General features: G+C 44.8%; 51 protein-coding genes. 17 read left to right on the top strand and 34 right to left on the bottom strand.

The features are described 5' to 3' along the window. The 5 genes from BLR43_RS08335 to BLR43_RS08355 form a co-directional block, all read right to left on the bottom strand. Positions 1 to 386 (bottom strand): GTP-binding protein (locus BLR43_RS08335; protein ID WP_143007421.1); only part of this gene is annotated, 386 nt, incomplete at its 3' end. Positions 387 to 609: 223 nt separating this feature from the next. Then, on the bottom strand, positions 610 to 2,736 hold the full coding sequence (fusA, locus tag BLR43_RS08340) for an elongation factor G (protein WP_093070357.1): 2,127 nt from the start codon (positions 2,734 to 2,736) through the stop codon (positions 610 to 612). 351 nt (positions 2,737 to 3,087) lie between these two features. After that, entirely contained in the window at positions 3,088 to 3,561 is a 474-nt protein-coding gene (gene rpsG, locus BLR43_RS08345; protein WP_057761735.1) for a 30S ribosomal protein S7, read from the bottom strand. Positions 3,562 to 3,769: 208 nt separating this feature from the next. Further along, on the bottom strand, positions 3,770 to 4,144 hold the full coding sequence (gene rpsL, locus BLR43_RS08350) for a 30S ribosomal protein S12 (protein ID WP_011281154.1): 375 nt from the start codon (positions 4,142 to 4,144) through the stop codon (positions 3,770 to 3,772). Between the two features lie 409 nt (positions 4,145 to 4,553). Continuing rightward, positions 4,554 to 5,642, bottom strand: coding sequence for an EcsC family protein (locus BLR43_RS08355; RefSeq protein ID WP_093070360.1), 1,089 nt, complete (start codon positions 5,640 to 5,642; stop codon positions 4,554 to 4,556). A gap of 555 nt (positions 5,643 to 6,197) precedes the next feature. On the opposite strand from BLR43_RS08355, the gene BLR43_RS08360 reads away from it, so the two are divergent. Then, positions 6,198 to 7,433, top strand: coding sequence for a beta-ketoacyl-ACP synthase II (locus tag BLR43_RS08360; protein WP_093070362.1), 1,236 nt, complete (start codon positions 6,198 to 6,200; stop codon positions 7,431 to 7,433). Between the two features lie 3 nt (positions 7,434 to 7,436). Continuing rightward, complete coding sequence (locus BLR43_RS08365; RefSeq protein WP_093070471.1) at positions 7,437 to 9,140, top strand: anthranilate synthase component I family protein; 1,704 nt, start codon at positions 7,437 to 7,439, stop codon at positions 9,138 to 9,140. 114 nt (positions 9,141 to 9,254) lie between these two features. Here BLR43_RS08365 and hisC read toward each other — a convergent pair whose 3' ends face one another. The 8 genes from hisC to BLR43_RS08405 all read right to left on the bottom strand — a co-directional run bounded on the left by hisC (position 9,255) and on the right by BLR43_RS08405 (position 17,418). Next, positions 9,255 to 10,388: a histidinol-phosphate transaminase gene (hisC, locus tag BLR43_RS08370; protein ID WP_093070364.1), complete on the bottom strand. Its 1,134-nt coding sequence runs from the start codon at positions 10,386 to 10,388 to the stop codon at positions 9,255 to 9,257. A gap of 76 nt (positions 10,389 to 10,464) precedes the next feature. Next, positions 10,465 to 11,760: a histidinol dehydrogenase gene (hisD, locus tag BLR43_RS08375; RefSeq protein WP_093070367.1), complete on the bottom strand. Its 1,296-nt coding sequence runs from the start codon at positions 11,758 to 11,760 to the stop codon at positions 10,465 to 10,467. A gap of 251 nt (positions 11,761 to 12,011) precedes the next feature. Further along, complete coding sequence (gene hisG, locus BLR43_RS08380) at positions 12,012 to 12,704, bottom strand: ATP phosphoribosyltransferase (RefSeq protein ID WP_071002912.1); 693 nt, start codon at positions 12,702 to 12,704, stop codon at positions 12,012 to 12,014. A 96-nt stretch (positions 12,705 to 12,800) separates the two neighbouring features. After that, on the bottom strand, positions 12,801 to 14,069 hold the full coding sequence (murA, locus tag BLR43_RS08385; protein WP_058025508.1) for a UDP-N-acetylglucosamine 1-carboxyvinyltransferase: 1,269 nt from the start codon (positions 14,067 to 14,069) through the stop codon (positions 12,801 to 12,803). Positions 14,070 to 14,180: 111 nt separating this feature from the next. Then, entirely contained in the window at positions 14,181 to 14,432 is a 252-nt protein-coding gene (locus BLR43_RS08390) for a BolA family protein (RefSeq protein ID WP_058025509.1), read from the bottom strand. Positions 14,433 to 14,596: 164 nt separating this feature from the next. After that, on the bottom strand, positions 14,597 to 15,586 hold the full coding sequence (locus tag BLR43_RS08395) for an alpha/beta hydrolase (RefSeq protein WP_083328927.1): 990 nt from the start codon (positions 15,584 to 15,586) through the stop codon (positions 14,597 to 14,599). Positions 15,587 to 15,929: 343 nt separating this feature from the next. Continuing rightward, the gene (locus BLR43_RS08400) at positions 15,930 to 16,730 is read right to left on the bottom strand and encodes a BON domain-containing protein (RefSeq protein WP_071002910.1); all 801 of its coding nucleotides are present in this window, start codon (positions 16,728 to 16,730) and stop codon (positions 15,930 to 15,932) included. A gap of 202 nt (positions 16,731 to 16,932) precedes the next feature. Beyond that, complete coding sequence (locus BLR43_RS08405; protein WP_071002909.1) at positions 16,933 to 17,418, bottom strand: YraN family protein; 486 nt, start codon at positions 17,416 to 17,418, stop codon at positions 16,933 to 16,935. A 131-nt stretch (positions 17,419 to 17,549) separates the two neighbouring features. Between BLR43_RS08405 and rsmI the strand changes: the two genes are divergently transcribed. Together rsmI and BLR43_RS08415 are read left to right on the top strand one after the other, a co-directional pair. Further along, positions 17,550 to 18,506: a 16S rRNA (cytidine(1402)-2'-O)-methyltransferase gene (rsmI, locus tag BLR43_RS08410; RefSeq protein WP_093070369.1), complete on the top strand. Its 957-nt coding sequence runs from the start codon at positions 17,550 to 17,552 to the stop codon at positions 18,504 to 18,506. Between the two features lie 54 nt (positions 18,507 to 18,560). Next, positions 18,561 to 19,580 (top strand): adenosine kinase, encoded by a 1,020-nt coding sequence (locus BLR43_RS08415; RefSeq protein ID WP_093070372.1) that lies wholly within the window; start codon positions 18,561 to 18,563, stop codon positions 19,578 to 19,580. 216 nt (positions 19,581 to 19,796) lie between these two features. Here BLR43_RS08415 and BLR43_RS08420 read toward each other — a convergent pair whose 3' ends face one another. Both BLR43_RS08420 and nfuA read right to left on the bottom strand, forming a co-directional pair. Next, positions 19,797 to 21,107 carry an O-acetylhomoserine aminocarboxypropyltransferase/cysteine synthase family protein gene (locus tag BLR43_RS08420; RefSeq protein ID WP_093070375.1) on the bottom strand — a complete coding sequence of 437 codons (1,311 nt, stop codon included), beginning with the start codon at positions 21,105 to 21,107 and terminating at the stop codon, positions 19,797 to 19,799. A gap of 230 nt (positions 21,108 to 21,337) precedes the next feature. Beyond that, entirely contained in the window at positions 21,338 to 22,000 is a 663-nt protein-coding gene (nfuA, locus tag BLR43_RS08425) for a Fe-S biogenesis protein NfuA (protein WP_058025134.1), read from the bottom strand. 1,036 nt (positions 22,001 to 23,036) lie between these two features. Between nfuA and BLR43_RS08435 the strand changes: the two genes are divergently transcribed. The 3 genes from BLR43_RS08435 (at position 23,037) to BLR43_RS08445 (ending at position 26,523) form a co-directional block, all read left to right on the top strand. Next, positions 23,037 to 24,104, top strand: coding sequence for a bifunctional nicotinamide-nucleotide adenylyltransferase/Nudix hydroxylase (locus BLR43_RS08435; RefSeq protein WP_071002904.1), 1,068 nt, complete (start codon positions 23,037 to 23,039; stop codon positions 24,102 to 24,104). Between the two features lie 161 nt (positions 24,105 to 24,265). Next, positions 24,266 to 25,663, top strand: coding sequence for a nicotinate phosphoribosyltransferase (locus BLR43_RS08440; protein ID WP_093070380.1), 1,398 nt, complete (start codon positions 24,266 to 24,268; stop codon positions 25,661 to 25,663). Continuing rightward, positions 25,657 to 26,523 carry an SGNH/GDSL hydrolase family protein gene (locus BLR43_RS08445; RefSeq protein WP_093070382.1) on the top strand — a complete coding sequence of 289 codons (867 nt, stop codon included), beginning with the start codon at positions 25,657 to 25,659 and terminating at the stop codon, positions 26,521 to 26,523. The genes BLR43_RS08440 and BLR43_RS08445 overlap by 7 nt, the downstream gene beginning before the upstream one ends. A gap of 89 nt (positions 26,524 to 26,612) precedes the next feature. Here the strand turns inward: BLR43_RS08445 and BLR43_RS08450 are convergent, their stop codons facing one another. Further along, positions 26,613 to 26,891 carry a type B 50S ribosomal protein L31 gene (locus BLR43_RS08450; RefSeq protein ID WP_093070385.1) on the bottom strand — a complete coding sequence of 93 codons (279 nt, stop codon included), beginning with the start codon at positions 26,889 to 26,891 and terminating at the stop codon, positions 26,613 to 26,615. A 499-nt stretch (positions 26,892 to 27,390) separates the two neighbouring features. On the opposite strand from BLR43_RS08450, the gene BLR43_RS08455 reads away from it, so the two are divergent. Then, the gene (locus tag BLR43_RS08455) at positions 27,391 to 27,996 is read left to right on the top strand and encodes a YceI family protein (RefSeq protein WP_071002900.1); all 606 of its coding nucleotides are present in this window, start codon (positions 27,391 to 27,393) and stop codon (positions 27,994 to 27,996) included. A gap of 108 nt (positions 27,997 to 28,104) precedes the next feature. On the opposite strand, the gene BLR43_RS08460 is transcribed toward BLR43_RS08455, so the two are convergent. Continuing rightward, entirely contained in the window at positions 28,105 to 28,539 is a 435-nt protein-coding gene (locus BLR43_RS08460) for a COG4315 family predicted lipoprotein (protein WP_093070387.1), read from the bottom strand. Positions 28,540 to 29,053: 514 nt separating this feature from the next. On the opposite strand from BLR43_RS08460, the gene BLR43_RS08465 reads away from it, so the two are divergent. Beyond that, on the top strand, positions 29,054 to 30,691 hold the full coding sequence (locus BLR43_RS08465) for an FAD-dependent oxidoreductase (protein WP_379542924.1): 1,638 nt from the start codon (positions 29,054 to 29,056) through the stop codon (positions 30,689 to 30,691). A 137-nt stretch (positions 30,692 to 30,828) separates the two neighbouring features. On the opposite strand, the gene BLR43_RS08470 is transcribed toward BLR43_RS08465, so the two are convergent. Continuing rightward, complete coding sequence (locus BLR43_RS08470; protein WP_075107332.1) at positions 30,829 to 31,512, bottom strand: LOG family protein; 684 nt, start codon at positions 31,510 to 31,512, stop codon at positions 30,829 to 30,831. Positions 31,513 to 31,816: 304 nt separating this feature from the next. Here BLR43_RS08470 and BLR43_RS08475 point away from each other — a divergent pair, with 304 nt between their 5' ends. Beyond that, positions 31,817 to 32,782 (top strand): alpha/beta hydrolase family protein, encoded by a 966-nt coding sequence (locus tag BLR43_RS08475; RefSeq protein ID WP_093070390.1) that lies wholly within the window; start codon positions 31,817 to 31,819, stop codon positions 32,780 to 32,782. An 85-nt stretch (positions 32,783 to 32,867) separates the two neighbouring features. Here BLR43_RS08475 and BLR43_RS08480 read toward each other — a convergent pair whose 3' ends face one another. After that, the gene (locus tag BLR43_RS08480) at positions 32,868 to 33,596 is read right to left on the bottom strand and encodes a putative quorum-sensing-regulated virulence factor (protein ID WP_227674117.1); all 729 of its coding nucleotides are present in this window, start codon (positions 33,594 to 33,596) and stop codon (positions 32,868 to 32,870) included. Positions 33,597 to 33,792: 196 nt separating this feature from the next. Between BLR43_RS08480 and BLR43_RS08485 the strand changes: the two genes are divergently transcribed. Then, positions 33,793 to 34,383, top strand: coding sequence for a M23 family metallopeptidase (locus BLR43_RS08485; protein WP_093070392.1), 591 nt, complete (start codon positions 33,793 to 33,795; stop codon positions 34,381 to 34,383). A gap of 67 nt (positions 34,384 to 34,450) precedes the next feature. Here the strand turns inward: BLR43_RS08485 and phoR are convergent, their stop codons facing one another. From phoR to dtd, 3 genes are all read right to left on the bottom strand, one after another. Then, positions 34,451 to 35,566 (bottom strand): phosphate regulon sensor histidine kinase PhoR, encoded by a 1,116-nt coding sequence (phoR, locus tag BLR43_RS08490; protein WP_093070394.1) that lies wholly within the window; start codon positions 35,564 to 35,566, stop codon positions 34,451 to 34,453. Between the two features lie 92 nt (positions 35,567 to 35,658). Then, a complete protein-coding gene (gene phoB, locus BLR43_RS08495) occupies positions 35,659 to 36,363 on the bottom strand; it encodes a phosphate regulon transcriptional regulator PhoB (protein WP_093070396.1) in 705 nt (234 codons plus the stop codon). 112 nt (positions 36,364 to 36,475) lie between these two features. Further along, entirely contained in the window at positions 36,476 to 36,928 is a 453-nt protein-coding gene (gene dtd, locus BLR43_RS08500; protein ID WP_093070399.1) for a D-aminoacyl-tRNA deacylase, read from the bottom strand. Between the two features lie 129 nt (positions 36,929 to 37,057). Here dtd and asd point away from each other — a divergent pair, with 129 nt between their 5' ends. Then, positions 37,058 to 37,891 (top strand): archaetidylserine decarboxylase, encoded by an 834-nt coding sequence (gene asd, locus BLR43_RS08505; protein ID WP_071002894.1) that lies wholly within the window; start codon positions 37,058 to 37,060, stop codon positions 37,889 to 37,891. Between the two features lie 91 nt (positions 37,892 to 37,982). Here the strand turns inward: asd and BLR43_RS08510 are convergent, their stop codons facing one another. The 4 genes from BLR43_RS08510 to fadB form a co-directional block, all read right to left on the bottom strand. Next, positions 37,983 to 38,612 (bottom strand): HD domain-containing protein, encoded by a 630-nt coding sequence (locus tag BLR43_RS08510; protein ID WP_071002893.1) that lies wholly within the window; start codon positions 38,610 to 38,612, stop codon positions 37,983 to 37,985. A gap of 130 nt (positions 38,613 to 38,742) precedes the next feature. Beyond that, entirely contained in the window at positions 38,743 to 39,318 is a 576-nt protein-coding gene (locus tag BLR43_RS08515; RefSeq protein ID WP_058025121.1) for an isochorismatase family protein, read from the bottom strand. Positions 39,319 to 39,602: 284 nt separating this feature from the next. Continuing rightward, the gene (gene fadA, locus BLR43_RS08520) at positions 39,603 to 40,775 is read right to left on the bottom strand and encodes an acetyl-CoA C-acyltransferase FadA (RefSeq protein WP_071002892.1); all 1,173 of its coding nucleotides are present in this window, start codon (positions 40,773 to 40,775) and stop codon (positions 39,603 to 39,605) included. Between the two features lie 233 nt (positions 40,776 to 41,008). After that, positions 41,009 to 43,168 (bottom strand): fatty acid oxidation complex subunit alpha FadB, encoded by a 2,160-nt coding sequence (fadB, locus tag BLR43_RS08525; RefSeq protein ID WP_093070401.1) that lies wholly within the window; start codon positions 43,166 to 43,168, stop codon positions 41,009 to 41,011. 806 nt (positions 43,169 to 43,974) lie between these two features. Here fadB and BLR43_RS08530 point away from each other — a divergent pair. The 3 genes from BLR43_RS08530 to BLR43_RS08540 all read left to right on the top strand — a co-directional run bounded on the left by BLR43_RS08530 (position 43,975) and on the right by BLR43_RS08540 (position 46,572). Continuing rightward, entirely contained in the window at positions 43,975 to 45,036 is a 1,062-nt protein-coding gene (locus tag BLR43_RS08530; RefSeq protein ID WP_093070404.1) for a polyprenyl synthetase family protein, read from the top strand. 70 nt (positions 45,037 to 45,106) lie between these two features. Next, positions 45,107 to 45,925 (top strand): DUF72 domain-containing protein, encoded by an 819-nt coding sequence (locus tag BLR43_RS08535; protein WP_071002889.1) that lies wholly within the window; start codon positions 45,107 to 45,109, stop codon positions 45,923 to 45,925. A 134-nt stretch (positions 45,926 to 46,059) separates the two neighbouring features. Further along, complete coding sequence (locus tag BLR43_RS08540) at positions 46,060 to 46,572, top strand: hypothetical protein (RefSeq protein ID WP_093070406.1); 513 nt, start codon at positions 46,060 to 46,062, stop codon at positions 46,570 to 46,572. Positions 46,573 to 46,672: 100 nt separating this feature from the next. Here BLR43_RS08540 and BLR43_RS08545 read toward each other — a convergent pair whose 3' ends face one another. Next, the gene (locus BLR43_RS08545) at positions 46,673 to 47,302 is read right to left on the bottom strand and encodes a superoxide dismutase (protein WP_093070409.1); all 630 of its coding nucleotides are present in this window, start codon (positions 47,300 to 47,302) and stop codon (positions 46,673 to 46,675) included. Between the two features lie 528 nt (positions 47,303 to 47,830). On the opposite strand from BLR43_RS08545, the gene rdgB reads away from it, so the two are divergent. Then, positions 47,831 to 48,484, top strand: a complete 654-nt coding sequence (gene rdgB / locus BLR43_RS08550; RefSeq protein WP_093070411.1) for an RdgB/HAM1 family non-canonical purine NTP pyrophosphatase — start codon at positions 47,831 to 47,833, stop codon at positions 48,482 to 48,484. 439 nt (positions 48,485 to 48,923) lie between these two features. Next, positions 48,924 to 50,267, top strand: coding sequence for a trigger factor (gene tig, locus BLR43_RS08555; protein ID WP_093070414.1), 1,344 nt, complete (start codon positions 48,924 to 48,926; stop codon positions 50,265 to 50,267). A 205-nt stretch (positions 50,268 to 50,472) separates the two neighbouring features. Here tig and BLR43_RS08560 read toward each other — a convergent pair whose 3' ends face one another. The 7 genes from BLR43_RS08560 to BLR43_RS08590 form a co-directional block, all read right to left on the bottom strand. Then, positions 50,473 to 51,225, bottom strand: a complete 753-nt coding sequence (locus BLR43_RS08560; protein ID WP_093070416.1) for a HupE/UreJ family protein — start codon at positions 51,223 to 51,225, stop codon at positions 50,473 to 50,475. 51 nt (positions 51,226 to 51,276) lie between these two features. Next, complete coding sequence (ureG, locus tag BLR43_RS08565) at positions 51,277 to 51,966, bottom strand: urease accessory protein UreG (RefSeq protein WP_083499689.1); 690 nt, start codon at positions 51,964 to 51,966, stop codon at positions 51,277 to 51,279. A 57-nt stretch (positions 51,967 to 52,023) separates the two neighbouring features. Further along, the gene (locus BLR43_RS08570) at positions 52,024 to 52,818 is read right to left on the bottom strand and encodes an urease accessory protein UreF (RefSeq protein ID WP_093070419.1); all 795 of its coding nucleotides are present in this window, start codon (positions 52,816 to 52,818) and stop codon (positions 52,024 to 52,026) included. Continuing rightward, positions 52,808 to 53,392, bottom strand: coding sequence for an urease accessory protein UreE (gene ureE / locus BLR43_RS08575; protein WP_093070421.1), 585 nt, complete (start codon positions 53,390 to 53,392; stop codon positions 52,808 to 52,810). Before ureE ends, BLR43_RS08570 begins: the two co-directional genes overlap by 11 nt. A gap of 180 nt (positions 53,393 to 53,572) precedes the next feature. Next, positions 53,573 to 55,747: an urease subunit alpha gene (ureC, locus tag BLR43_RS08580; RefSeq protein ID WP_093070423.1), complete on the bottom strand. Its 2,175-nt coding sequence runs from the start codon at positions 55,745 to 55,747 to the stop codon at positions 53,573 to 53,575. Between the two features lie 44 nt (positions 55,748 to 55,791). Continuing rightward, on the bottom strand, positions 55,792 to 56,094 hold the full coding sequence (ureA, locus tag BLR43_RS08585; RefSeq protein WP_057761815.1) for an urease subunit gamma: 303 nt from the start codon (positions 56,092 to 56,094) through the stop codon (positions 55,792 to 55,794). Positions 56,095 to 56,173: 79 nt separating this feature from the next. After that, positions 56,174 to 57,196: an urease accessory protein UreD gene (locus BLR43_RS08590; protein ID WP_093070425.1), complete on the bottom strand. Its 1,023-nt coding sequence runs from the start codon at positions 57,194 to 57,196 to the stop codon at positions 56,174 to 56,176. Positions 57,197 to 57,671 lie beyond the last annotated feature (475 nt).

Consider the following 57,671-nt stretch of genomic DNA (forward strand, 5'->3'; position numbering starts at 1 on the left):
GGTACGCCAACCTGACGTGATAGCAAGATGTGCTCACGAGTCTGTGGCATTGGGCCGTCAGTTGCTGATACAACTAAGATTGCGCCGTCCATCTGAGCGGCACCTGTGATCATGTTTTTAACATAATCGGCGTGACCTGGGCAGTCTACGTGTGCGTAGTGACGTGTGTCTGTGTCATATTCTACGTGTGAGGTGTTGATGGTGATACCACGTGCTTTTTCTTCTGGTGCTGAGTCAATAGACGCGTAGTCTTTTGCTTCGCCACCAGAGGTGATTGCAGCTACGGTTGCGATTGCAGCGGTAAGGGTGGTTTTACCATGGTCAACGTGTCCGATGGTACCGACGTTGACGTGTGGCTTGCTACGTTCAAACTTGGCCTTTGCCATGGGTATTTCCTCTTTTTTTTGGTTCCAAGGCTTAATTCATATAAATATGACAATTAAGAAAATCTTGGTCACCTTAAGATAATTGTTAAAAGGTTACACATACTAATGTGCAGATATTATAAGAAAATTGCGACCAATAACAAGTCTTTTAACAAGTTATTGGCCGATTCTTTAGTGACAATACACAGAGATACTCTATATTGTCACCTTTAGTAAGTTTTATTTACTCGTCATCATCTTTAGAGTTGTACTTAGAGATGATTTCAGCAGCAACTGATTTTGGAATTTCAACGTACTTTTGGAATTCCATTGAATAAGTTGCACGGCCTTGTGACATAGAGCGCATTTGAGTGGCATAACCAAACATTTCCGCTAATGGTACTTCAGCACGAATCTGTTTAGTGCCACCAGGTAGGTCTTCCATACCCTGTACCAAACCACGACGACGGTTAAGATCGCCCATGATGTCGCCCATGTAGTCTTCAGGTGTTTCAACTTCTACTTTCATCACTGGCTCAAGTAGCGCTGGATCAGCTGCTAAGAAACCTTTTTTGAAGGCCATAGAACCTGCCATCTTAAATGACAATTCATCAGAGTCAACGTCATGATAAGAACCATCATACAAAGTCGCTTTTACGCCAACAACTGGGTAGCCTGCAAGTACGCCGTTTTTCATGCGCTCTTGGATACCTTTATCAACAGCACCGTGGAATTCTTTTGGTACCACACCGCCAACAACTTCTTCAGCGAATTCATATTCAGTGTCGCCAGCTGGATCAAGTGGTTCAAGACGTAACCATACGTGACCAAACTTACCACGACCACCTGTTTGACGTACGAATTTGCCTTCTTGTTCAACAGTGTTACGAATCGTCTCACGATAAGCAACCTGAGGTGCGCCGATGTTTGCTTCAACGTTGAATTCACGCTTCATACGGTCAACAAGAATCTCTAGATGCAGCTCACCCATACCACTGATAATCGTCTGACCAGATTCTTCGTCAGTGTGTACACGGAACGATGGATCTTCTTTTGCCAAACGGCCAAGCGCGATTGACATTTTTTCTTGGTCAGCTTTGGTCTTTGGCTCAACCGCTAGAGAGATAACTGGTTCTGGGAATTCCATACGCTCAAGCGTGATCACGTTGTCTTCGTCACATAGCGTATCACCAGTCGTTACATCTTTCATGCCGACTAGGGCTGCGATATCACCTGTACGAATCTCTGCAAGCTCTTCTTGAGAGTTTGCCATCATCTGTACAATACGGCCAACACGCTCACGCTTCATTTTAACTGGGTTATAAACACTGCTACCCTGCTTCATGACACCAGAATAAACACGTACGAAGGTTAAGTTACCAACGAACTTGTCGTTCATGATTTTGAACGCTAGTGCTGAGAAAGGTGCTTCATCTGATGCTTCACGGCTGCCTTCGCTTTCGTCTTTGTCATCAAGAATACCTTTAATAGCAGGTACGTCAATTGGTGCTGGTAGATACTGGATAACCGCATCTAGCATCTTTTGTACGCCTTTGTTTTTAAAGGCAGTACCACAAAGAAGTGGGATGATTTCGTTATCAATAGTCAACTGACGAATAGCACTGTGGATCTGCTCTTCAGTCAATTCACCGTTTTCTAGATATTCGTTCATCAACTCTTCATTGGCTTCAGCAGCACTTTCTACAAGGTACTCGCGATACTCGTCCGCTTTGTCTTGTAGTTCAGTTGGGATATCACGCTCATCATACTGCATACCTTGAGACGCTTCGTCCCAATAGATAGCTTTCATAGACACTAGATCAACAACGCCTTCGAAGTCATCTTCTTTGCCAATTGGAATAACCAATGGTACTGGCTTACCGCCAAGACGGGTTTTGATCTGTTCGATAACACGATAGAAATCAGCACCAACACGGTCCATTTTGTTTACAAATGCAAGACGTGGTACTTTGTATTTGTTCGCCTGACGCCATACGGTCTCAGACTGTGGCTGAACGCCGCCTACTGCACAGTAAACCATGCAAGCGCCATCAAGTACGCGCATAGAACGTTCAACTTCGATCGTGAAGTCAACGTGACCTGGGGTATCGATGATGTTGATACGGTGTTCGTCAAACTGTTTAGCCATACCTGACCAAAAACAAGTTGTTGCTGCTGAGGTAATAGTAATACCACGCTCTTGTTCTTGCTCCATCCAGTCCATAGTGGCTGCGCCATCATGTACTTCGCCAATTTTGTGGCTAACACCGGTATAGAATAAAACACGCTCAGTAGTGGTCGTTTTACCAGCATCGATGTGCGCTGAAATACCAATATTGCGATAGCGTTTTAGGGGAGTTTTACGAGCCATAGTGTTTTCCTAGGAAAAGTCGTGTATATAATAATGTATTGTGTCTCTACCTCATACTCTATGACAAAGCGTTCAGCTTCGTAATATTACTTACTGATTATTGAGCCTAATACGGACAAAAAAAGAGCAAATACTAAGAATAGTGTGGCATCAAATTTGGGATGTTCTCTAATGAAAGGATGAAAGTCATACTTGTTAAGAGAGACATCTTGATAGATGTCCGCCACCCCAGTCATTAATAAATAACATTTATATATGACCGAATGATGATGGCGGCAATCAATAGAATAAACAACAATGTAAGATTAATGAGTATGAGCTATTAATCTCAAGCTACTGTTAAAAAGTAGCTTAGAAACGGTAATGAGAGAATGCTTTGTTAGCATCTGCCATGCGGTGAACTTCGTCACGCTTTTTCATAGCAGCGCCTTTGCCATCAGCAGCATCATTCAATTCGCCAGCTAAACGCAAAGCCATTGATTTTTCAGAACGCTTAGCAGCAGCTTCAGCTAACCAACGCATAGCCAAGGCAGTACGACGGGAGGGGCGTACTTCCATTGGTACTTGATAGGTTGCACCGCCAACGCGGCGAGCTTTTACTTCTACCATTGGGCGTACATTTTCAAGCACTTCTTCGAAGAAAGATACTGGATCTTCAACTTTACGCTTCTCACTTACTGTCTCAAGTGCACCGTAAACGATACGCTCAGCAGTAGATTTTTTACCATCACTCATTACATGGTTGATGAATTTTGCAACAGTTTGGCTACCAAATTTAGGATCCGGTAGGATCTCACGAGCAGCAACGACGCGACGTCTTGGCATAATAAATTTCCTTATCTTCAGGAGTGTCTAACATTCACAACATCGACTACTCATCATTAGGGTATAGCAGCGAGTTATCAGTTAGCCTTACTGCATGGTGGTATGTTTTAAGAGCAAATCACTTATATAAAAGTAATATGACTACTGACACCAAACCCATGCACAGTTATTGGGTAGTACAAAAAGCTTTGTTAATAACGTTTAGTTATTAAACTTTAGGCTTCTTAGCACCGTACTTAGAGCGACCTTGCTTACGGTCTTTAACGCCTGCACAATCTAATGCACCGCGAACAGTGTGATAACGTACACCTGGTAGATCTTTTACACGACCACCACGGATTAGAACAACACTGTGCTCTTGTAGGTTATGACCTTCGCCGCCGATGTAGCTTGATACTTCATAGCCTGAAGTCAAACGTACACGACATACTTTACGCATGGCAGAGTTAGGTTTTTTTGGCGTGGTAGTATATACACGAGTACATACACCGCGACGCTGTGGGCACGCTTCCAACGCAGGAACTTTTGACTTTTCCTTGATGGTTTTGCGACCTTTACGAATCAATTGGTTAGTTGTTGCCATAAGGCATCCTTCTCCCGTTTGGTATAAAACAAAAAAATGGGCCAATGCACCATCTATCTGACAATAATTGCAGATCTCTGGGCACCCATTTTTAGGACAGTATATTATAAAGAGTTGTTGCTGCTATTTCAACCACTTATGAATGGTTTCGCTTTACAACATTTGATAGATATGCATTCAGCCTCGCATTATATCACTTTATCGTTTTTTTGCCGAAAAACAGCGTCATAAATAAAGTAAACAAGGCAAGCTCAAGCATCATTAAGAAAAGATATTCGAATATAAATGCTACTTGATAGTAACTAAGTGGTGGTATTTATCCTGATTTCAAGTCACTCTACTCAACCCAACCAAGATAAATACCATTGTGCTTATTAATATACAACCTAACTAGCAAATAATATGTCTATTACTTGGCTTTTTTATCAGACGTTTGCTTGTCTGAGTCTTTTTTACTACTGGTTTCTTCTGTATCGCTATTTTCTTCTGTCTTTTCTGTGTCTTTCTGCGCATCGTTATTACTGGCTTTTTTTACTTCAGCCTCGCTACTACTGTCATCAGTAATGGCACGATTGGCAAGTTTTGCCTCTGGCGCAAAAGTCGCTTTAGCAACGCCAATCACTTCATCAATTAACTGACTGTTATAATGCACGCCGATGGCTACTGCTGTAACGGGAATGAAACGGCGAACCCATAATAGGTTTATTTTGTCCAAATCGATCCCTACTTGGCTAGCAATACTGTCTATTTGCTCAGCATAGTAGTTTACGTTTTGATTTTTTAGACCCAAGTTCTTCAGCTCGCTATGCAACCCGTGGCTCTGAGCATTATCCAGCAAACCTTTACCGATACCCATACCTGCTAGCAATGCTTGTTTTTCTTGCATTTTGCTTAGATCGGCACTTGAGAGCAATTCGTATGCCATTTTCACACCTTGTTTACCTGTGAGCGGCTTATTGTATATAGCTGCAATTTGGTAGACAGTACGTAGAGATACCAATAATAGCCATAAGGTATCAGCAAGTAGACCTGGCAGCCCTGCTAGACCCGTAAGGCCGCCTATTGCTGCAAGTGCACGGTTTTGGTTAGCGATGTCAGTTGCAAGTGCATAACGCTCTTCATCATCTAAAGTAGCAATATTGGCAAAGCGATGCTCGTTCGGTAAGTCTAATTGACTCCAGTTTGATGCAAGTTTCGCAATTTGAGCAAACGCGCTATCTACTGTCGATTGAAAAAAGCTGTTTGGTACGACTTTTTTGGCATATTTGCCATAAGTAGCAAAACGTGGACCTAATAATTGCTGCGTAGCCTTTAAGGTTTGCTCACGAAATAAGTCTTGTTGATAATCCTCATCGCCTAAATCTACCGCTTTGTATTGGCGCGGTTTGCCTGTTTTGGCATTCATGCTATCAATCATGGAGCCCACGCGCTCTAGGTTGTTGCGTGTGAAAGAGCCAATAGTATTGATACTTTTTGAAAGAGTGCTAGGCTTTGCCATCGTGATGTCCTTAATATGATGAATAATAATGTGATGAATAATTTTTTTAGTAATAGCGATATGAATGTGTTTAATCTTCAAGCTGTCAGTGTAATAAGTCAAGGCCGTTCCTGTCAGTGCGAACAATGTTATCGCAATCACAAATTTTGTATCTAAAAGTACAACTTAATTTTTGTCCGACTTAACCATAGCCTTTAGCTTGCCCACATTGTTTTTCATAAATAATAAAGCGATTGCTCAAACAACAAGGTTTCATAGCCACTCAACTTCTCATTACCTTGTAGCGATAGAGGCTATTTCGCCATTATTTTACACTTGTCCAAAGATTTTCACTGCTTGATACGTTATCATGTGCCGTAAGTGAGAGCATAATTGTACACTGAAATGACATTGTCTTTAATAGTCTGGCGTTAGCTAAATTCATGCTATCGTTATCTACATAGGCTGTTTTTTCATTATAATGCTCAAATTCATTCATCGTTAAACCTCATATATAGATTTACAACGATTATTGCCTGTCAATAGCGGCAAATCGTTACTCATAAGGAATAGCATATGCGTCGCGTCGTTATCACTGGAGCAGGGATTGTCTCTTGTATCGGACATGATCTAGACACTGTCACTACCGCTCTCAAAGAAGGGCAATCTGGTATCACATATAATGATTCTTACGCTGAGCACGAGTTTAAATCACACGTGAGCGGTAGTATCAATCAATCAGAATTAGATACTAGTGGTATCGATCGTAAACTCAAACGCTTTTTTAGTGATGCCAGTTTGTACGCTTATGTCAGTGCACTAAACGCCATTGAACATTCAGGACTGTCGCTTGACACCATCAATAACAATCCACGTGTGGGTGTGGTCGCAAGCTCAGGCGGTGCGTCAACAGAAAACATCGTGAACGCTGTGGATGCCATGCGTGAAAAAGGTCTACGCGGTGTCGGTGCGATGGCTGTACCTAAAACCATGGGCAGCTCAGTATCAGCAGCCCTAGCCACTGGTCTAAAAATCCAAGGTGTCTCCTACTCGCTTTCCTCTGCTTGCGCAACCTCGACTCATTGTATCGGTCATGCCGCTGAGCTTATCCAACTGGGTAAAGCTGATGTAATATTGGCTGGTGGTAGTGAAGCTGAGCATTGGACACAGTCTTGTATGTTCGATGCGATGGGTGCAGTGAGCACTCAATATAACGACACGCCAACACTCGCTTCAAGAGCTTATGACAAAGATCGCGACGGGTTTGTGATTGCTGCTGGTGGCGCGATGGTTGTGGTAGAAAGTTTAGAGCATGCTCAAGCACGTGGCGCCAACATCTTGGCTGAAATTGTGGGTTACGGTGCTACCTCTGATGGTGCCGAGATGGTTGCGCCAAGTGGCGAAGGCGCTGTACGTTGTATGCAACAAGCCTTGGCTGAAGCTGGCTTAAAAAGCGTAGATTATATCAATAGCCACGGCACCAGCACACCGCTGGGCGATATCACTGAACTCAAGGCGATTGCCAAAGTCTTTGATAATGATGTCAGTAAAGTACCGGCTATCAGCTCAACCAAATCCATGACTGGTCATAGCTTAGGCGCTGTTGGTGCGCAAGAGCTGATTTACTGCCTACTTATGCTACAAGACGGCTTTATTGCCCCAAGTATCAACGTTGACAACCTAGATCCTGCAGCTGAAGGTTTCGATATTGTTACCCAAATGCGCGAATCAAACCTTGAAACCTTGATGAGCAATAGCTTCGGCTTTGGTGGTACTAACGCCACGCTCATCATCAAAAAATTCGACGCTTAAATGATGCCTGTACCAAATTCTAATATAACTAGGCAGACAGATTCTGCGCCATCGCCAGCTAGTAAATCTAGCTGGCGTTTTGGTGATTTGTCAGCGGCTGAATTAATGCTACAGCTAAGACGCCATTTACTTAACCAAGATGAGGCAGCAAATTGGCAATTGGCTTGGTTAAATAATGATGGACGACCAGTAATTGGCTTGCTGCCTAAAGTCAGCTGGTCGGTTTATCCAACTGATCAAAAACCTGCTAAAGATTCAGTCAATACTTATAGAGTGGTTAAAAACTGCCGTGATAACTGCTCTACTCATAGCGAAAATACCATCACAGCCTATATGAGTTATCTAGAATGGCAAAATGAGCTTATTGCTTACAGCAAAGCTTATGATACCGACAATAATAGCTCAAATAACGTAAACCCGAAAAGCACCAAACCCAGTTATCATCATGGACTGATTGGTTTTATCGGTTACGATATCGCTGCTTATGAGTTAAGTCCTGCAGACAGAATCGAATTGGCAAATCAGCCTTGTGCCTCATTAGGGCATTACGATATCTATCTAACACCTGCTGCAGATACTGATACCGGTTGGGAGCTAAAAAGTATTCAAACCAATAGCAGCTCTAATGAAGCTGTCGGCAACAAGTTAAAAGATGAGTTCATAGTTGCTCTGACATCCTACCTAGATGAACTGGATAAAAAGCTGTCCGACAAATATCTCAATCAAGCACAATCTAAGCACACATCACATACTATACCTGTCGTCCTAACGGCACGATGGAGTAAGCGTGATTATCAGCAAGCATTTGATCGTACTCAAGACTATCTAGAGCAAGGCGATTGCTATCAAATCAACCTGACGCAAAAGTGGTCTGGCTATCTGCCATATAAAAACGATGCGACTCAACCAATTTCAGCGCTTATCGATTATCTGCCTGCGCTACATCATAATACCAAAGCACCTTTTGCAGGCTATTTGAGCGTTGATGGTGCGAGCGTCGATGGTACAAGCGTTGAGCACGTTGATATCTTTAACCACAGTTTTGAGTTATTAAGCTGCTCGCCTGAGCTGTTCTTTACATTTACCAAAAACAAAGTGACTGATAAGCACCATATTCTGACCAAGCCAATCAAAGGCACTATGCCAAGAGGTGCCTATCTCGAGCAAGATACGCGGTATAAGCATCAGCTGACCAATAGCGAAAAAGACCGTGCCGAAAATGTCATGATTGTGGATTTACTACGCAATGATTTGGGTAAATATGCCAAAATCGGTAGCGTAAAAGTGCCAAAACTGTTTGCGATTGAGAGCTTTAGTAACGTGCATCATATGGTCAGCACTATTACTGCTGAGCTAAAAGCGGATACTCACCCGTTGGCTGTACTGTTTGGTAGTCTGCCTGCTGGCTCTATCACTGGCACACCAAAAAAACGAGCCGTCGAAATTATCTCTGAGCTAGAGTCTACACCACGCGGTGCTTATTGCGGCACCATGGGTTATATGAATTTTGATGGCAGTGGTCAATGGAATGTACTCATTCGTACATTGCAAGCTGCTGCTTCATTAACTGATGAATTTAATAAAGAAAAACACATAAATCTATGGGCGGGTGGCGGTATTACGGTCGCGTCTGATTGTCATGCTGAATATCAAGAGTGCTTAGATAAGGTAGGCAATCTACTGGCAGTGTTGGCGAAAAAAGTATAAACGACTGAAATACTATTTTGCGCTGGCCTCTAAAGAAAAAAGCCTGCTTAACATTGCGCTAGCAGGCTTTTTTGGTACTTATCGATAGCATTTACTACACAAGCAGGTAAACCATTAATCAGCCGTCATGCTAGTCTCTGTATGCAGCTCTTTTAGCGTATCAATCAAGCGCTCATGCTGCTCGGCGGTACCAACAGTAATACGCAAATACTCATTAATGCGCGGCTTATCAAAATGGCGAACGATAATCCCTTGATCACGCAATGCACTCGCCACAGCACTTGCATTACCATCTTTTGGACGGGCAAAGATAAAGTTGGCATGCGAGGGCAATACTTTATAGCCTAGCGCCGTCAACTCTTCGGTCAATGACGTACGCAAATCGATAACCTGTTGGCGCGTTTGCTCAAAATAATCCACATCTAGCACACTTGCCGTCGCACCAGCTTGCGCTAGCTTATCCAGTGGATAGCTATTAAAGCTATTTTTCATACGCGTCAATGCTTCAATCAACGAAGCACTACCAAAGGCCATCCCAACACGTAAACCAGCAAGTGACCGTGACTTTGAAAAGGTCTGCGTCACGATAACGTTGTCACACTCATTGATTAAACTGACCGCTGAGACTTGCGAGCCTGTACTGTCTGCATCAGCCTGCGCAAAATCAATGTATGCCTCGTCAATTACAATCACGGCATTAGAATGCTCGCTGGCTAGCTTACGGATATCAGCAAGTGATAGGAGTAAACCTGTTGGCGCATTTGGGTTGGCAATGATGATACCGCTACAAGGCTGACGATAAGCATCAGGGTCAATACTAAAGTCCTCCTCTAGTGGTATCTTGACGAGATGCACGCCAAAAGTCTGCGCGTAGACAGGATAAAAGCTGTAGCCAATATCAGGTGATAAAAGCGGGCGCTCTTTTAGGAAGAAACTGGCAAATATAAGCGCCAATACTTCATCTGAGCCATTACCGACAAACACTTGGCTGACATCAAGGTCATATGCTTGTGCCAATGCAGCACGCAGGTCATTGGACTCAGGTGCCGGATATAAACGCAGCTCTTGCGCTTGCTGGGTGAGTACTTTAGCGATTGCCTCCCCTACTTTTGGTGAGGGCGGAAAGGGGTTTTCATTGGTGTTCAGTTTGCATAAATTGTCGTGCTGTGGCTGTTCACCCGGCACATAAGGTGACAAGTTGCGTGCTTTAGATGACCAAAGTCTGGTATCTATCTTTGTCTCACTCATAAATTATCCTACTAATTAGCCATACAGACTATTAAAAATATCTATCAAAAGTAAAAATGAAGACGCTCAAAATATCTTACTGATAACGATAACGGGCTGAGCGCGCATGGGCTTCTAAGTCCTCTCGCCGCGCTAAAATATCAGCCGTCTTGGCCAATGGCTTGCTGCCGGATTCACTGCAATAAATAATTGATGATTTCTTCTGAAAGTCATAGACACCTAAAGGTGAAGAAAAGCGCGCAGTACCAGAGGTTGGCAATACATGGTTCGGTCCTGCACAGTAATCGCCAATCGCTTCGGGCGTGTGACGACCCATAAAGATAGCACCCGCATGACGAATATCATCTAACAATGCATCAGGGTTATCAACGGATAACTCCAAATGCTCAGGGGCAATACGATTAATCAGTGCCATACCCTCGCTACGATCTTTCACTAAGATAAGTGCACCACGATTTTGCAGCGAGTCACGCGCGATATCTGCTTTTGGCAGCTCAGCGAGTGCTCTTTCTATCTCTAACTCGACTTCTTTTAACTGCTCTTCACTGGTCGTCACAAAGATAGCTTGAGCGATACGGTCGTGCTCTGCTTGCGATAACAAATCCATCGCGAGCCAATCAGCTCGATCTTGCGCTTCACCCTCTGCATATACCAACACTTCTGAGGGGCCTGCAATCATATCAATGCCGACTTGTCCAAATACTGCGCGTTTGGCTGCCGCGACATACTTGTTACCCGGCCCTGTGATTTTATCCACCGCTGGAATGGTTTCGGTACCGTAGGCTAAAGCTGCTACCGCCTGTGCGCCGCCAATGGTAAAGACACGGTCAACTTGAGCCAAATGAGCGGCTGCTAATACCAATGGATTAAGCACGCCTTTAGGTGCTGGCACGACCATGATAACTTCAGTAACCCCAGCTACTTTGGCAGGAATAGCATTCATCAATACTGATGATGGATAAGATGCCAAACCACCCGGCACATAAATACCAACGCGATCAAGTGGCGTGACTTTTTGACCTAAGCGATTGCCTAGCTCATCTTCATATTGCCACGTTTCTTGTACTTGGCGCTCATGAAAAGTCTGTACCCGAGTAGCTGCTGTGGTCAATGCCGTTTTTACATTCTCATCCAGATTGGCAAATGCATCGGCAAGTGCTTCTTTAGACAGCTCTAATTCTTGCATCGTTGTCGCTGGATGCTGATCGAATTGCTGAGTTAATGCCAATACGACGCTATCTCCATCCGCACGTACTTGTGCGATGATATCGTCAACGGCATGCAATAATTCAGCATCATTGACGGTTTCAAAGGCAAGCAGTTGTGTCAATTGATTGTCAAAATCGGCATCTTGGGTACTTAACTGGCGCATGACCTAATCCTATATCTGAGCATAAAATACTGCTGAAAATAAACGGCGTGAATATAACTAAAGTATGCTTATTATTCACAAATATGGCGACTTACTGGCTGTCTTCTTGTCTAAATTTTACGGTGATTTTATTTTTTCGCAAGCTAAGACAATAAAACCAGTTTAGCACGCTATATCACTCATAGCCTGCTAAACTGGTTTAAAAATTCGCATACCTATACTTTATATTACCAATGATTGACACCGGTTTACTAGGCATTGGCAATACTGTTTTTAAAGCTATCTAAAATGGGTTCTAGTAACGCAAATTTGCGCTTATAGCTGACTTGATTGACGATAAGACGTGATGACACATCACAAATATGATCGCGCGCTTCAAGTCCATTCGCGCGTAGGGTATTACCCGTATCAACCACATCGACAATCAAATCGCCCAAGCCCACCAATGGTGCCAGCTCCATTGAACCGTAAAGCTTGATGACATCAACTTGCTGACCTTGGCTCGCAAAATAAGCGCGCGCTACATTGACATATTTGGTCGCGATACGCAGACGACGATTGGGCAGTGGTGCGTCTTTTACGCCAGCCGTCATCAGTTTGCATTGAGCAATTTTTAAATCAAGCAATTCATACACGTGGTTCGCGCCATGCTCAAGCAGCACATCTTTACCCGCTACACCAAAATCAGCCGCGCCGTGTTCGACGTAGGTCGGTACGTCGCTTGCACGCAAAATTAATACACGTACATTTGGGTTTGAGGTTGGAAAAATAAGTTTGCGCGAGGCTTCAGGGTCTTCTAAAAGATCAACACCCGCTGCACGTAGCAGTGGCATCGTCTCTTCTAAAATACGGCCTTTTGATAACGCCAACGTTAGACCTGAAAACGCATCGTTTACTTCGTTTAGTAGACCATCGGCTGGTGCAGGTTTGCTTGTCTCAGTCATAATGACATCGTGTCCATGTGAAGTTAGTTTCCCCATTCAAGGGAAGTTTTAATGTATAACGTAATTCATGTATAAACTACGGTTGACCTATCAGTATTAGCCGTTGGTATTGACACGCTGGATATTCACACCAAGGCTACGCAGCTTGTCTTCGACATGCTCATAACCACGGTCAATATGATAAATGCGGTCAATCAAGCTCTCGCCTTCTGCCGTTGCAGCCGCCATCACCAGTGACATAGAAGCGCGTAAATCTGTTGCCATAACTGGTGCCGCCGTAAAGTTCTCGACACCTCTGATCACCGCAGTATGTCCATCCACTTGGATAGATGCACCCAAGCGGTTTAGTTCAGGTACGTGCATATAGCGGTTTTCAAAGATGTTTTCGATAATGGTACTGGTCCCATCAGCCAGACAGCAAATCGCCATCAACTGAGCTTGCATGTCTGTTGGAAAACCTGGATGTGGCTGAGTCCGAATATCCACTGGCTTTGGACGACCTTTCATCTGCGCGCGAATCCAGTCATCACCTGTCGTAATCACCGCACCCATCGCTTCAAACTTCTCAAGCACTGGGTACAATAAAGAGGCTGTAGTTTTTTTGGTCAACACATCCCCTTGAGTCATCAAGGCACCAGCAAGATATGAGCCTGTCTCAATACGATCCGGTACCACTGAATACTCACAACCGTGTAGACGTTCTACCCCTTCAATGGTCATGGTTGAGGTGCCGATACCGCTGATTTTGGCGCCCATCGCAACCAGCATATTGGCTAAATCGACTACTTCTGGCTCTAATGCACAGTTAGCCAAAACGGTCGTGCCTTTAGCCAATGCCGCTGCCATGATGACGTTTTCCGTACCGCCAACTGTCACCATATCAAATGAGAAGTGGCAACCAATCAGCTTACCGCCTTTAGGCGCTTGCGCTTTCACGTAACCGTTCTCTACGCTGATTACCGCACCCATCGCTTCAAACGCTTTTAGATGCTGATCAACAGGACGTGAACCAATCGCACAGCCACCTGGCAACGACACTTCAGCTTCGCCAAAACGGGCCAGTAACGGCCCTAATACCAAAATTGACGCGCGCATGGTTTTTACCAAATCATACGGCGCATAAAAGTTATCAATAGTTTTGGTATCACAAGTGACCGTATCGCCCTGCTTTTGGATATCAATCCCCATGCCACTGATCAATTCAATCAATGTTCGTACGTCTTTTAATGACGGTACATTGTGCAATGTCGTTGGCGTCTCAGCCAATATCATCGCGGCAAGCAATGGCAAGGCGGCATTTTTGGCGCCTGAAATAGTAACTTCCCCTGCGATACGACTACTACCAGTGATTAAAAATTGATCCATAAAGGTGACAACCTAGCGATGAGTATAGAAAATGGTGAAAACGAGCAGTAAAGAATCCTTATGTCTGTTAAACGAACTCTTCGATTGCCAGTTAGATAGATAGCTATATAATTAGCCTTTTGATTGAGCGTCCCACTCAGCAGGCGTTAGCGCTTGAATATTGAGGGCGTGAATATCGCCACTCGCAATCTTATCATTAACCAGCGCATAAATGGCTTGCTGACGTTGAACGGCGCGTTTGCCTTCAAAGCTTGCATCAACCACGCGCACGTCAAATTTATTGCCTTGATTGGCAGCTTGGATAAAAGCGTCTGGGAAGTGAGTCTGTAAAAATGCGATCAAATCGTCAGCGTTCATGCTCATAAAATAGTCTGCCTTAACGTTTAGAATAGGGTATAGATTTAAAGTGATGACATTATAACAAGAGTTTGCCTATCTTACAGTACTGTCTTGCTCAAGTATATTTGAGGACTGAAACCGTATCGAAAAATAAGCAGTCAAAAGCCCATGATATGAATAACAACAAGCTATTTGAGCATTGTGTCTAGATACGTCACTACTTGCGCGCGTACATCATTGACCCAGCGTAACGGCGGTGCCATTGCTCCAATGATAGTTGCGTGGCTCGCGCCTTCGATTTCACCCGTCTGCACCGTTACCCCTGCCTCTTTCAATGCTTGCGTCATTTTGAGTGCATTGGTTGGATGCACCACTTTATCTTTTTCTGCGGTTAATAACAAATATGGTGGCTGTGCCCCTTTGATCTGACGATCAGGCATGACTTGATCAGGTGTGGCATCCGAGGGAAAAGCTGACGCACTACTAAACTTACGGAAGTCATAACTGTAAGGCCCTGCAATACCGATAACCGTCGCAATGTCTGTTGGCTTAATACCATAGGGCGCTAAAAAGTCTTCGTTGGCGACGGCTGCGACTGCATTAAACGCGCCAGCAGAGTGGCCCATGACAGCGACACGCGATGGATTAGCATGCAAGCTGGCCGCATTCTCGATACTCCAAGCAATCGCTTGGGCCGTATCATTGACATAATCAGGGTAGACATGCTCGGGCACCTTACGATAATTAATCACTGCGGTGACATAGCCTGCCTGCGCTAAGCTTTGACCGACAAAGGCATATTGATCTTTATTACCACTCTCCCAAGAACCGCCATGCACGAATACCACCATAGGGTAGTCATTATTGATAGCGCTTTGGGCTTTCATTGCCTGTGCCAAGGGCTTTGGATAGTAAATATCTAAATCTTGCAAAGGCTCATCGCCGTATAAGATATCTTTACTTACCCCTACGCCGCCACTAGAAGTAATGCCATTGACAAAGCCTAGCGGTGATAATGCCTGTGCACTTTGGGTGGCAAGCGCGATGCTGCCTAGCGCCAATACTGCCGCTCCTACAACCCTTAGTCTGCGCGGGTGTTTACCAAAAGAATTATGATCAAAGTTCTTGCAGTTGTTCGCACCTGTCTTTTGTTTTATGTGATTTACCGAATCCTTCATTGCCAATACCTTGTTACAGTTATGGATCTTAAGATATGTATCTTATAGTTATGAATCATGCCTAACATCGTGAGCGCTCTATGGTCTCATTAGAACCTCTGATTCTGCTACTTTTCACTATTGATATAGTACTCACTGGCTGAGGATTTCTCGTGCTTTTACTGTTATATCTATTTAGGCTTATTGTGATTAATATCAAAAAAAGCTACTAGCATCCTATGGTGTGACTGGGTATCACATATAGCTAAGTAGCTATTATATAAGCTCTTATTTATCGTCTATACACGCTCTTATTTATCGTCAATCATTGCTTGGTAGACTCAGCTTGGCAAACTCAGTAGTTTTACTGATTTTGATAAAGATCGATATATGGGCTTGATGATGGTTGCGCCGTAGTAGCCTCTTCTTCCGTTATTACTATCGGCGTTGCGGTACTGACAGCAGTATCTTGGACAGCTGGTGCGACTGCCGGATTGGCTAGGTTATTCTCGTACATAATATCATCATCGTTTATCTTTACACCTCTATCATCGACAACGGTCGTCAGCAGTACCAGCTCGGTCACCCCAACAGTGCTGTTCGCAACATCAATTAAGTTACTTTGTTGGGTGGGTGTCATGCGACCCATAATATAGACCACGCCATTGTTGGTGACTGCTTTGATTTGTGAGGTTTTGACGCCATCGCTGGCGGCTATTTTTGCCAGTAGTTTTGAGGTGATATAACCATCATGAACCGTTGAGCTATAGCCTTTTGAAGCACTTACTTCCATCTCGTTGTAGACGCGGCGTACATCTGGCATGGAGCTGACGACCTTTTCTACTTCTGCTTTGAGCGCTTCAGACGGTACTTCCCCTGTGAGCAGCACTTCGCTATTGAAGCTATCGATACCCATACGACTGGTCTGCTGCAAGTCTTCTTTTAGCCCATACACATTGATTTTGGCAGTATGCTCGATACTACGATCTAGTAGACGCTGCGGAATGGTGCGCTCAGTCATTGGCACACCGTAAGTTCCTTCTGTACTGTTGGTCAGATAGTTGGTGGCACAGCCTGTACTGGCCACACAAGCAGCAAGCATAATGCCCGTCGTAATACAGCGTGATGAACCAAAAATAGCAGTGCGCAAATGCATCCGTGTCATTGTTTACCTCTTAGAGCATGGTGGTGACGGTGTTATAAATTCAATGAGTTGAGTCAATTTTTATCTAGCAGTGATAAGACAAATTTTGTTAACAGCTACTTTACTTAATTTTGGCCAGCAGCGGTTAGGTTTTTGGTAACGAGTATTGCGCGCTAGATTCAGTCAGGCGCGCGAGTCATCCCGTATTTGCGTTATATATTTACTACCATGCACTGGCTACAAAGGCACCTTTAAGCCATTGCAGCTCATCACTCAACGGATTCTCTTTTGAGCTGAGCTTACCCGCCGTATTATAAGCAATGACATCAAAGCGGCAGTCATAATGAGCGTACTCAGGATGCTGCTGCAAAAAACATTGCGCCGCTTTAATCACTTTACGCTGCTTGCTTGTCGTCACGCTGAGTGCTGCATCGCCATAGACTGACCGCTTGCGTTGACGAACTTCGATAAATACTAGCGTTGACCATGCAGGTCCTACTTCCGTCATAATCAGATCTAGCTCGCCTATTTTTGGCTGTTGCCAGTTTTGCGCTACCAACCGTAACCCTTGTGCTTGTAAATACTCACACGCCTGCTGTTCAAACAGGCTGCCTTGGCGTTGTTTCGGTGAGGTTAAAATCAAAGGTTTGTGATTCGCCATAAGGTCAATTCGTCTGCTTAACATTTGAGAATTATCATAGCACAACATGCTAAACTAGCCACTTCTGCGCGTTATGCTCTCAAAATCTATCGATTTATTCACTCACTATTTGACTGAAAAATCATAGATAACGACTGGATATAATGGCGCACTATTATTGTTAATAACCCGAGGTTTTCATGTCTACCCCTACTGCGATGCCAGCTTGTCTCTATATCGTTGCCACGCCGATTGGCAACTTGACCGACATGACGCCACACGCGATTGCTGTTTTAAAGCAGGTCGCGATCATTGCCTGTGAAGATACTCGCACTTCAGGTAAGCTGTTGTCGCATTTTGGTATTGATACCAAAGGAAGCAAAACGGATGAGGCAAAAAGCTCAGAGACCCATCATGCCACAAGTAGTGTAGAAGATGATGAGGCCACAACGAAGCAAAAAGGTCATAACAAGCTATGGGCTTATCACGAACACAATAGCGCTATTCAAACGCCTAAAATCATTCAAATGATTGAGCAAGGTCATTCGATTGCCTTGATTAGTGACGCTGGTACGCCACTGGTTAGTGACCCAGGTTATCAATTGGTACAGGCTGCACATGAAGCTGGCGTGACCGTATCTCCTATCGTTGGGGCTTCTGCTGCTATTGGCGCATTGTCAGTGGCAGGGTTGCCATCAGATCGATTTAGCTTTATTGGGTTTTTACCAGCCAAAACTCACGGCCGTCAAAAACAACTGAACGATTTGATCGCACGTACCGAAACTCTAATATTTTATGAAGCGCCGCATCGCATCGTATCTAGCCTGGAAGATATGGCGACGATATTTGGTGCAGGCCGTGCAGTTACTTTTTGTCGTGAATTGACCAAAACGTTTGAAACCGTACATAAGAGCACCCTTGGCGATTTGGTCGATTTTGTCAAAGCAGATGACAATCAGCAACGCGGTGAGATCGTCGTGGTCGTCGCTGGCGCCGGTGTGGCAAAGGATACTGACGACATCAGTACTCATGATAAATTGCTACAGCGTTTGCTAGAGGATCTATCGGTCAAAAAAGCAGCCGCGCTGGCCTCTGATATCACTGGTGTAAAAAAGAATGCACTTTATCAGCGTCTACTAGAGCTGCAAGCTGACTAGTTTTTAACAATAAGAAAGATAACTGTTTATAAATTAATTGAAGAGAGGTAAGCAATGTACGATGTAATGGCGATAGGTAATGCGTTGGTTGATCACGAGTATGTGCTGTCAGATGCGGCACTAGAAGAGACCGAGCTGACCAAAGGTAATATGACACTAGCAGAGTTTGAGGAGCAGCAGCAACTACTGGCTTACTTTAAGTTGGCTGAGATTGAGCCATCAAAACAAGCCGGCGGTGGCTCAGCAGCCAACACGATGTTCACCTTTGCTAGCCTCGGTGGCAAGCCGTTCTATGCATGCCGCGTCGGTGATGACGATCAAGGGGCATTTTACCTCAGAGACTTGCACGAAGCAGGCGTTGCCACATCAGATAAATCTATCCATGAAGGCGGTGTGACAGGCTCTTGCGTGGTCGCTGTCACCGAAGATGGCGAGCGTACCATGCAGACCTATCTTGGCACCTCAAGCGAAATCGCAGCTGACAATGTTGATTTTGATGCGTTGACGCAAGCAGACTGGCTATATTTAGAAGGCTATTTGGCCATGTCTGAAAGCATCCAACCAGCAATGACTCAGCTGCGCCAACAAGCCGGTATTCATAATGCAAAAATTGCCGTGAGTTTTGCGGATCCTGCGGTAGTGAAATTTGCCAAAGACGGCCTGCTTAACATGCTCGGCAATAAAGTCGCCGTGATATTCTGTAATAGCGAAGAAGCCAAGCTATTCACCGATAAAAAACAAGTCAAAGCCGCTGCCCGTGCCCTGCTTGAACATTGCCAAACAGCGGTCGTCACTGATGGTGCCAACGGTGCGGTCATTGCCCACAAACCTGATGACGAATCGGAGATTGAAGTTTACGACGTGGCAACGCCAGCAGTAACGAGTGTTATCGATACCAACGGCGCAGGTGATAACTACGCGGGTGCCTTCTTGTATGCGCTATCGCAGCATTATAGCTTGCCAGAGTGTGGACGTCTTGCCAGCGAAATATCGTCACAAGTCATCCAGCAGTTTGGACCACGTCTTGCCTCGCAGGATTACCGAAATATCGCTCAGCGTGTCCTATCTGCTTAAATGCTGAATATGTATATTTAACGCAAATAAAAAGCCCATATCAAGTCGATATGGGCTTTTTTGTTTATAGATTATAATCACTCAAATAATTTTCCTAAATGAGCACGCTTTTATCGTTAAAAATAAGCGCTTAGAATGACTAAACTTATTATTTTTAACATCGAATCGCCTAAAAAATAGTCGCTGTCAGTGCCATGGTCGAATGTTCAACACGCCCTAAGCAGTAGCTAATGCTTGCGCAAGATCGGCTTTGATGTCTTCAATATGCTCGATACCAATAGACAAACGTACCATATCTTCACTAACGCCAGCTTGCTCAAGCTCCTGCCCATTTAACTGGCGATGCGTCGTCGAGGCAGGATGACAGGCCAATGACTTGGCATCACCGATATTCACCAAGCGCGTAATCAGCTGTAGCGCATCGATAAAGCGCGACCCTGCTTCCAAACCGCCTTTTACGCCAAAGGTCAAAATAGCAGAAGGTGTGCCTTTCATATATTTTTTGGCAAGCTCATGCTCAGGATGGTCAGACAGGCCAGCATATTTTACCCAAGCGACCTTGTCATGGTCACGTAAGTATTCTGCAACCGCTTGTGCGTTCTGTACATGACGCTCCATCCGTAGGCTCAGCGTCTGCATCCCTTGCAAGATACTAAACGCATTAAGCGGACTAAGCGCCGCGCCCGTATTGCGTAGCGGTGCGACACGAGCACGCGCGATAAAGGCAGGCGCGCCCACGTCTTTGACAAAATTCACCCCATGATAACTGGCATCTGGTGTGTTCAGTAATGGGAAACGCTCAGGATAATCGCCCCACGCAAACGTACCACTATCGATAATCGCACCACCAATCGACGTCCCCGTACCGCTCATATACTTAGTCAATGAATGCACCACAATGTCCGCACCAAACTCAAACGGACGGCATAGCGCAGGGGTCGCAACGGTATTGTCAATCACGACAGGCACACCGTACTCGTGAGCAATATCACTGAGCGCCTGAATATCTACGATATTACCTAGTGGGTTACCGATACTCTCGGCAAAGACCATTTTCGTCTTATCATCGATTAAATCACGAATGGCTTCTGGATTTTTGTGGTCAAAAAAGCGCACCTCGATACCTTGACGCGGCAATGCATGCGCAAACAAATTGTAAGTCCCGCCATATAGCGTCGATACGGCGACGATATTGTCACCTGCTTCACAAATGGTCTGGATCACATAAGTGATAGCAGCCATACCAGAGGCGACCGCAAGCGCACCGATACCACCTTCAAGCGCAGCAACGCGCTCTTCTAGCACCGCATTGGTCGGATTCATAATACGCGTATAGATATTGCCCGCGACCTTTAGATCAAACAGATCAGCACCATGCTGAGTGTTATCAAACGCATAGGAGCTGGTATGGTAGATAGGTACGGCGACAGATTTGGTGGTCGGCTCCACGCTATAGCCAGCATGAATCGCCAAGGTCTCAAGACGCTGGTTGTTCTTTAGTTCTTGGGCTGCTTGTTCATCACTCATCGTACATTCCTTTGTATGGATCAAATGTATTGATCAAGATTTACTGATTCAAGAGTTCGCGTTTAAAAACTATCTCAAAAAGCTGTCTGCTAAATCATAGCAATAAAAAAAGCTGAGTTCATCATAACTCAGCTTCTTTATTAAAAGAATAGCAAAATACTAATTGTTTAATGACAAACATGCATAAACGTTTTTATAACCGCTATGCTGCTTTTATTGGTTTTTTGCATTTATTTATAATAAGCATTTTCTGTGCGCGTATGGTCGGTATCATCAACCACTTGCGTCAGCTCTGGTATTTGCTGCTTAAGCTGTACTTCAACGCCTTGACGCAGTGTCATATCAACAGCTGAACAGCCTTGGCAACCACCGCCAAATTTCAAGACGGCGGTCAGGCCAATACCTTCTTCTTCAATCAATTCAAGCAACTGTACATCGCCACCATGTGCTGCCAAGCCAGGGTTAATCTCTGACTGCAAGACATAGTTAATACGCTCTTCGACGCTCGCGTCAGCACCTACTTTGGGTACTTTAGAGTTTGGCGCGCGGAAGGTCAGCTGACCACCAAAACGATCTTTATTGTAATCGATAACCGCATCTTCTAGATAAGGCACCGAGGCCGCTTCGATAAAGGCTGAAAAATCATCATAGGTCAAACACAAATCAGCGCTGTCTTCTTCGCCTGGTTGGTTGTAAGCCATGCAGCACTCTGCGCGCGGCGTGCCTGGATGCTCAACGAAGATACGCACACCGATACCATCAGTATCTTGCTTGGCTAACAAGTCTGCCAAATAGCCTTGAGCAGACTCAGTGATGGTGATATTGCTTTTTGCTTCAACTTGCTCAGTATCTAATGCTGACTCATAGTCAGCGGCTTGATTTTGCTCACTCATAATGTTTCCTATGCATTGTGACACAAGCGCAATATCTATTATGGCGACCGTGTCGTGAATTTGAATTTTTCAAAATTTTTATGGCTTATATCAGTTTGCAAGCCATCAGTGCTTGAGGTTTATTATTGTAATGCACTGGCAGCAATAGTCATAAAATTTAATCCGTCTATAATGGCCATTATACCTGAAACAAGGAGTAATTCCGACCGCGCTACTGTGAATTGAACCGTGACCGCTGCAAATGGTTGTCATTGGTTTTTTCAATGGCACTACAAGTCAGTAGATTAGGCATTGTTTATATAATGACTGATAAGCTACCCTCTATATAAAGACAGCTGCATTATTTATCAAGTATCCTAGGTAGCTTTAAAATCATAAGAGATTTATGCTAATTAACGCCATGCACTTATCAAACCGTATACGTTCTATCACTAATCGGATTAAACACAAATGAAAACACTAGCTGTTTTCATTAATGACACTAGATTTACAATAACGGATTGTGATGATTAGGATTTTCGTAAGAAATTTAGCAATAGCTTTTCTGTATAAGACTGTTGTTACTGAAAGTTCTATTCATAAATAATAAATAAACAAAAGTAGATATTTATAAATGGAATATACAATGGTAACGTTAATATTGAGCATCTTTGTTATTCTAATAATCACTATGATAATCGCTAGTAATTATTACTTCACCTTAACCAAAAAAATAATGAAACGTTACGACAAAGCACCTTATCTACTCATCCTGTTTTACAATCCCTCATACCATATAACCTTTTACGCAGATTATAAAAATGATTTAAATCCTAAAGAAATAAATGCGTTTAAGTACTATTTTATACTTTACATAGTTACCATTGTTTTGTTTATAGCGCTGTTAATCATAGGCAATACCCTTATATATCTGAATAAAAACTAAGTGTCGCCTTTGACAAAACATCTTTCTACTTGTCAGAAAGTCACAGGCTGTGTCAGTATTAGCGTCATTAATTTTTTATCAGTAAAAATAAATTGTAGGAAATTGGCGTCTATGAGTGAATTATCAGAGCAAGCTTCAGATAAGCAAAACCCCGAGCAAAAAAACAGTACACACTACCGTTATTTGGTTTTTATCGGGCGTTTCCAGCCGTTTCATTGTGGGCACAAGGCAGTCATTGACGAAGCGCTCAAACGCTCTGATGAAGTGATTATGCTGATTGGTTCGGCCAATCTACCACGCAGCTTACGTAATCCATTTAGCGTCGCTGAACGCGCTGCAATGATCAAGGGCGCTTACTCAGCAGAAGACGCCGCTCGTATCCATTGCGTCGGTCTAGACGATGCGCTCTACAATGACACGCGCTGGCTACAATACGTCCAAGCAGGCGTGAAATCGGTCACGGGTGATTTGCAAACGGATATTGGCTTGATTGGTCACTCAAAAGACAGCTCATCATATTACTTATCGCTGTTCCCTAACTGGGCATCGGTGTCAGTACCCAATTATCATAATCTATCAGCCACGCCTATTCGCGACAGCTATCTGATGGGCGCTACGCCAACGCCTGAGCGCACGCCTGAGTCAACGCGCAGCGTCCTCGATGCATTCAAAAAAACGGACGACTATCATCAACTGCATGAAGAAGCGGACTTTATTGATAAATACAAAAGACAGTGGCAATCTGCCCCCTATCCACCAACCTTCATGACGGCTGATGCGTTGATTGTACAATCTGGGCACATCTTACTAGTCGAGCGACGTAGTATGCCAGGACGCGGATTGTGGGCATTACCGGGTGGTTTTTTAAACCCAAAAGAGACGCTATTTGACGCTTGTATTCGCGAGCTGCGTGAAGAGACACGCCTGAAAGTGCCTGAGCCCGTATTGCGCGGTTCTTGCCACAGTCAGCATACCTTTGATGACCCGTATCGTTCAGCACGCGGACGCACCATTACCCAAGCCTTTTACTTCCAGCTCAAAAACGACCCAAAAGGGTTGCCAAAAGTCAAAGGCGGTGATGACGCAACCAAGGCTTTTTGGCTGCCACTGGCAGAGCTTGATGCCAAAATGATGTTTGAAGATCATTATGCGATTATTACCAAAATGGTTGGCTTATAGTTTTTTAACAAATGATTACGTAAGCGATAGCTGTCTCAATCATTAATAAAAACCTCACTATTTACTTTGTTATTTTTATACCAGTGCCGATAGACGGCACTCAACCGCCGCCACTGTTCTTTCAAGGCAGCTGCGGCAGCTCAAAGCAGAGGAGTTCTGTGATGTACACCAGTAATCTAAACAATTTAATCTTAAATAGTGACAGCTATAAAACCTCACATTGGGTGCAATATCCAAGTGGTAGTGAGTATCTGTCCAGCTACATTGAAGCACGCAAAGGCGACTATGATGTGGTGTTCTTTGGTCTGCAGGCCTTTATCAAAGAGTACCTAAGCACTCCTATCACGCATCAAGATATCGACGAAGCCGAAAAAGTGATTAAAGCGCATGGCTTAACCTTTAATCGTGCGGGCTGGGAGCACTTGATTGAAAAACACAACGGCTATTTGCCACTGCGTATTCAAGCCGTTCCTGAGGGCAGCATCGCTCCGGCATCAAATGTAGTCTGCCAAGTTATCAACACTGATCCTGAGTTTTATTGGCTACCAAGTTATATCGAAACAGCGCTATTACGCGCGATTTGGTATCCGTCAACGGTCGCTAGTGTCTCTCGCTATTGCAAAGAGATTATCCGCCAAGCGCTAGAAAAATCAGCGGACAATACAGAGTCGCTACCTTTTCGCTTACATGACTTTGGCGCGCGCGGTGCGTCGAGTCAGGAGACGGTTGCCCTTGGCAGCTTGGCGCATTTGGTCAACTTTGCTGGTACCGATTCAATGACAGCACTTATTGCAGCCAGTCGCTGGTATCAGATGGGTGATGACATGCCTGCGTTCTCTATCCCAGCGGCCGAACACAGCACAATGACGGCTTGGGGACGTGATGGAGAAACCGCTGCTTTTCACAATATGATTGAGCAGTTTGGCGGCACAGACAAAGCGTTTTCGGTGGTATCAGACAGTTACGACCTATGGAACGCGATCGATAATATCTGGGGCGACGCCTTAAAAGACGACATCAAAAACATGGGCGGTACCTTGGTCATTCGACCAGACAGTGGCGAGCCGACTAAAGTGGTTCGTGAGGCTTTAGAGCGTTTGGCGGTGAAGTTTGGTACAACTGTCAATAGCAAAGGCTATAAAGTGCTGCCTAATTATGTGCGCATCATTCAAGGTGATGGCATCAGCGCACAAAGCTTAAGCAAAATTATTGATGTGGTGTTAAAAGCAGGGTTTAGCATAGAAAATGTGACCTTCGGTATGGGCGGTGGTTTATTGCAACGAGTCAACCGTGACACCATGAGCTGGGCGATGAAATCGAGCGCTATCTGTATCGATGGCACATGGAAAGATATTTATAAAGACCCTATCACCAGCCGCTCAAAACGATCGAAAAAAGGACGATTGGCACTGGTACAAGATGGCAATGGTCAGATCAAAACCATAAAAGAGCAGGCATTGGGTGCACCATCAGACAACCTATTACGCGATGTCTATGTTGATGGTCAATTATTGATTGAGGACAGCCTTACAACTATTAGGGAGCGTGCAGGATGGTAGACACCAACAAACTAACATCTATCGCAAAAGATGTATTATTTGCGCCTGTTTATCTTTATCAAGGACGCAAAATCAAGCGTGAAACCGTTCGTTTGCCGGAGCCAAACGGCGAAAGACATGGTATGGTTGAGCTATCAAAAGCAGATGATGGACTGTCATCTAAAAGCCAAGAGACGCTCAATTTGATGATCGTGGGCGACTCAGCAGCAGCAGGTGTTGGCAGTCAGACTCAGCAAGAAGCGCTGGTTGGTAAGCTGATTCCGATATTGGAACAGAATGCCGTTATTCGATCGAACTTTGCACAGCTCAATTGGTCATTACAAGCGACGACTGGTCATACTAGCTTTGATATTTTGCGCAGATTATATGTCCTCCCTACTCCTGACCAACCTATCGATGTGATGTTGCTGAGCGTTGGGGTCAACGATACGACGTCCAATGTGGCAGTCCACAAATGGCAACAGCAGATCGAAGACATCATCCATATTGCACAGCGCAAGTTTGGTGTCCGCGAATTGATTTTTTTGAGCTTACCACCGATGGCGCAGATGCCTGCGATTCCCTCCCCACTCAATAATTTTGTTGGGGCAAAGGCCTCAATACTTGATGAGATATTGCAAAAAGTCTGCGCTGCTCATGACGGTGTCAACTATATGGCAACTGACTTTGCACGCATGATAAAAGAGCATGGCAATGGTCAGCCTATTGATATTGCCGTGATGTTCGCCAGTGATGGCTTTCATCCTAGCAGCCTAATGTACGGTTATTGGACACAGCAAATTGTAGAAAACATTACGCAGTTATTGGCTCCATCTGCCATTCAGGCTGATGACCAAACACACTCAAGTGTTAGTGCCTAAAAACACATGTGTTTAAAAACAAAAAAAACCGCTGAATCATCAGCGGTTTTTTATTACTTAGCAAAACACATTTACACCATAGGTATAAATTATTCAGCAGCGTCAGCAGCTTTCTTGCTACGGCCACCAAATGCACCAAAGCGTTTGTTGAAGCTTGCAACACGGCCTTCAGTAGAGGTTTTACGTTGCTCACCAGTATAGAATGGATGCGACGCACTTGAGATATCAAGTGGGTAGTATGGGTATTCTTTACCTTCGTATTCGCGAGTCGCTTTAGTCTGAGCCGTTGAACGAGTCAGAAAGAACACGTCAGCGTTTGTATCATGGAACAAAACTTCTTGGTAATCAGGATGGATATCTTTACGCATAATAAACTCTCTAGGTCCGATGTATGTATGGCAATTTGCGTCAACATCATGAGCGATGTCTCAAGCAAACGAAAACATACGTAACTGAGGCACTAAGGACATTATAAGTATGGCAACTGCGTCACTGGCTTATTCCAGCACAAAGCACCACTCTTCTGCTCACTTAGCCTTTCCCCAGCGGGAAAATTAAACCGCGATTTTAACGGTTTTTGTCACCCAACGCAAGCCGCAGTTGTGATAGAGATATGTGATAAGTTGTCACCAATACACAAATAGTGTTGAGATGTACGAGTTAACCCAGTACAATACTTTGGTTAGTTTAATTAATCAATTATATAGATATCTGTAGTTAAGCTAACGAGCTTTAGCTTTTCTTTGCCATTTATCTATTATCTATCGAACATTTATGCGATATGGCTAGTCAGTTTTCTTCAAAAAATATCGCACTCTTTGTTCATCGGTAAGCACAACTTCCCTAACACTAAATAAGGACTATTCAATGATAAACACTACCATCAAAACCACTACTAAGGCACTATTAATCAGCTCAGCACTTGCTATCACGACTATGGCAAGCGCTGCTCTACCAACTCAGTGGCAACTAGATAATTCACATACTCGTGTCGGTTTCTCTGTTGAGCATATGGGATTTTCTACGGTTATGGGGCACTTTAGTGATGTCGACGGCACTGTACAGTTCGATCTAAAAAACCCAAATCAAACTCAATTTAACTTTGTTGTAGATACAGACAGTATTGATACTGGTTGGGAAGCCCGTGACAAGCATCTGAAAACCGACGAGTTTTTCAATGTTGAGAAGTACCCTACCATGAGCTTTAAATCCACTCAGGTTAACTTTATCAATCCACAACAAGCAAAAGTCACTGGCGACTTTACTTTACTTGGTCAAACCAAACCATTAACACTTAACCTAACGCTAAAGAAAATCGATAACAGTCCTTTGACCAAAGAACCTGTGGTTGGCTTCCGTGCAACAGGTAATATCGATCGTACAGCGTATGGCATGGACGCTTACTCACAAGGCATCACCACCAACGTCCCTATTCAGATAGATGGTGAGTTGGTAGAAAAGAAGTCAAAATAAGTCTTGTTAGCTTCTAGCATTTACTACTAGCCATAAAAAAGCAGCCTCTATGATAGGGCTGCTTTTTTGTCTTAAGCTACTTTTACCTTAAGATAATATCATGACACCTTATTTGGTTGGAATAACATGCCAAACGTCAAATTTGTTATCGCCGTCTTTGTCACCCATCTTTGTATCATTAGCATAGAAGTATAATGGTTTACCATTCATCGCCCATTGATACTTACCATCTTCACGCTTGAACGCCGCAAACTGGCCAGAAGCTTTAGCATTGCTTGGTGCTTGGAAGATTGGCCACACAACTTGACACGCTGTGCCGCAATCTGACTTATTCATTGAATCTTTGTCATAGGTATAAAGCGTCATGTAATTGGTTGCATCAACCAACACGCCATTTTTGCTAGCGACAGGGGCAGTGTTGTTATTGGTCGCTTGGACTTCGTGCGTGCCTGACATATCATTTCCAACAACACTTTTTATGGTCGTACAGCCTGTCAATGCTAATACGCCAGTTAGTGCAGATAACATCATGATATTTTTCATAGCAAATTCCTTGTCATTTTGATAATTGTAATAGTAAATTTTATGAGCCATTTTTATTTTATGATGTGAAAGTGATAAAAACAAAGCTTTAACTTTACTTGAGCAAAATGAATATAACACACAGTTTTTAGCGATAATGGCCATCAATATACAAACTTACAAAAGTGGCTGAATCTTACAAAATGCTTAAACACAGGCCTTTTTGGCTACAGAAAACTGACCTTATCCCCATTCTCCAGATGTTGCACTCGACTTCGCCTATTAGAAACTGCCCAAGGCCACCTCACCTCGTTGACAAAACTCATGCATCTACTTACGTATTTGTCATCATATTGTCTGTAGTTCTTCGTAAAATGAACTTATAGAAATGAAGTATTACTACACAATAGAAAATACCTCTGTTGTGGCTTATAAATAAATATTGAACTTAGCGACCTTCGCACGCATATCAATAGTTACAAGACATTTAACGATGATACCAGCATGGCCTGATGCAAATGCTACTAAGGATATAATGACGACAATGACTCAGTCTTCTAATAAAAATCACGCTCATTCTGTCAAACAAGATGATTCTTCTGATTCTTCTAAGGTGCTGTCTTATGGAGATCATCAAAACTTGCCCACCAAACGTCCTACTAAACGCGTCGGTATTTTGGGCGGCGGTACTGCAGGCTCAACGATTGCTATTCGCCTTGCCGCACTAGGGCTTGAGACTTATTTGTTTGAGAAGAAAAAATCACTCATTGATGGCCCACCAATGTGTCACTTGCATGCTGGCGGCAACTTGTACCGCGAGATACCTGATGAAGATTGTGTGGCGCTCCTCAAGCAATGTATTGACATATTACGTCTCTATCCTTATACCATCGACGTTCGTCCTACTGTATTTGCGGTGCCGACACGCGATGAAGGACTGCCTGAAGACTTGCTACCGCGTTTGGATATTTTGACAGAAGCTTATCAAGATCTGATTGAGCAAGATGTCAACAATAAAGTACTTGGCGAACCTGAGGATTACTATCAGCTCTATAGCCATGAGCAATTGCTTGAGTTGTCTGAGCGTGAGCAAGTTGAAGTACCAAGTACGGTTGATGAGTGGATGATACCCGTTGCCAAATACTTAGACTTAAATAAGGTAAAATTTCCACTGATTGTCGTACAAGAATATGGCTGGAATATATTTCGCTTGGCGGCTTCTGCGCAGTTGGCGCTTGAAGAATATGATCATGCCCATGTCTTTACTGACACCACAGTACAAAAAGTAGTCCCTGTGGATTGTGAAAACTGCACCAATGCCGATCACCATGTTACCAAATGGCGCATTGACTATCAGCAAGCAAACGACTCTCAAGCTGAATCTATCGAAGTCGATTATTTGGTCAATGCTTGCGGTTTTCGCACTGGTGTCATCGATGACATGGTCGGTGTTGAAGTCACGCGCATGGTCGAGTTTAAATCCTCTTATGTCACCCATTGGGGCGATGCAGGTGGACAGATACCTGAGATTATTGTGTATGGTCAACGAGGTACGCCCGAAGGCATGGCGCAGTTAACCCCCTATCCGGGTGGGTATTTTCAGATACATGGCATGAGTAAAGCCATTACCTTATTTGATGACGGTCTGGTCGCATCTAGCTCAGATAGCGCTCAGCCTAAACTACCACAGCAATACGTACACTATATCGAGGATGGCTGGGACAAAGCGCCGCTACAAGCGCGTAGCCAGCAGGCGATTGAATATGTGGCTGAGTTTGTACCGACATTCAATAGTGCACGCACTGTTGGCAATGCGCTATATGGTGGGCAGCAAATTCCTGGAGAAGATGATACGTTGCGAGTGGCTGACGTAAGCTTGTATTCTAATATACGTTACGCTCGTGCAGAAAATGTCAAAGCATCTTCAACCTTGATCGCTGCTGATCAGATAGTGAATGAGCTGACGACGCTCGGATTGATACAGAACGATACGCCAATGAATCGTAGCCGCTACGCACACGAATGGTCGTACTTGACACATAACGATGGTCTGGCTGTTGATAAGGTTGCACGTGTACTCGCTGAGCAGCGTGGATTTCCAATAGTAATGGCAGATGTCAATCATAGTATTCGTGAAGCAGCACTGGCTGATCTCTCACCCGCTGGTGTATAGCAAGTATTAGTCATTTCTAGCGTTTACGGTTAGCTTTATGAATATAAAACTGACTATAAAAAAGGAGCGGACAACCAATAATCGGTTATCTGCTCCTTTTTTATGTGATTGCTTTTAATTGCTCGATTTTATAAAGCTTAGCTGTTGCTACCAGCCATTTTTTCTGTATCTACATGATCATTGATGGTCACGACGGTCTGTAGCATCTCGATTGCCTCGTTGATGGTATTGCACACCACCAAACGATCTAAATCTTGCTGCTTCATAAACCCTTGCTCGGTGGTATATTTTAGATGCTCAATCATACGGTCATAAAAACCATTGATATTGAGAATAATCATTGGCTTTTCATGTTGATACAGCTGACGCCATGTGGCGATTTCCATAATTTCTTCTAGTGTACCCAGTCCGCCCGGCAAGGTAATAAAAGCATCAGCATACTCTGCCATAACGGTCTTACGCGTGTGCATGGTATCGGTCAAATGCAAGCGAGTCAGCTGCTCATGAGCGATTTCGTGCTTGAGCATAAAGGTTGGAATGACGCCTACCGCCTCAGCGCCGCCTTTGATGACCTCATCTGCGACCGCGCCCATGAGACCAATGCTAGCACCGCCATATACCAGTCCCATACCATTATCTGCCAACGCACTGCCAAGCTCGCGTGCTGCCTGCTCATACACATCATTGTTGCCCAAGCGTGAACCGCAATATACGGCCACTAGCGGCATCGTTAGTGTTGATTTATCCACGGCTTTTTCTATATTGGTGATGTCTTTGCTCGTAATTACATCATAAGTATCATCGTTGATTTTCATTTGCATATGGTTTCCTTAATTTATCGATCATTTTTTATTGAGTGTTTGTTATTAGTAAAGGTCAAATACCACACGTTTCATTTATAGTGTTATGCACGCCATTTATAGAATGAGTTCAACCAAGTCAGACAAAACTTGAAAGTCATATTTGAGTACCTGTCTCGCTAGTATTTATCTTAACATAAGCAATGCTACCACATAGTCACAACGATTTATCACTACGCAACAACTACATTTTAAAGATGGGAATTGATGACTCATCGCAGTTTAATAATCACTATCTACTCATAAAAGACATGAAGGTATCAAGATGGATAATCACAACGCTGTTTCTGCCGCAGAGTATGCAGAAAGTATTATTAACAATCCTTTGATTAGTCCTAATATTGCTGATGGCGCAACCAATATCGACACGTACTCGTTGAGCATCATGACCGATCGCAATCGAGTGTTGGCCGCGACCGTCTATCGTCCTAAAGAGGGAACGACAACAGCGATTATGATCGCGCCCGCCACAGGAATCAGACGTCATTTTTATCATAGCTTTGCTATCTATTTAGCAGAGAGCGGCTTTGGCGTACTGACTTTTGATAATGAAGGGATTGGTGAGTCGCTTTCGACCAATCTGGCAAAGTGTGATGCTTCGCTCATCAGTTGGGGGCGACACGATATGCCTGCCGTACTTGATGCGCTGCAAGATGAGTTTCCTGAGGCGTCTTACCACCTTATCGGTCATAGTGCAGGTGGCCAGCTTATCGGTTTGATGCCAAATTATCAGGCGATTACGTCCGTATTCAATGTCGCGTGCTCTTCAGGCCGCATCAAAAACATGGGCATGCCTTATAAGCTCAAAGCCATGGGATTTATGGATGCCTTTATCCCACTATCAAACTTAACCTTAGGGTACACACCATCAGACAAAATCGGCATGGGCGAGCCACTACCGCGCGGCGTGGCTCGTCAATGGCGTGAATGGTGTAATGGCGCAGGCTATATCAAGACTGCTTTTGGTAAAAGTATACACACCCATTTTTACGATGCACTCAGCATGCCAGCATTGTGGCTTGGCTTTAGTGATGATGATATTGCCAATAGCGAAAACATGGATGACATGATACGCGTATTTACGAACATGCCCGTCGAAAAGCGGTTTTTAAATCCTGAAGATTTCGGATTAAATCATATCGGTCACATGCGCTACTTTAGCAGTAAAACCAATGCTAAAGCGCCAAAGCTGTGGCAAATGGCAGTAGATTGGTTTAGTAAAGGTGAATAGCGTTGTTCATCCATCAATATAAGAGGCCGTCGCGACTGATATCATTTATTTGTATCAATACACAAAGTCGATAAATGCGCTTTTATTACTTAGCATTGTTTGTTTTTTCTGCTTCTATCCGCTTCTTTAGGGCAGAATACAGTGACGGCTGCATATTATGAATATTGCCTATCATCCATTTAACATAGCTGATAGGCACCTCTTTGATTGGCTTGCCTTTGTGTTTGCCAAATGGCATCTTGCTCACAGGCGTCGCTTTATTTGAGATAGCATGTGCCGCTGCAAAATCGGTCGGTGCAATCTCTAAACGCTCGCAGCAGGCTTGGTAAAGTAGATAACACATCCGCGCATCCTCTAGCGCATCATGAGCGGCAATCGTCATCATGCTCGCCTCGCCCTTACCCAATAATTGCTCGATACACTTAGACTGACCATAAGCGCGCCACTCTGGAAAGGCAGCACGCGCGAGTCTCACAGTACAAATCAGCTTAGCAGAAGGGCTGCCAATCACTCGCCAATCAAAGCGTACATTATGACCAATCAAATACTCTGGCAGCTCAAACTGATCCAGCTCAAAACGCTCAAGACCAGCCACGTCAGCATCAGTAATACCATGCACCTTGATGACGGCAGGGGATATAGAGCGGCCGCTATTGAAGTACTTCATCCATTCAAATCCAGTTGCCACGTTGATCGTCGCCACTTGAATGGGTCTCGGATCACGGCCTTGATCGGTTTCAGTATCGATGACAAGCGCTGTTTCAGCCATAGTAGCCGTATCTGTCATGTCAGCGGTGTTCAAAGCATCATTCATAAAAAATTAACCATTCGTAGCACCATCATCGCTCAACCGAAGCGTTAAGTAGATAAAGTTATATTTGCTGTGCTTGTATTTAACCACACCTGTATTTATGGGGATAAAAGCCATAGATAACAATGCGATACATACCTTAGCAGATAGGGCTTTTATAATATTAGCTCATATAATATAAAACAGATAAGAGACATCAATGCTAGCAGATGGAAAAAACCAACCACCGAAGCCTTCTTTTGTCAGTCGTGTACTCGGCGTACTGATTAAGGCGGTTGTATTGCTAGGGTTTTTATTTGTCTTTGATAAGCTGCTACCCAGCATTAGCGAGCAGACCCAATCGTTTGTGGTCGCCAAATGGCAGCAGATGAGCCTATTACAACAAGAACTGCCAACAGAGAACAGCTTGCCAAATCCGCTACCAGACAAGCGTCTGACCGATACGTGGGGTGCGGCACGCAGTCAAGGGCGCTCACATGAAGGCATCGATATCTTTGCAGAACGTGGCACGCCGATACAGTCAACCACGCAGGGAATTGTGAGTAAGGTTGGTGAGAATAACTTGGGTGGGCGCGTGGTCGTCGTGGTAGGGCCTGGCGGTGCTGGTCATTATTACGCGCATCTAGAAGACTATGCCGATATTGCGCCCAATGATTGGGTCAATCAAGGCGATATTATCGGTTATGTGGGTGACAGCGGTAACGCAAAAGGGACACCGCCACATGTACATTACGGTATTTATATCAATGGCAGTGCCGTCAACCCTTACCCGCTGTTGCAAAAAGACTAGGTATACTAAATTAGGCATGCTAAATAAATCCGCATGACGAGTCTAAACAATATGGGCAAGGCCTGTACTAATTTGTCGCAGCCGATCTCACATACGCGGCTGGAAATACCACACTAAATGTCGACCCCTCTCCCTCTATTGAGTCAATCTGCAACTGCGCCTCGTGCTGATGCAAAACGTGCTTCACGATAGCCAGCCCTAATCCTGTACCGCCTGTGGCACGACTACGCCCTTTATCAATACGATAAAAGCGCTCCGTCAAACGCGCAATATGCTCTGGTGCGATACCAAGTCCATCGTCCTCAACGGCAAATCGGCACCCATCCGATGTCTGCGTCCAACTGATGGTAATATTACCGCCTTTTGGCGTATATTTAATCGCATTGATGACTAAGTTGGACAAGGCGCTGATCAAGTACACCTCTGACCCATATAACCCATCATAAGTATCTATGTGCAAATGAATGGTGTGCTTGTACGCTTGGTTATATGCCTGCGCATCATCATAGATATTGGTGAGGAGTTTGGTCATATCGACATCATTAAACTCATGTGTCTCTTCGATTTCAATCTTGGAGAGCAGTAATAAGTCATTTACGATTCGATTCATACGGGCTGTTTGCTGGGTCATCAGCTCAAAACCGCGACGCCACTGTGGCGGCATGTCTGGTTGGTGAGAGAAGTTCTCCAAATAGCCCATCATTACTGTCAGCGGCGTGCGTAGCTCGTGCGAGACATTCGCCACGAAGTCTTGGCGCATTTGCTCTAAATGCTGTACGCGGGTCACATCATAAATAAACAATAGCTTCTCGTCACCAAAAGGCGTGAGCTCACACTTTAGATAACGACTGGGATCGCGCCACGATTCTATATGAATACCATCATTCGGCAGGGTGGTGTTTTGATAGTACTGGCGAAACTCGGGCACAATGATAAAGTCAAACACACTTTGGCCTTTGTCAGCTGGCTGCAGTGACAAGAGATCCTGCGCCGCCTGATTCCACCACTCTAACCCATCATCTTCATTCAGTAAGATGACCGCATCTCGCAATGCTCGCAGCGCACTTCTGATTTTCTCTAATTGCTCCGCCGCATTTTGGCTAGCGATTTGTGCTGGCGCATCTTGCTGGTCATTATTATAGTTATGGTCTTTTTTCTTTTTTGCTGGCGCTATCTTGTTCATTTCTTATCCTTACCACTATCCGCTATTTTATTTATTGTTATGGTGGCATTGTTCATACAAGATCAAGTTATCAAAAATCAACTTATATAAGATTAGCTTGGCTCAATAAGACTAGAGAACCGATAACCTGTACCGCGCACCGTTTGTATCAATGTATCACAATCATAAGGGCGCAATAGTTTACGTAGACGCTTGATATGTACATCAATGGTTCGATCTTCGATATAAACGTTACCGCCCCAAACCTGATCGAGCAGCTGCGTTCTTGTGTAAGCGCGCTCTGGGTGACTCATAAAAAATGCTAATAAGCGATATTCTGTTGGGCCGACCTCGATGACTTTTCCTGCGGCTGTCACGCGCTGGCTTTTGGTATCGAGACTCAGCTGACCAATTTCGATAGGCTTGTCGCTACTCATCACGCTACTACGGCGCAAGACGGCTTTGATTCTGGAAATCAGCTCGCGCGTCGAAAAAGGCTTGGTCATGTAATCATCTGCACCTGCATCGAGGCCGTGAACCTTGCTGTCTTCTTCGCTTTTGGCCGTTAGCATAATGACGGGTATCTCAGAGAGCATCTCATCGCTTTTGAGCATACGACAAAAATCAACACCGCTCTTGTCTCCGGGCAACATCCAATCTAATAATATTAATGACGGTCTATGATCGACCACTTGCTGATGCGCTTCTGATACGTCAGCCGCTTGTAGGCTATCAAACCCAGCCATTTCTAGCGTCATCACAACCATTTCACGAATCGCAGGTTCATCTTCAACAATCAAAATTTTCTCATTATACATAGGACATTCTCGGTGTTAGCGGACAAAATCTGGCATATAAAAAGGCGATAAATACTCACCAGTCTCTATCTATTAAACGGATTAATTATGACAGCCTGATGACACTCTGATGTCAGATCTCCAATAGAAAATTAAGTGGTCCATCATTGATGCTTTCAACTTGCATATCAGCGCCAAACTGACCAGTGGCTACATTCGGATACTGGATTTTGGCATAGTCGATGAGTTGCTCGAACAGCACTTGGGCCGCATCAGGTGCCATCGCGCCACCAAAGTCAGGGCGGCGACCTTTATCCGTTTTTGCCATCAGCGTAAATTGTGACACTAATAACAATCCGCCGCCGACTTGCTGGACGTTTTTATCCAGTTTACCAAATTTGGCAGGATCGTCATCATTTTCAAAAATGCGATAGGTCAATATTTTGTCAATCATTCGCTTGGCGGCGGCGAAATCATCATCATGACCCAACCCAATATAGGCCAATATCCCATGATCAATTTTGCCAACACAATGCTCATCGATAGTGACGCTGGCACGGCTCACTCGTTGTATCAGTGCTTTCATTTACGACCTTCTTTATTTATAAATGGCTTACAGTTTATGGTCAGACAATAATACGCTGTCCATGATAAAATATGGCCATTAACTTGCCTATGCAATAATGACATCACATCCTATTTTGGTAGCCTTATTATGAATGTATTTACCACCTTACAACAGCTGGTACCGCAGCAAAAGCTCAGTAAAGTCGCTGGACGTTTGGCCGCCAGTCGTCATCCTTATGTCAAACGCACCTTTATCCGTGGTTTTGCCAAAGCTTATAATATCAGCCTAGATGAGTATGAGCGCCAGAGCCTTAATGCTTACGAGAGTTTTAATGACTTTTTTACTCGTGAACTAAAAGAAGATGCTCGCACCATCGATACCACCGCAAACGGCATCGTTAGTCCTGCTGACGGTATCATCTCTCAGCTTGGGCAAATTAAAGATCATAAAATGCTACAAGCCAAAGGGCGTCACTATGACGTTGGCCAATTGCTGGCTGATAGCGAAGATGGCCGTTATTTTGCCGATGGTAGTTTTGCGACAATCTATCTAGCTCCTAGCAATTACCACCGTGTTCATATGCCATTTGCCGGTACGCTGACCAAGACTCGCTATGTCCCTGGTACGCTGTTTTCGGTCAACAATACCACGGCAGCTAATGTGCCGGACTTGTTTGCACGTAATGAGCGTTTGGTCTGCATGTTTGATACCAAGTATGGCAAAGCGGCCGTTGTCATGGTAGGCGCTATGATTGTCGCTGGTATCGAAACCGTCGCCACTGGCAAAATTACCCGCACGGATGATATACAAGAAGCGGATCACGATATGCAGTTTGCGGCAGGTGATGAGCTTGGTCGTTTTTATTTAGGATCAACGGCTATCGTAGTGTTGCCAAAAGCAGCAAAAGCCGATTGGCAAGAGACCATGAAAGCCAATAGTTTTGTAAAAATGGGTCAATTACTGGGTGTCACGAAACCGTAATTTATTTCTAATATAATAAGAAATAAAAGCCCAGTGAAGCGTATATCACAATGCTCAACTGGGCTTTTTTATACCTAGCGTTTTTATAGATTTACGCGTCGATCAACCATCCTTGCTGGGTCGCATAGTCAATATTGTGTGATAGCCATTTATGAATAGGAGCAAAGCTGTCTTGAATAAACGCATGTGCACCTGCGACTTGACTACGTGTCACTCCAAGCTCACGCCACGTTTTGCCTTCAGTATTTAAGTTGAGCAAAAATGGCAGTAAGCGATCGACCACTTTAAGTAGCGCAGTCTCTTTACTACTGCCTGTCTCTTGCGCCTCCCAAATCTCACTCAAATTGCCAATCCCATTGCCGCGTTCGCCTTGCAATCTGGCGATACCCGCTCGCTCCTCAACATGTGCATCATGACGCGAGTCGGCGTACAAAAACGTATCGCCCGCATCAATCTCGCCCAAATCATGTACCAGTGCCATCTTTAGCAATTGTTCATGATTGACATCCAGCTCAAACAACTCAGCGATCGACCAGCATGCCATTGCTAAGTGCCAAGAATGTTCGGCAGAGTTTTCTCTGCGATCAGTCTCAGTCACGTAACTACGGCGATTCACGCGTTTGAGCGCATCTAGCTCTAGTAAGAAATGAGTGACGTCCTCTATATCGATAGTTGCAACGGATTTTTGATCGGTCAATGACGTCAGTGTGTTTGAAGACATATTTCTCTCTGATTTTTTGATAATTTTACACATTACGGTGTGGCTAACAACAAAATAGCGCTGATGTTATCAAGCGCTATCTCTTATAAGTCATTGGGTCAAATGACTGAGCACCCTATTATATAACCATCTACTTAATCAAATTCAGAATGGTTTTGAAAGCAGGGTCTTCACTGCTACGGCACAACTCAAACAAAATGGTTTCTACTGTCGAGATTATCCCACCTGCACGGCGAATACGGCGAATGGCTTGTTTTTTGTCGTATGGAAAACGCGAGCCAACGGCATCGCCAATAATGACCGGTTGCATACCATTGTCTAGCAAATCAAGCGCGGTCTGTAGCACACAGACGTGTGCCTCAACTCCGATAAGCAATACGGTACTACGGTTTTGCTGCGCTAAATGATGCCATGTGTCATTGTTATCGCAGGCACTAAATGTGACTTTTTCAAAGCTCTTTGCATTGTCGCCCTCTAGCACATCACGAAGCTCTGGCAAGCTATCGCCCAATCCTTTTTTATACTGCTCGTTGAGCATGATGGGAATACCAAGCGCTTGCAGTCCTTTGATTATGGTCACTGTTTTTTTGACGATATTTTCGTGATCATAAATGTACGGCGTGAGGCGTTCTTGTACATCGATAATCATCGCTTGGGTGTTTTCACGAGCAATTCGGTAAGTACGATCAGTAATCATGGTAGACATAGTACACTCCTTGTACGACTGATATTTATTATAAAAAGCTATTTTAGAATGGTCATTATTAGAGTTGTCATCAATAACATCTTAGCTCAGCTCACCCTTATTTAGTCACAGTTTCTTGAATGCGTCAATGGAGATAATTTTCATACGTACCTGTGTGCTCTTTACTACGCCAAGCATTAACTCGCTCATTATATTCACAAAAAACCCCCAGCCATCACGGCTAGGGGTCATTATTAGAATATTTTTAATCAACAAATGTTACAAACTGGTTGCCGATTTTAAAATTAAACACGCTCGATAATAGTGGCGATACCTTGACCAAGACCGATACACATGGTTGCAAGGCCAAGCTCGGTATCTGACTGCTCCATTGCATTGAGCAATGTCACTGTGATACGAGCACCTGAACATCCTAGTGGATGACCTAGAGCAATCGCGCCACCGTTGATGTTGACGATATCTTGCTTGTCCGTCAAGTTCAACGCTTTTAAGACTGATAGGCCTTGTGCGGCAAAGGCTTCGTTTAACTCGATGGTTTGCATGTCATCGATGCTCATGCCAGCACGCTTCAAGGCTTTGTTGGTGGCTGGTACAGGACCATAACCCATAATCGCTGCGTCACAACCAGCGACAGCCATGCTACGAATACGAGCGCGAGGCTTTAGACCAAGATCTTTGGCTTTTTGCGCGCTCATGACTAGCATCGCTGACGCACCGTCAGAGAGTGCAGAGGACGTCGCAGCAGTCACTGTACCGCCTTTTGGATCAAACGCTGGACGTAGCTTTTGCATTTGCTCCATCGTCGCATCTGGGCGAATCACTTCATCGACGGTACATAGCTGCAGGCGGCCATCTGCATCATGACCTTCGATGCCGATGATTTCATTATCAAAACGGCCTTCAGTGGTCGCAGCCCATGCACGGCGATGCGATTCAAGACCAAACGCATCTTGCTCTTCACGCGTAATGCCATTCATACGGCCTAGCATCTCAGCGGTCAACCCCATCATATTTGAGGCTTTTGCATAGTGCTTAGAAGCGGCAGGGTTTAGATCAATACCATGCATCATGCCGACGTGACCCATGTGCTCAACACCGCCAATGATAAACACATCACCTTGGTTGGTCATGATTTGTGCAGCTGCGGTATGTAGTGCCTGCATAGATGAGCCGCACAGACGGTTAACCGTTTGTCCACCAGCAGTCTTTGGAATACCTGCCAATAGGCCAATGTTACGACCGATGTTCATGCCCTGCTCTAGTGTTTGGTTGACACAGCCCCAGATAATATCTTCGATGTCATTGGTGTCGAAGTCGTTACGTTCTACTAGCGCGCGTACCAGTTCAGCGGATATGGTATCCGCACGTACATGGCGGAACATACCATTTTTAGATCTGCCCATCGCTGAGCGCACGCCATCTACGATGACCACATCTTTTGGACTTAAAGTTGTCATACTATCTTCCTTTTCAATTTTTATTGTCAGTGTTGTCGATTTAATCGGGCTCTATAGCCATCTATCACGCGATCCGTACATCAGTACGATAACTATCTAGATGTTTTCGCGCTGGATATTATCGCGGCAGGCCAGACCTGATAAAACCGACCAAAACGGTGCGTCTGCTATTTTTTTATCACCGATAGCGACGTCAGCAAACGCACCCCACTTATCCTAATACGGTATGCTCGTTACGCTGTGGCGTAAAAAGTCTCGCCAGCGGCTGCCATGTCGCGAATCTTTTGCGGCGCTTCATAGGCTTTGCCAAGGTGTGCGTATTTTTCGCATAGTGCCAAGTAATTATCGAGACCCATTTGGTCGATATAACGACAAGGACCACCGCGGAATGGCGGGAAACCGACACCCATAATCATTGCCATGTCAGCCTCGGCAGGCGTGCTCACGATGTTGTCTTCTAGGCAGCGAACCGTTTCGTTGCAGAAAGCCAGCATAGTGCGGTCGATGATGGTTTGATCATCAAACTCTTTTTTGTCGCTATCTGTCGTGGTTTTAAGTAGCTCATAAGTGGCGTCGTCAGCGACTTTCTTTGGCTTACCGCGCTTGTCAGTTTCATACTTATAGAAACCTACGCCGTTTTTCTGACCCAGACGCTCGTTTTCGTATAGATGCTGGATGGCACCTTTGTAGTCAGGTTTCATGCGATCTGGGAAACCATCTGCCATCACTTCTGCGCCATGTACACCTGTATCTAGACCGACCACGTCGATTAGGTATGCAGGGCCCATTGGCCAGCCGAATTTTTCCATGACTTTATCAACATGGGTAAAGTCAGCACCTTGCTTGAGCAATAAATCAAACGCGCCAAAGTATGGGAACAATACGCGGTTGACCAAGAAACCTGGGCAGTCGTTGACCACAACTGGCACTTTGCCCATTTTTGAGGCGAGTGCTACGGTAGTCGCGATGGCTTCTTCAGAAGATTTTTCACCGCGAATCACTTCAACGAGTGGCATGCGATGTACTGGGTTAAAGAAATGCATACCGACGAAGTTCTCTGGGCGATCAAGCGCCTCAGCAAGATAGGTGATAGAGATAGTCGAGGTGTTTGACGCTAGGATGCAATCGTCTTTTACTAGCCCTTCTACTTCTTTTAGAACTGCACGCTTCACATTTGGATTTTCTACGACCGCTTCGATAACGATATCAGTCTCGCTAAAGTCACCATAGTTCAAAGTAGGACGGATGCGGCTTAAGGTTTCACCCATTTTCGCTGGGGTCATCTTCTTACGTTCAACCATTTTACCAAGCAGTTTGCTGGCTTCGCCCATACCAAGATCTAATTGCTCAGACTTGATATCTTTCATGATAATTGGCAAGCCTTTGCTGGCCGCTTGATACGCGATACCGCCACCCATGATACCAGCGCCTAGTACAGCGGCCTCATTGATATCGTGTGCAAGCTTGCTGTGTTTTTTGGCCAGTTTTTTGACTAGCTGATCGTTTAAGAATAGACCAACCAAGCTCTCTGCTTGCGGGGTTTTGGCCGCTTTGGCAAAGCCAGCAGCTTCAACTTCAATCGCTTTGTCACGTGGTAGGTTGACGTGCTTTTCAATCGCTTCAATAGCAAGAGCTGGTGCTGGGTACTGCTTAGGATTGGCTTTAGCAAAAATAGCACCTTTGGCACTATTAAATGCCATAGCTTGCTCAAGCTGGTTTAGCTTAACAGGAGCCAGTTTTTCTTCACGTTTTGCTTGCCAATCAAGCTCACCTGAGATACATTTTTTGACCAAATCAATGGCTGCATCTTGCAAGTCGTCAGCTGGTACGGTTGCATCAACCAAGCCGAGTTTTAGCGCATCAAGTGGTTTTTTTGGTGTGCCAGTGGCGATAAGCTCAAGCGCGTTATCGATACCAATGATACGCGTACTACGAACCGTACCACCGAAGCCTGGGAAGATACCTAGCTGAGTTTCTGGTAGACCGATAATCGCTTTGTCACTCATGACGCGGTATTCACAAACCAAGGTCATCTCACAGCCGCCGCCCATTGCCGCGCCATTGATGGCCGCCACTTTCGGGAATGGCAAATCTTCAAAACGATTGAAAGCGTCATTGATATGAACGACCCAATCTTTGATATCGCTTTCTGATTTTTTGAAAGAAGCCACAAACTCTGTGATATCAGCACCAGCGATAAACACGCCTTTGCCTGAAGTGACGATAAGACCTTTGACGTCGTCCGCTTTTTCTAAAGCAGTAACGGCTTCACCAAACTGTTTGTTGGTTTCGGCATCAAATTTGTTCACGCTCTCATTTTCGGCGTTGTAGTGCATGTTGGCGATGCCATCTTCTAGCATTGTCACCGTGATGCGATTTCCTTGGTATACCATTTGAAACTCCTTTCTATATAACGAAAGCTACGTTTTGAATTAAAATAAATAGCCAGTTACTGTTAGTAAAATGGGTAATAGCACTGTGCGCCGCCTTCAAGACAAACATCGTCATAAAGACAAACACATAGAGGGCGCATCAGTGAAGGTGTCTTTATTATCCAGCGCTCATGATTTGATACTTATTTTGACGTCTCTTGTACCCCATCACACGGCGCTTCATTTATATGTTGCAAATACCGCTATTAAAATACTGACTGAGACATGGTCTAACACTGATAATTGCTGAAGTAATACGCTCAGTAAAAACCCATTACGGTCAACATCAGACCATTTTCACGTCAATTAGTGTAGGGGATTATGCCCCCAACTGTCACAAGCTAATGCCATACTCGCAAGTCACTCTTAAATCACCTGTAGGCATTTACCTTATGCGCAAAGTGTTTTAGTGAATACTTGTATACTGAGTTACTATTTTGAATGTATTCGGTCTTGCTCGTCTTTACGGTCTACCACCTCAAGGGTGATAAACCGTTGGTGTAGCCCAATTAATATAATTTACTTAGCTTGCGCTTTTATCAAAACATATTCAACCGGCAAGTGACATCAGCGATGCGTAACCAAGACTTGTTGTAAGATTACGATTGTACTGCCTCGTTTTTGGATAAATCAGAGCTATAAAATGCAAAAAACAAACGATTGATACCGTGTCTCACACGAGCAATATGGCCTATCATGCTACACTAATACCGTTTTTACCTTGTCCTTAATAAGTTTTCATTGTATCCCTGATAAATGGTTGGATTATGACGGTTTCCCTTACTTCTAGCGCTACCTCTTCTGGCTTTGCCCCTTTTAACGCTGTCTCTTTTCAAAGCACTGAGCAATTTCATAGTGCTGTGCGCGCGCAACTGACGCAAGATATTGAGGTCTTGTTTGCTTATGCCAAGCTGCCTAGTCCACTGGTAGATGCCTGTCGTTATGTCATGACGGGACAAGGTAAATTGGTGCGCCCATTGATGGTTGCCAGTGCTTTTGCCAGTATTAATAGCGGTAATAGTGAACGTACAGGCGAGCGCAATGACGACATCGACATGCTCAATGCTGATCTGGACTCATTGCTAGAAAACGACTCAGACTATGATATGTCGCGCCGTGCTGCATTGGCCGTAGAGCTACTACATACCTATTCGTTGGTGCATGATGATTTGCCATGTATGGATGATGACGAGCTGCGACGTGGGCAACCGACTGCTCATATTGCCTTTGATGAAGCGACGGCACTGCTAGCAGGAGATGTATTGCAGACGCTCGCGTTTGAAGTATTGACCGCGGAAATGCCAACCTTTGCGCCATTCGATGCCAATATCGCAAGTCAGCTATTGGCCATATTTGCCCCGCGCGCTAGACGCATGGTATCTGGGCAAATGCTGGATCTGAATGCCGAAGCCAGTACTGATATTGTGCAAAACGATTTAGAAGCCATCCATCGTGACAAGACAGGTGCACTGATTGAAGCGGCCATGCTTATGGGCGGCGTCTGTGCTGGCGCAACGGCTCCACAGCGTATGGCATTGCAAGAGTGCGCCCAATATATCGGTCTTGCCTTTCAAGTTCAAGACGATGTATTGGACGTCACGATGACGACAGATACGCTTGGTAAGCCTGCGGGTAGCGATGAAAAATTGGACAAATCTACCTATGTAAAACTGATGGGCGTCGATGACGCGACCAGCTATGCGCAATCGCTATTTGATGGTGGGCGCGCGGCTATCAGCCGTGAACTTAGCAATAATCAAGACAACACTGTCAAAAACAATGATGCGCTACTGGCATTGATTGAATGGCTGTGGTCACGTAAGAAATAGCTAGTGAATAGCCGCTGAATAAAAACAGCTCAGAAAGTTTTATCACCTCAAACGGCAGTGAGTGGTCAACATGGACAGTAACCCTACCCCGCGCATTTACCTCGGCACTGGTGGCTATAGCGACACGGATTTGCTCGGCACGCTGTACCCACAAGGCACCAAAAAAGCGGACTTTTTACGTGAATACGCCAAACAATACGGTGCAGTCGAAATAAACAGCACATTCTATGCGCCCATCGGGCAAAAAGCCTTTGCGGGGATGATTGATAAAGCTTACACACAAGCTAATAGCCAGTTAAAATTTGCCGTTAAACTACACCAAGACTTTACTCATGCACGTAAAGGCACTGCCGCACACGCACAGGCTTTTCTTAACGCCTTGTCGCCACTTGTTGAAGCGGATGCGTTAGCGCCGTTACTGCTCCAGTTCCCACATGGCTTTGACCGTACTCGCGAGCATCGTCTGTACTTGGCAGAACTTGTCAGCTGGTTTAAGGACTATCCGCTTGCCATCGAGTTTCGTCATAACGGCTGGCACACGCCGCAAGTAATCGATAGCTTTAAACAGCAGGGGCTGATTTGGTGCAGTGTCGATTATCCTAAAGTCAGCGGGCTGCCGCCCTCGCGCCTGATATTTACCGAACGTACGGGCTATCTGCGAATGCATGGCAATAATCTGAACTGGTGGGATGCGATGAGCGCGGCTGATCGTCATGATTATCGCTACTCTGAGGCTGAGATGAACGACTGGGCGCAAGCGATTACCAATCAGCGTCAGCATTTTGATACGCTCTATATCTTTTTTCAAAATACGGTGAAGGCGCATGCTTATTATAATATTGCGATGCTGCGAGAAGCGTTGGGTAATTTTGGGTTTGAGGTTTTGTAGGATTAAGTTTAAATAATAATCTTAACTATATTTGTAGGCTGGGTTTTTAACCCAGCATTTTATCTTTGCAAAGTTTCAAAGCTAGGTTAAAAAACCAAATTACGTCTACTAAATATTATCAACTGGTATCAATTATGAAACATCGTTTTGTACTTACCCTAGTCTTATTATCTTGCTTTCAATTGGGTTGTGTCAGTACAACAAAAAGTATAGATATAAATAAAAATAATATGGAACAAAAAGACGTTATTGTAGAGCCAGCCAAAGTTGTTATAGAAGAAAAAAAAGCTCGTAAAAGACCGACTGATCTTTTTACTCATTATCCATCTGAGTCACAGATGGTGGCTATTATCTATGGCGAGTTTGTACTTAAAAATAATTGTCTATTGCTTGAGCTTACTGGACAAGATGCTTTTATAACCCCTGTCTTTCCTCAAGGCAAAGCCACTTTTTTAATAGAGGAAAATGCTGTTATGCTAGGAGATATTAAAGTGCCATTGGATGTACAAGTAGGCACAGGCGGCGGCGCTTTACCTAAAAATAACGTGGTTTATGCTACTAGAGGTGATGCGTCATGCCTAACAGATAGAGTGTTTATAGCAGATGCTGATGTGATTGCTATTGAAGAGGACACAACAATTAAATAAGGTCTATATTCATTAGCGGCTCCCAAACTGTCCATTAAAACCAAAAAAAGGACGCCTCTCAGCGTCCTTTTTTATTAATCGAAACTTTAGTGATTAAAGATTACTCTTCAACGCCTGCGTCTTGACCTTTATATTTTGCGTTTGCGTAGTCCCAGTTTACGAGCTTGTCTAGGAAGGTATCTACGTAGTCAGGACGACGGTTACGGTAGTCGATGTAGTACGCGTGTTCCCATACGTCACAAGTCAATACAGCCACTTGGTCGTGTGCCAATGGGGTATCAGCGTTAGCAGTTTTGGCGATTGATAGTTTGCCACCCACTTTATCAGCGACTAGCCATGCCCAGCCTGAACCGAACTGTGAAGTTGCCGCATTTTTGAACTCTTCACGGAACTTGTCATAGCTGCCAAAATCTTCTTCGATTTTTGCTTTTAGATCGCCAGTAGGTTCGCCGCCGCCGTTGGTTGGCGTCATGCAGTTCCAGTAGAACGTGTGGTTCCAAACCTGAGCGGCTTGGTTAAACATGGTTTGCTTGCTGTCATCTTTGGCAGTTGCTTTGATGATTTCTGGTAAGGTTTTGTCTTCTAAACCAGAACCTGGTAGTAGCTCATTTAACTTGTTTACGTAAGCAGCATGATGCTTGTCATGATGATATTCTAGCGTCTCGGCACTGATATGTGGCTCTAGCGCGTCTTTTGCATATGGGAGATCTGGTAAAGTAATATTTGACATAATTATTTTATCCTTGCTTATTTGGCCACTCATACTACTGTCTCTCTAAATACAGACATACCTAAAATAGATACGCCTTAAGAATAGAAACACTTGGTATCGAGCTAAATTGGCTGAGTCTATTGTTTGAAGTGAATGTTATCGCTTAATACACGTGATTGCTTAACACTGTATCACGTATTATTATGAATCCAAAATTAACCTAGCTGTTATTGTTCGTCCAAAAGCCAAGTGTTTGACTCTATAGACTTTTATTAACTTAATATTCACAAGCTATAAGATATATTTCACTGTAGCTTGGTCACTATTATAACAACAGCCCCTAATAATATCAGTTACCAAATGTTATAGCTCGTATATTCTGTATCGTCACTGGTTATTTATTCAACGATGACCTTTTACCTCGTCAAACTCTATGCCATCAGTACTAACATCATTATCCAGGTCGATCTATATAGCATCTATAAAAATACCAAAAGTTAAAACTCGGCTAATTCATTCATATTTTTTATATAACGGAACGACCCTATGAGCACTACCGATACCGTACAACTCGCTCCCCAATCAACCTCTGATAACCAGTGGGTGCTCGCCAGTAATAACAAAGGCAAACTGGCTGAGTTTAAACGGCTATTTGCCGAAGCGAACTTGGACGTGACGATTGTCCCGCAAGGTCAGCTCGATATCGACGATGCGATAGAAGATGGGCTCAGCTTTGTCGAAAACGCCATTATCAAAGCACGCCATGCTAGCCGTATCAGCGGCTTGCCTGCGATTGCTGATGACTCAGGACTGTGCGTGCCTGTACTCGGTAATGCCCCCGGCATCTACTCGGCGCGCTATGCTGGCGAGCATGGCAATGATAGTAAAAACAACGCCAAGCTCATTGCTGACTTGCAGCCATTACGCACGACCCAGCCTGACACACCGATTGAGGGTATGTTCGTTTGCGTGCTGGCTATGGTGCGTCATGCAGATGACCCATTACCGATTATCGCTCAAGGCTTATGGCACGGTGAGATCTTAGACGCACCGCATGGCGACGGCGGTTTTGGCTATGATCCATTGTTTTGGTTACCTAATCTACAAGCCAGTGCGGCAAGCCTAAGCGCGGCTGATAAAAATCGTCTCAGTCATCGGGGGCAGGCTATTCAGCAATTATTGGCACAACTGCCTTTATAGGTTCTCTTATAAAAACTTTATAGGTTCTCTTGTAAAATAAGTGCGCTTGTCATCGAAAAAAACCTTAGAAACCCTGCCGTCAAAGAGATAATTTTTACTTTAATAAGCAGATAGATTATACTGTTCTACTTTTAAAATTTTGTTGAAGGCCGTTATTTGCCTGTATAATTCACCAAAAAGCGTTATTATGCGGTGCATTAACGGTTTATAACTGATATTTGGTAACCCTGACAACTTCGACAGTGTCACCCTTTAGTATCAGCGGCGATTGCTACTGGTGCTGATTTTGAAGTGGCGGGCTTATCATTATCCCCTATTTATTCCAGCGGCAACCGTCGTACACGCCCGTAATTTGAGGCACGGTTTGTCTATTACCATTTAACCCTAAGTACTATCTCAGCAATCAAACGTACTACTTAATCCTAAAGGTGTAATGAACATGGCTACAGATTTGCAAGTCACAACCAACAAGCTATCTAATAAAGAGACTCAGCTCACGGTTAAAGTACCCGTTGAAAAAATCCAAAACAAAGTAGAAGGCCGCATCAGCCAAGTGGCGAAAACCGCCAAAATCGACGGTTTCCGTAAAGGCAAAGTGCCAATGTCGCACATCCGCTCACAGTACGGTGCGGGCATCCAGCAAGAAGTGATCAACGATGTGATCCGTGATACGGTCTTTGAAGCGATCAAATCTGAAGACATCCGCGCGGTTGGCATGCCAAACATCGACGACGTCAAACTTGAAGACGATTTCTTGGTATATCAAGCCACCGTTGAGATCTTCCCAGAAATCGACGTACAAGGTATCGATGAAATCGAAGTTGAGCGTCACACGGCAACCGTCAGCGATGAAGACGTCGACACCATGATCGAAAACCTACAAAAGCAGCGTCAAGAGTACGTTGAGAAAAAAGGTAAAGCGACTAAAGATACTCAGGTCACTTTCGACTTTGAAGGTTCAATCGACGGCGAGAAGTTTGAAGGCGGTAGCGCTGAAGACTTCAAACTAGTCATCGGTAGCGGCCAGATGATTCCAGGCTTTGAAGACGGTATCAAAGGCATGAAAGCTGGCGAAGAAAAAGTTATCGATGTGACTTTCCCAGAAGATTATCAAGCAGAAAACCTAGCAGGTAAAGAAGCTCAGTTCAAAATCAACGTAAAATTGGTTGAAAAACCTAAGTTACCTGAGATCGATGAAGAGTTCCTTGAGCTATTTGGCGTGACCGAAGGCGGCGTAGACAAACTAAAAGAAGACGTACGCAAAAACATGGAACGCGAAATCAAGAACGCCGCGCGTAGCCAAGTGAAGCAAGCGACTTTTGATGCATTGCTAGAAAAGAACGAGTTTGACGTACCAAGCGCCATGCTAGAGCAAGAAATCGAGCGTCAACGCAACATGATGATGCAACGTTTTTCTCAGCAGTTTGGTGCGAGCGCTGATAGCTTCGATAAAGACATGCTGCCAAATGAGCTCTTTGAAGAGCAAGCGCTACGTGCAGCCCGTCTTGGTATCATCGTTGCCCGTGTTATCGACACCGAAGGTCTAGAAGTGGATCAAGAGCGTGTTGAAACCTTCATCAAAGAAGCGGCTGAAAACTACGAAGATCCAGCGGAAGTAATCGAGTACTACACCAATGACAAGCAGCAACGCGCTAACATTGAGTCTGTGGTACTAGAAGACCAAGTAGTAGATTACTTGATCAGCCAAGGCAAAGTGACTGACAAAGAAGTCAGCTACCAAGATTTGCTAGCGGCTCAGCAACAACAGCAGCAAGGTATGTAATCTAGACTGAGCGCTGTATGGTGTTAAACCATAACACCATACAGCACGCTTGTTCTACATATCAAAAAATACGGCCCCGATCATCGATCGGGGCCGTATTTTTTTGTGCACGCTCAATGGCTTTTTCGATTAACCAATCGCTAGCATGGTCGTTACGCAAGACGTATCAGCTAAAACTACGCTCAAAGTCTTGCAATAATACACCCTATACTAGAGCAGGTACAAACACCGCGCCCAGTCCAAGTACGACTAGCCCGCGCTGTAACCATAAGTTACCACCTAGGCGCTGCTGTAGCTGCTGGCTGACCAACGTACCAACTGCATATAGCGCCAGCATCGTCACTAGCATCCCTGCATAAAAACCCAACTGACCACTTACGCCAGCATTCGCTGGTACTTCAAGGGCATGTGCCAATCCATGAAAGACCGCCAAACCACCAAAACCAAACAACGATAGTTGCTGGATGCTTGGCGTATGCGCTGGCTGCGTACGCGCTGAAAAAGCTTCTTGTCGACTCTTATCACTCATCAAAATCAGAGCCAATACGACCACTGATAGCGATATGGCAATCTCAATCCATCCAGATGATGCCGCAAACCCAACACCGCCAACCAACACCCCAATAGTGCCCAAAACGGCCCCTAGTGATAATCCAGCTGTCAGTGACATCATACCTAGGCGCTGCTTTTGTAGTCCATAAAACAACATGCCCATACCGACTGCCAAAAACAGATGATCAAGACCCGTCACTGGATGCAGCAGTCCCGCTTGCAATGTGCCCAAAAACGAGGGCGCTTGTATAGTAGCCGAGTGAATATGACCCGAATGTGCCTGCGCCAACGACGGTACCATCGTAAAGGTTGCAAGCGTCATTGAAGCCGCTGCTATTTTTCGAGAAGATAAAGCCTGTGAAAAACGGGCTTTATGACTGTGATGCTCTTTTGTATGTTGTGTCATGGGGTTGACTCCTTATGATGAATATTTTAATGATTGATGAGCGGCTATTGGTTAAGCGAGCATACCGTGCTCTTTGATAAAGGCAATAATTTCATCCAGACCATCACCGGTTTTCATATTGCTAAAGACAAAAGGCTTATCGCCACGCATTTTTTTGGCATCGCGCTCCATCACCTCAAGCGATGCGCCAACCATTGGCGCAAGATCGGTTTTATTGATGATTAATAAATCCGACTTGGTGATACCAGGGCCCCCTTTACGAGGTATTTTGTCACCCGCTGAGACGTCAATGACATATAAGGTCAAATCAGACAGCTCTGGGCTAAAGGTCGCGGCAAGATTGTCACCACCCGACTCAATGATAATCAATTCTAGGCCCTCAAAGGTTTCTTGCAACTCGGCAATGGTCGTCAGGTTGATCGACGCATCTTCACGAATCGCGGTATGCGGACAGCCGCCCGTTTCTACGCCGCGAATACGTTCAGCGGGCATCGCATTATTGCGTGTCAAAAACTGCGAATCTTCTTTGGTATAAATATCATTGGTGACAACTGCCATATTGATCGTATCACGCAAGTTTTGACACAATTTTAGGGTCAAAGCGGTCTTACCACTGCCGACTGGCCCGCCGATGCCGAGGCGTAAGCAGGATAAAGAAGCGGGCGGATTTGACTGGTCATTATCAATATGTGAGTCAGGTGTAGATTGGATGCTTTTTGGTTTGATCGGGGTTAGAGACATGGTAAGCTCCTTGAATGTTTCATATAGGAATAATAATAAATAGAGATAAAGGTACAGTTATGAGCGGAACAACCGGCTGTATTGCTCCTCATGCATACTTGAGAGAATCGCCAAATTGGGCAAGCTATTAGAAATATTGAGCCTGTCATAGAGGTCTTCGCACAGCTTTTGACAACCCTGATGTTCACTCATATTGAGCGTGTCGGTCGCGTTTGATGACGTGATTAAATCCTCAAAGGCTTGCTGTATGCTATCGCTCAGCGCTCCAACTTCAGAGCCAAGATCACTTTGCAGCTGCCACAAGATACGCTGACCCGCCATTTGCCCGAGTGGTACAGTCTTGACAGCGGCGAGCACCATATTTTCCAATTGAGCAAATCCATAGGTGGTCATCGACTGCATGAGTGGCAGCTGCCAATGCTGGGCAATGTGAGCAAAAAGTGGTAAATAACCATCATCAGGTATCTCAGCAGGTATACCAAGACTCAGTACTTCGTTGAGCCAGGATACCATCGCTTGTGCCAACTGCTGCGACTCTAGTATAAACTCTTTACTCTCAAGGCCTGCATGATAATCATGTGCCAGATTTGCCGCTAGCACCTCATTACCTTGATCAAGCGCACACACGATAAGTGCCAATATAGGTAGCTCGTAGCCAATGACAGCCAGCGCAAGATAGTCTTGCATAAAGGTAAGCGTACTGGCTTCATCAGAGATAATGCCTGACTCAATCGCTGACTCTACGCCTTGTGAGTAGGTATAGCTACCAATCGGCAAGTTACTAGAGGCCAGCATCAACATCTGCCCAAGTTGGGCAGACAGATGAGACTGAGCACTGTCATCAACCATCATTTGAGTGACCTATAGACGCATTATGTTGGCTGTGGCTGTCATCATGGCTATGCGCGTCATTATGCGAATGCGTATGAGCGTGAGAATGGCTATGCGAATGCCCGTGTCCTGTCTGATAAGCACCCGTTTCAGGCTCAAACGGCACTGATGCAGACTCAGTATGTAGCCCAAGATTTTCTAGCATTTGTGCCAGTACATGATCGTTTTCAAAATACAGCGCGTACCGTGCTGCACTGTGCTCAAACATCAACGGCACATGGCGATTGCCCAAATGATACGCGCCTTTCATTAGTAGAAAATCATCGGCTGCCGTCACTTTGGTCACCGCTTGGGGCTTGGCGATGACTTGCATCAACTCCCCTGCGGCATTGGTGAGGACGTCATCTCCTTTTAAGACACCAGTACGCGGCAAATCGATACCGACCGCCTCCCCTGAAACTGTCACAGCTCGAAATCGCGAATGCTGACGAGTATCAAAGTCCAAAAGCAGATAGTCATCCGCTTGGCGCTGGGCAGTCAATTGCGCTTGTTGGATATCACTTAAGGTAGGGAGACGGGTATTAAATATTTTCATAAATATAATGCTCTGTTTACTGTGGCTCAAATGATTGAATAATAGTATTGATAATAAAAGTGCCCAAAATGGCTGTCAGCAATCAATGAGAAGATCACGCCAAAACCAGCTCTCTATAAGCCTGTGACACGCTTTTTAAGACAGCCTTTAGCCGTGTGTCTTTAAATCTTAAAATAAAAATCAGAATAAGAAATAACGCTGTGCCATGGGCAGTACCTCAGCAGGCTCACAGGTAAGTGTCTTACCATCGGCACGTACTTCGTAGGTCTCAGGATTGATGTCCATATCTGGGCAGTAGCTGTTGAGGCGCATATCGCTTTTGCGAATCTCACGTATCCCATGGACAGGCTGAATCACTTTTGTCAGTCCAAGCTGTTTATCGACTTGTTTGTCTATCGCGGCTTGCGACATAAAGGTGATACTGGTTTGAGCAACCGATTTGGGATACGACGCAAACATAGGACGATAATGCACAGGCTGAGGGGTGGGAATAGAGGCGTTAATATCGCCCATCGGTACCGCAGCGATCAGGCCACCTTTGATGATGCATTCAGGTTTTACCCCAAAAAACTTGGGCGACCACAGCACCATATCCGCCCATTTACCCACTTCAATGGAGCCGACCATATCGCTAATACCATGCGTAATCGCAGGATTTATCGTATATTTTGCAATATAGCGTTTGATGCGAAAGTTATCATTGTCCGCGCTTTGATCGTAGTCGGTCAGAGTAATATGCTGCGCTTGATGCTCTGTTTGTGCTGTCGCATCTGGAGCCAGATGACCACGCTGAACTTTCATTTTGTGCGCCGTCTGCCATGTGCGAATGACCACTTCACCCACGCGCCCCATCGCTTGTGAGTCACTACTCATCATCGAGATAGCACCCAAATCGTGCAAGATGTCTTCAGCCGCGATGGTTTCTTGACGAATACGGCTTTCGGCAAATGCTACGTCCTCTGCGATAGCAGGGCTTAAATGATGACAAACCATGAGCATATCGAGATGCTCATCAATGGTATTGACGGTATAAGGCCTAGTAGGATTGGTGGAAGATGGAAGCACATGCGACTTGCCAATGGCCTTTAGAATATCAGGCGCATGGCCACCGCCTGCGCCTTCGGTATGAAAAGTATGAATACAGCGGTTTTTAAATGCGCCAAGCGTACTCTCAAGATAGCCACTTTCATTTAACGTGTCAGTATGAATCGCAACTTGCACATCATAGTCGTCAGCAACGCTCAGACAATTATCAATAGCTTGCGGCGTCGTACCCCAATCTTCATGTAGCTTGAGTCCGACGGCACCCGCTTCGATTTGCTCAGCAATTGGAGTGGGCACACTCACATTGCCTTTACCCAATAGCCCAATATTCATAGGGATACTATCGGTAGATTGTAGCATTGAGGCAATATGATATGCCCCCGGCGTACAAGTAGTCGCGAGCGTACCTTGGGCAGGGCCTGTGCCACCGCCTAGCATCGTGGTCACCCCCGACATCAGCGCCGTCTCACACTGCTGAGGCGCGATAAAGTGAATATGACTATCGACGCCGCCTGCGGTGAGGATTTTGCCTTCACCAGCGATGATTTCGGTCGCGCCGCCAATCGGAATATCGATGGCAGGCTGGATATCAGGATTACCCGCTTTACCAATCGCGCTGATACGGCCATTTTTGATACCGATATCGGCTTTGTAGATACCCGTATAATCTACAACCAGTGCATTGGTAATCACGGTATCTGCAACTTCCGCGCCCAGCAGTTGCCCTTGACCCATACCATCACGGATGACTTTGCCGCCGCCAAATTTGACTTCTTCACCCTTAATCTCGGTAGTATGGCTAGTACCTTCATCACTTTGTGACGTATTCGCTTGGTCAATAGCAGTATCTTTATGGCTGGTCAAATCCGCCTCAACCTGTAGCCAAAGCTCAGTATCAGCGAGACGCACTTTATCGCCGGTAGTCGGACCAAAATGCTCTGCATAAATCTGCCGACTTACCCGCTTTTGCGAAGTAGCCAGTTGCTTTTCATCGGTCTTATCTGGTTGAACCGCGCCCATGACACGACCTGCAAAGCCATATACTTCCTGCTTGCCAGCATAAGCCACCAATTCTACCTCTCGCGACTGCCCCGGCTCAAAACGAACTGCCGTGCCAGAGATGATATTTAGGCGATACCCACGGGTCTGCTCTCTATTAAAGCTCAGCGCATCATTGACTTCATAAAAGTGATAATGCGAGCCGATTTGGATCGGTCTATCGCCAGTATTACTCACACTGATGGTCTGTACTTGTCTTCCTTGGTTTAGGATAATGTCACCATCTTGGATGTTATATTCGCCTGCTTGCATGGGAGCCGCCTTATGTTGGAGTGATCATTTAGTGATAGACAGAACTATACGATGGGATTGTGTACCGTGACCAATTTGGTACCATCAGGGAAGGTCGCCTCGATTTGCACTTCATCGACCATCTCTGCCACCCCTTCCATGACATCATCGGCAGACAGGTAAGTAGCCCCTTCACTCATTAATTCAGCCACTCTTTTGCCATCTCTAGCCCCTTCCATCAGCAGCATACTGATATAAGCGATGGCTTCGGGGTAATTGAGCTTAACGCCGCGGTTTTTGCGGCGCTCAGCCACCATGCCAGCGGTAAATAGCATGAGCTTGTCTTTTTCTGTTGGCGTCAGATGCATGGCAAATCCTTATTTTATTTATTATAAAAGTTATAGCAGATTATCAGGTCGTGTGGCTTAGCTATGAAAAACCGTAGACTTAGGTGTCCCAAATACGCGGACGGCAAGGCTCAAGCTGCCACCAATGATGTCGCAAGCCTTCTCTGATTTGATAAAAAGCTTCAAAACAGCCGCGCACATCTGAACCGATATACCGAATATTAATGGCTTGACCGTTATGAGTACAATAAACCGGTAATCTAGCCTCAGCAATCATATGGCGTAATGCAACGATGGTATTGTCTAAATAGCGAGCTAGGGCCTGCTTCATCGTTGCTAAGGCTGTCTCGTCTGATTGTGCGGCAGAGGCAGGCAGTGCAGCGTTGTCATGTACATCGCTCAAACTTGGCACTGCCCAAAATGACCCATAAATATGCTGATCTGCTAGTCCTAGACTCGATGTAAACCAGCGACTTTGGGCAGCCTGTTTGACACGTTCAGCAACGATAACCTTACCTTCTCGGTAGATATTTAATCCAGTATGATAACGCCCTTGCAAGAACTGCTCATCATATGCTTGCCGCCCAAATACGCTAATCTCCCAAGTCAGCAAGCTAGATGAGTCAGCTAAATCAAAACGGCTCACTGCATGCATATTGGCTTCGTTATAAATAATACTCTCTTGTGGTAGCCATTCTAAGCGAACATGTGCGGCGAGTTTGGCTTGCAGATGTTGGCTTGCATAGGCAGCTATCTTGTCTTGGCTCATACTTTGGTGCGTGTCGTTGTCGTCCGACCGAGCTTTATGTTTTTGGCTGACACCGTCATTACCATACCACTTGCCAGCCCCTGGTGTAGTGATAACAGCATGGCTGCCATTGTCTAAATGCAACTCTATCGTCAGCGTATCACCGCCTGCGATACCTGCTGGCGGATATAACATCAATATATGACAAATGCCTTGCTGCCCACGTGGCTCAGGATATAGGGCACGCTGTACCATAAGCGCGCCCGTGTGCTCACGATGAGATAGCCGCGTCTTAGCGGTAGCAGCCGCAATTTTGGCAATATCTGTGCGCTTAACAGTGTCAAAACTCAATGTTAAAGAAGAAGCCCAACTCATTTTATATACTCATTTGCTCATTTTACTCATTAAATACAATCTAGTAATCTGGTTCCTGACCAAAAAGTCAGTTAATTTCACTGTCTATACAAGCATTATGCCAACTCATATGCAAACACTCTTACATACACTCCACCATCACACCCAACATAATGATTTTACTTTGGTTTTGACTGTATATTTTTTCTTACTAACATGACAAAGCTGGTTTAGCTATTTTTTAATCAGCCTTTTACCGCTGATAACTATTAGATAAATAACGGTTTGCACCAAATTGTGGCGTTTTTCGTTAATATGCACCATTTTTTAGCATTCAAACTTGGACTATTAACACACTATGTCAGGCCGCACTTTCTACTTATAAGAATAACTATGAGTAAATGCGCTTAAGGATTCTTTTGACAACCCACATTTGCACAATTGAATAGTAAGATAGGTAGATTGCAAGGCAGTTAATCAGGTATTCTATGTTAAA

Origin of the sequence: Psychrobacter pacificensis (genome assembly GCF_900101915.1) — a bacterium.
Taxonomy (GTDB): domain Bacteria; phylum Pseudomonadota; class Gammaproteobacteria; order Pseudomonadales; family Moraxellaceae; genus Psychrobacter; species Psychrobacter pacificensis.

Coding starts and splice junctions, on each gene's coding strand:
- fusA (WP_093070357.1), bottom strand. CDS start 2,736: ATGGCTCGTAAAACTCCCCTAAAACGCTATCGCAATATTGGTATTTCA.
- rpsG (WP_057761735.1), bottom strand. CDS start 3,561: ATGCCAAGACGTCGCGTCGTTGCTGCTCGTGAGATCCTACCGGATCCT.
- rpsL (WP_011281154.1), bottom strand. CDS start 4,144: ATGGCAACAACTAACCAATTGATTCGTAAAGGTCGCAAAACCATCAAG.
- BLR43_RS08355 (WP_093070360.1), bottom strand. CDS start 5,642: ATGGCAAAGCCTAGCACTCTTTCAAAAAGTATCAATACTATTGGCTCT.
- BLR43_RS08360 (WP_093070362.1), top strand. CDS start 6,198: ATGCGTCGCGTCGTTATCACTGGAGCAGGGATTGTCTCTTGTATCGGA.
- BLR43_RS08365 (WP_093070471.1), top strand. CDS start 7,437: ATGCCTGTACCAAATTCTAATATAACTAGGCAGACAGATTCTGCGCCA.
- hisC (WP_093070364.1), bottom strand. CDS start 10,388: ATGAGTGAGACAAAGATAGATACCAGACTTTGGTCATCTAAAGCACGC.
- hisD (WP_093070367.1), bottom strand. CDS start 11,760: ATGCGCCAGTTAAGTACCCAAGATGCCGATTTTGACAATCAATTGACA.
- hisG (WP_071002912.1), bottom strand. CDS start 12,704: ATGACTGAGACAAGCAAACCTGCACCAGCCGATGGTCTACTAAACGAA.
- murA (WP_058025508.1), bottom strand. CDS start 14,069: ATGGATCAATTTTTAATCACTGGTAGTAGTCGTATCGCAGGGGAAGTT.
- BLR43_RS08390 (WP_058025509.1), bottom strand. CDS start 14,432: ATGAGCATGAACGCTGACGATTTGATCGCATTTTTACAGACTCACTTC.
- BLR43_RS08395 (WP_083328927.1), bottom strand. CDS start 15,586: ATGAAGGATTCGGTAAATCACATAAAACAAAAGACAGGTGCGAACAAC.
- BLR43_RS08400 (WP_071002910.1), bottom strand. CDS start 16,730: ATGACACGGATGCATTTGCGCACTGCTATTTTTGGTTCATCACGCTGT.
- BLR43_RS08405 (WP_071002909.1), bottom strand. CDS start 17,418: ATGTTGTGCTATGATAATTCTCAAATGTTAAGCAGACGAATTGACCTT.
- rsmI (WP_093070369.1), top strand. CDS start 17,550: ATGTCTACCCCTACTGCGATGCCAGCTTGTCTCTATATCGTTGCCACG.
- BLR43_RS08415 (WP_093070372.1), top strand. CDS start 18,561: ATGTACGATGTAATGGCGATAGGTAATGCGTTGGTTGATCACGAGTAT.
- BLR43_RS08420 (WP_093070375.1), bottom strand. CDS start 21,107: ATGAGTGATGAACAAGCAGCCCAAGAACTAAAGAACAACCAGCGTCTT.
- nfuA (WP_058025134.1), bottom strand. CDS start 22,000: ATGAGTGAGCAAAATCAAGCCGCTGACTATGAGTCAGCATTAGATACT.
- BLR43_RS08435 (WP_071002904.1), top strand. CDS start 23,037: ATGAGTGAATTATCAGAGCAAGCTTCAGATAAGCAAAACCCCGAGCAA.
- BLR43_RS08440 (WP_093070380.1), top strand. CDS start 24,266: ATGTACACCAGTAATCTAAACAATTTAATCTTAAATAGTGACAGCTAT.
- BLR43_RS08445 (WP_093070382.1), top strand. CDS start 25,657: ATGGTAGACACCAACAAACTAACATCTATCGCAAAAGATGTATTATTT.
- BLR43_RS08450 (WP_093070385.1), bottom strand. CDS start 26,891: ATGCGTAAAGATATCCATCCTGATTACCAAGAAGTTTTGTTCCATGAT.
- BLR43_RS08455 (WP_071002900.1), top strand. CDS start 27,391: ATGATAAACACTACCATCAAAACCACTACTAAGGCACTATTAATCAGC.
- BLR43_RS08460 (WP_093070387.1), bottom strand. CDS start 28,539: ATGAAAAATATCATGATGTTATCTGCACTAACTGGCGTATTAGCATTG.
- BLR43_RS08465 (WP_379542924.1), top strand. CDS start 29,054: ATGACGACAATGACTCAGTCTTCTAATAAAAATCACGCTCATTCTGTC.
- BLR43_RS08470 (WP_075107332.1), bottom strand. CDS start 31,512: ATGCAAATGAAAATCAACGATGATACTTATGATGTAATTACGAGCAAA.
- BLR43_RS08475 (WP_093070390.1), top strand. CDS start 31,817: ATGGATAATCACAACGCTGTTTCTGCCGCAGAGTATGCAGAAAGTATT.
- BLR43_RS08480 (WP_227674117.1), bottom strand. CDS start 33,596: ATGAATGATGCTTTGAACACCGCTGACATGACAGATACGGCTACTATG.
- BLR43_RS08485 (WP_093070392.1), top strand. CDS start 33,793: ATGCTAGCAGATGGAAAAAACCAACCACCGAAGCCTTCTTTTGTCAGT.
- phoR (WP_093070394.1), bottom strand. CDS start 35,566: ATGAACAAGATAGCGCCAGCAAAAAAGAAAAAAGACCATAACTATAAT.
- phoB (WP_093070396.1), bottom strand. CDS start 36,363: ATGTATAATGAGAAAATTTTGATTGTTGAAGATGAACCTGCGATTCGT.
- dtd (WP_093070399.1), bottom strand. CDS start 36,928: ATGAAAGCACTGATACAACGAGTGAGCCGTGCCAGCGTCACTATCGAT.
- asd (WP_071002894.1), top strand. CDS start 37,058: ATGAATGTATTTACCACCTTACAACAGCTGGTACCGCAGCAAAAGCTC.
- BLR43_RS08510 (WP_071002893.1), bottom strand. CDS start 38,612: ATGTCTTCAAACACACTGACGTCATTGACCGATCAAAAATCCGTTGCA.
- BLR43_RS08515 (WP_058025121.1), bottom strand. CDS start 39,318: ATGTCTACCATGATTACTGATCGTACTTACCGAATTGCTCGTGAAAAC.
- fadA (WP_071002892.1), bottom strand. CDS start 40,775: ATGACAACTTTAAGTCCAAAAGATGTGGTCATCGTAGATGGCGTGCGC.
- fadB (WP_093070401.1), bottom strand. CDS start 43,168: ATGGTATACCAAGGAAATCGCATCACGGTGACAATGCTAGAAGATGGC.
- BLR43_RS08530 (WP_093070404.1), top strand. CDS start 43,975: ATGACGGTTTCCCTTACTTCTAGCGCTACCTCTTCTGGCTTTGCCCCT.
- BLR43_RS08535 (WP_071002889.1), top strand. CDS start 45,107: ATGGACAGTAACCCTACCCCGCGCATTTACCTCGGCACTGGTGGCTAT.
- BLR43_RS08540 (WP_093070406.1), top strand. CDS start 46,060: ATGAAACATCGTTTTGTACTTACCCTAGTCTTATTATCTTGCTTTCAA.
- BLR43_RS08545 (WP_093070409.1), bottom strand. CDS start 47,302: ATGTCAAATATTACTTTACCAGATCTCCCATATGCAAAAGACGCGCTA.
- rdgB (WP_093070411.1), top strand. CDS start 47,831: ATGAGCACTACCGATACCGTACAACTCGCTCCCCAATCAACCTCTGAT.
- tig (WP_093070414.1), top strand. CDS start 48,924: ATGGCTACAGATTTGCAAGTCACAACCAACAAGCTATCTAATAAAGAG.
- BLR43_RS08560 (WP_093070416.1), bottom strand. CDS start 51,225: ATGACACAACATACAAAAGAGCATCACAGTCATAAAGCCCGTTTTTCA.
- ureG (WP_083499689.1), bottom strand. CDS start 51,966: ATGTCTCTAACCCCGATCAAACCAAAAAGCATCCAATCTACACCTGAC.
- BLR43_RS08570 (WP_093070419.1), bottom strand. CDS start 52,818: ATGATGGTTGATGACAGTGCTCAGTCTCATCTGTCTGCCCAACTTGGG.
- ureE (WP_093070421.1), bottom strand. CDS start 53,392: ATGAAAATATTTAATACCCGTCTCCCTACCTTAAGTGATATCCAACAA.
- ureC (WP_093070423.1), bottom strand. CDS start 55,747: ATGCAAGCAGGCGAATATAACATCCAAGATGGTGACATTATCCTAAAC.
- ureA (WP_057761815.1), bottom strand. CDS start 56,094: ATGCATCTGACGCCAACAGAAAAAGACAAGCTCATGCTATTTACCGCT.
- BLR43_RS08590 (WP_093070425.1), bottom strand. CDS start 57,196: ATGAGTTGGGCTTCTTCTTTAACATTGAGTTTTGACACTGTTAAGCGC.